The following is a 57,671-nucleotide window of genomic DNA, read 5'->3' as shown; positions in this document are numbered from 1 at the left end:
AGGCGTCGGCCCCCGATCTCTACCGCATGGTCCGTGACCTGGCCGACCGTCTCGACGTCCCGGCCCCCTCGGCGATAGCGCTCACCCCTGACTGCGACAGTTGGCTGGAGGACCGCACCCACCGGGCACACGGCCGGTCCTCGACGGGCGGACGGGACGAGCCGGACGGCCGGCGCGGGGGCCCGGCCGGAAGCGGCCCGGTGGTGACCGCGCTGACGGACCGCGCCGCCCGGCTGACCACCGCCCCCGTCCTCGTCATCGGCTCCCCCTTCCTGTGGTGGATGCGGGTCGGTGAACTGCGGGCGGTCCTCGCACCCGTCGTCGCCGGTACGGGCCCCTCGGCGCACCCGGACATAGCCGCGGCCCGCCGCTTCGTCCGGGGCCTGGACGCGGCCGTGGCCGTGGCCTCGGCGCCCGGCCGGGGCCCGCTGCCCCGCACGGTCCTGGCCGGCGTCGGCTGGGTCACCCGGCTCCTGCTGCGCGGCTGCCGGGGGCACGCGGCCGAGATGGAGCGGGCCGTGGCGTCCGCGGCGGCCGAGCGCGCGCAGGCCGTGGACTACGGCGTGCGGATCGTCGCCCAGGAACAGGTGGGCCTGGCCTACGCGGGCTGGGACCGACTGCTGACCCGCGTCGCGCTGCCCGCCTGGCGGATGGGCCGTTGGCCCTCCCGCCTGGACGTGGGTGTCGTCGCCGCCCTGACCGAGCTGTCCCGCCGCGACCGCCTCGCCGAGGGTTTCGCCTCCCGGCTCGGCGAGCGCCCCGCCTGCGACCTGCTCGAAGAGCCGGGCACCGTGGACGAGGCCGCCTCGCTGCTCGCCGCCCGCCTCTTCCACGGCGGTCCCGCCGAGGCCGGCCCCGGCTGGGCGCCGGTCGACTGGCAGGACTATCCGGACGAGGTCGTCGACCGCAAATGGCGCACCGACGCCGCCCGGCTCCACCGCGTCCTGGACGCTCTCGGCGTCCGCCACCCGGCCGACCCCGCGCTGCCCGAGGCGGACGGGCCGACCCTGGCCCGCGTCCTCGACCACCTGTCCGCGCCTTCGGAGGCCGCGCCCGCCGAGAATCCGGCCCGCGCGGCCGTCCTCGCCGAGCACCGGACCGAGGCGTACGGAGAGATGGGGATCGCCGAGAGCGACGACCCCGACCTCGCCGTGGGGAACGAGCGGTCCGCGGCCCTCGCCGCCCGGCTCACCGCGGAACTGGCCCGCGAGGAGGCGTCCGCACCGGCGAAGCCCCGGCCCGCCGGGAGCGCCGGGCAGCGGGACACCGACCACGACCTGTGGGACGACCGGATGCTGCCGCTGTTCCCCCTCCAGCCGCCCAGGACCGGCCGCGAGCTGCTGGCCGACCACGTCACGGCGATGGTCTGCTGTTCCGCGATGGACACCGCGGGGGCGGTTCCCGGACTCGACTGGCTGGACGGTCCATCCCTCCTCGTCGGCGGTGAACGGGCGGGGGACATCGGCCCCCGTGTCCTCACCCTCATAGAGACGGGGGACCCCGTGCCCCTGCGGGACTGGCTCCGCCATCTCGGCGTTCGTCCGGAGAAGCCGGTCCGACTGGTCTGAGGGCGGCCCGTCCGGCGGTCGTCCCGCCCCATCGGTCCCCGGTCCCGCCCCACCGTTCGCAGGCGCCCCGGCCCAGGCGGAGCGACCCGTTCCACTCACGCCAATTCGCGACGAACGGTGACGGACTGCGTGCGTAATGTGATGTGCTGGGACCGATCGAGCACGGCGCAAGGGCTTGCCAGTACGACGGGGGCACGAGAAGGGGGTGCGGGCATGGGATCGGAGCAGATCCGCCGCTGGGAGTCGGGGGCACTCGCGCACGCCGTCACGGATCCCTTCGGCCTGGGACCCGTTCCCTGGCTCCGCGGCAGCGAGACGTATTTCGACGACACCGGCCACGTCGTCCCCTGGTACCTGGACACCGACGCGCCCCAGCCGCCCCAGCCCGCGGCCGGCGCCTCCCGGATCCCGGCCCCGCGTTCCACCTCCCGCACCCGCCCGCGCTCGGGACCCGGAGGCCCCCGCTCCGCCGACGACGTCCACCGGCAGATCAAGGGCTTCACCAGCACGGGTGCCGCCGCGCCCGGCGAGTCCATCGACTTCCATGTGACGGTCGACCCGCCGCAGGAGTTCAGCGTCGACATCTACCGCATCGGCCACTACGGCGGCGACGGCGCCAGCAAGATCACCACGAGCCCCCGGCTCTCCGGGATCGTCCAGCCGCCGCCGCTGACGGCCGACCGTACGGTCTCCTGCCACCACTGGTGGCTGTCCTGGCGCCTGCAGATCCCGTCCTACTGGAGCGTCGGCGCCTATGTCGCCGTCCTCACCACCCTCGACGGCTACCGCTCGCACGTCCCCTTCACCGTCCGCAACCACCAGACGGCCGATCTGCTTCTGCTGCTCCCGGACATCACCTGGCAGGCGTACAACCTGTATCCGGAGGACGGTCACACCGGTGCCAGCCTCTACCACGCGTGGGACGAGCACGGCCGGCTCCTCGGCGAGGCCGACGCCGCGACGACCGTCTCCTTCGACCGTCCGTACGCGGGCGCGGGCCTGCCCCTCCACGTCGGTCACGCCTACGACTTCATCCGCTGGGCTGAGCGCTACGGCTACGACCTCGCCTACGCCGACGCCCGCGATCTGCACGCGGGCCGCGTCGACCCCACCCGCTACCGGGGCCTGGTCTTCCCGGGCCACGACGAGTACTGGTCGCCGCAGATGCGCCGCACCACGGAACTCGCCCGCGAGCACGGCACCTCGCTCGTCTTCCTCTCCGCCAACACCATGTACTGGCAGGTGGAGCTGGGTCCGTCCCCGTCCGGCGTCACGGACCGGCTGCTGACCTGCCGGAAACGCCGGGGCCCCGGCAAGCCCGTCCTGTGGCGCGAGGTCGACCGCCCCGAGCAGCAGCTCATCGGCATCCAGTACGCCGGGCGTGTGCCCGAGCCGCACCCGCTGATCGTCCGCAACGCCGACCACTGGCTGTGGGAGGCGACCGGGGCGCACGACGGCGACGAGGTGGAGGGCATGGTCGCGGGTGAGGCGGACCGTTACTTCCCGCGCACCCCACTGCCGGAGCACCAGGACCGGATCCTGCTGGCGCACTCCCCGTACCCCGACAGCGAGGGCGTCCTGCGTCATCAGGAGACCTCGCTCTACCGCGCCCCGTCCGGCGCCCTGGTCTTCGCGTCCGGAACGTTCGCGTGGTCCCCGGCCCTCGACCGCCCCGGCCACGTGGACCCCCGTATTCAGCGGGCGACCGCCAATCTCCTCGACCGCATCTGCAAACACGACTGAGCGACTCCGACGGGCACCCGCCACGCACCCGTGTCACGGGCGCCCGTGACGGCCCGCTCCGCGGGCCCTCGCGCCCGCTCGGCACGCCCCGTGTCCACACGCGCTCGCCCCATACGGGAGAATCGAGCGCATTGGACAGAACCACGGGGAGGAACCGTGTCCGGATTCGTCGAAAAGCCCGAACCCCTTCAGGTGCCGGGTCTGGTACATCTGCACACCGGCAAGGTGCGCGATCTGTACCAGAACGAGGCGGGCGACCTCGTGATGGTCGCCAGCGACCGCATCTCCGCCTACGACTGGGTTCTCCCCACCGAGATCCCCGACAAGGGCCGCACGCTCACCCAGCTCTCCCTGTGGTGGTTCGACCAGCTCTCCGAACTGGCGCCCAACCACGTGCTGAGCACCGAACTCCCGCCGGGCGCCCCGGCCGACTGGGCCGGCCGCACCCTGATCTGCAAGTCCCTGCGGATGGCTCCGGTTGAATGCGTCGCCCGCGGCTATCTGACCGGCTCGGGCCTCGTCGAGTACAACGACACCCGCACGGTCTGCGGTCTCGCGCTCCCCGAGGGGCTCGTCGACGGCTCGGAACTCCCCGCGCCGATCTTCACCCCGGCCACCAAGGCCGCGGTCGGCGAGCACGACGAGAACGTCTCGTACGAGGAGGTCGCCCGTCAGGTGGGCGCCGACACGGCCGCCGAGCTGCGCCAGGCGACCCTCGCCGTCTACGGCCGTGCCCGTGACATCGCCCGCGACCGGGGCATCATCCTCGCGGACACCAAGTTCGAGTTCGGCTACGACGGCGAGACGCTCGTCCTGGCCGACGAGGTGCTGACCCCGGACTCCTCGCGGTTCTGGCCTGCAGACGTCTGGGAGCCGGGCCACGCGCAGCCGTCGTTCGACAAGCAGTACGTCCGCGACTGGCTGACCTCCGCCGAGTCGGGCTGGGACCGCAAGAGCGAGCGGCCGCCGCCCGCCCTGCCCGAGCGGGTCGTGGAGGCCACCCGCGCCAAGTACATCGAGGCGTACGAGCGTCTGACGGGCGTGAGCTGGTCCTGACCCCCGTCCACGGGCCGGGCCGCCGGCCGGGCCCGTGCCTTCCGGGCTCCGTACCTTCTCCACCCGGGCGATGAACACGAAGAAGCCCCCGACCGAAGTCGGGGGCTTCTTTTCCGGAGCGGACGACCAGGTTCGAACTGGCGACCTCAACCTTGGCAAGGTTGCGCTCTACCAACTGAGCTACGTCCGCTTGCGCCGTGGTGCGAGAGCAACTATACCCAACCTCGCTCCCGTGCGAGACGCACTGCGGTGTGCCGGTTTTCCGCGCCGAGTTTGGACGCGGCCGAGGACAGATAGTTCCGTACCGTCCCCTGGGACAGCGCGACCCGCTCCGCGATCTCCGCCACGGGTGCCCCGTCGGCGGCGAATTCGAGCACCTCGGCCTCGCGCGCGGTCAGCGGCGAGTCCCCCGCGGAGATCGCGTCGGCCGCCAACTCCGGGTCCACGTAACGGTTTCCCGCGTGCACGGTACGGATGATCTCCGCGAGCCGACGCGCACTGACCGTCTTCGGCACGAACCCCCGCACGCCCGCCGCGAGCGCCCGCTTCAGGTGTCCCGGCCGCCCGTGGCTCGTCACGATCAGCACCTGGCAGCCCGGCAGTTCGGCCCGCAGCGATGTGGCTACGCTCACACCGTCCGCCCCCGGCATCTGAAGATCCAGGACGGCGACATCGGGTGCGTGTGCCCGCGCCATCGCCAGCGCCTCCGGTCCGGTCGCGGCCTCCGCGACCACGACCAGGTCGTCCTCCAGCCCGAGCAGCGCGGCCAGCGCTCCCCGGATCAGATGCTCGTCGTCGGCGAGCAGCAGCCGTACGGGAGCGTCGGGCGCCGGCGTGCCGGGCGACGGGGATGTCATGGGGTGGCCTCTCTCGCCTGCTGCGAAACCTGCGGAACCGCCGACTCCCCGGACGTCTCGCCACTCGCGGGGGCGGGGATGCCGGGGGCGGCCGTGTGCGCGTCCGGGGCTGGGTCGCCGGGAGTGGCCGTGTGCGCTTCCGGGGCCGGGGTCGGGTCGCCAGGAGCGACTGTGCCGGTGATCTGAGTCCTGCTGCCGGGAGCCGAGGTGCGCGCGTCCGGGGCAGGGCCGTCGGGGGCGGTTGCGTGTACGTCCGGGGCCGTGTTGCCGGTGGCGGCTGTGCGGGCGGCCGGGGCCGGGTCGCCGTGGGCGGCTGGGCCGGTGGTCTGAGTCCTGCTGCCGGGAGCCGAGGTGCGCGCGTCCGGGGCGGCTGTGCGGCCGGCCGGGGCCGGGTCGCTGGGGGCGGCTGGGCCGGCGGTCTGGGGTCCGTTGCCGGGAGCCGGCGTGTGTGCGGCCGGGGTCGGGTTGCCGGGGGCCGTTGTGCGGGTCTCCGGGGAGGGGTGCAATGGCACGTCCGCCGTCAGGCGGAAGACTCCGCCGCTCGCGCCGGCCCGCAGGATCCCGTCCACCTTCTCCAGTCGCTCCCGCAGCCCCACGAGCCCGCTGCCTCGTGCCGGTCCCGCGTCCGGACCGGGGGCCGGTCCCGCCTCCTGCGGCACCCCGTCGTTCTCGACGGTGAGGGTCACCCGCTCCCGCGTCACCCGCAGGGACAGCGTGCACGTCCCGGCGTTCCCGTGCCGCAGCACGTTGGTCGTCGCCTCCCGTACGACCCAGCCGAGCGCCGACTGGACCTGCGCCGGCAGCCCCGCGGTCGTGCCGGTGACGGAGCAGTCGATGCCCGCTGCCGTCAACACGCCCTGAGCTCCCGCCAGTTCGGTGGCCAGGTCGGCGTCGCGATAGCCCCGTACGACCTCGCGCACCTCCCGCTGGGACTCCCGCGCGATCCGCTGCACCTCGGTCATCTGGTCCACGGCCTCGGACCGCCCGCGCCGGGCGAGCTGTACGGCGAGTTCGCTCTTGAGGGCGATCACCGCGAGGTTGCGGCCCATCACGTCGTGCAGATCGCGGCCGAAGCGCAGCCGTTCCTCGGCGACGGCCAGCCGGGCGCGGGTCTCGCGGGCCGCGTCGAGTTCGTACACGGCGTTGAGGAGCCAGACGGAGAAGGCCGCGGTGAACGTCAGGAAGCCGGCGGTCAGCAGCACCAGAACGGCGGTGATCAGCGCGGCGGGTGCCGCGAAGCCGAGGGGCGGCGAGAGCACCCCCGTACCCGCGGCCGCGCCGAGCACGACGTACGTCATCCGGCGCCGGTCACGGATCCCGAGCGCGACCGTGCCGGTGCCGAACGCCGTGACGCCGACGAGCAGCGAGGAGGCGACCAGGAACGCGTCGTCGCTCGCCGGGCGCCAGGGGGTGCCCGAGAGGACGGTCCCCGCGACGGCCATCACACAGGTGCAGGCGGCCAGGGCCAGCAGTGTCCGCCGGGGCTGTTCCCGGGTTCCGCGTGTCCAGTCCAGCGCCCGGGAGGCGGTCACCGCACAGAACACCGAGTGCCCGCACACCATGAGGAACACCGCCCAGGAGCGGGCAGGGGGCATGGTCCCGAAGACGGGCAGCCCGATCGAGGCGGCTTCGAGCAGCGAGAAGAAGTGGAACGACCACCGGGTGTACGTCTCGACCTTCGCCGGTGTGCTCTTGCCCCGCCACCAGCCGGACGGCCTGCCCATGCCCACCCCCGTGTCCGTGGTCACCGCCGCGGTTCCCAGCGGAACCACCGGCGTACAGCAAACACCGCGATCACGGTCCAGGCCAACGCCGTGACGAGGGCTCCGACGGTGTCGTGGGCGGAGAGGTGTCCGGTCCAGCCGCCGCGGATCAGGGTGATCACCGGGGTGAGCGGCAGCAGTTCGCAGAACGGGGCCATGTCGTCCGGCAGCAGTTCGAGCGGGATGAAGGTCCCGGAGCCGAGCAGCGACACCACGGTCAGCGGGCTGGCGGCGATCTGGGCGCCCTCGACGCTCCTGCTGAGGCTCGCGGTGACGGCCGCGAGCGCAGGCCAGGTGACGAACGCCGACAGCAGCCCCAGCAGGACGATTTCTGGTTTCTCGGGCATCCCGATCCCGAGGGTCGCCCGGTAGGCGGCGGTCAGGATCAGGCACTGGGTGAGACCGATCGCCACCGAGGGCAGCGCGGCGCCCGCGAGGATCTCCAGGTCCCGCAGTTCCCCGGTGCGCAGCCGCTTGAGGACGAGTTCCTCCCGGCGCGCCGCGTACACGCTCACGAGGGAGCCGTAGACGGCGAAGAGGAGCACGAAGCCGATGGAGGAGGGGAGCAGGACCGAGCCGACGGTGAGTCCGGTGCCCTTCAGGTGCATCGACCCGAGGTTCGAGCGGAGCATGAGCGGCATGACCATCGGGACGAGTACCGCGGTGGCGAGGGTCGCCCTCGTGCGGCTCAGCAGGGTGAGTTCGGCACGTGCCAGCGCTCTGATCCGGCCCACTGCCGTGGTCCTGGCCGGGCCGGCGCCGGTGGTGACCGCTGTTCCGCTCATGCCGTGGCTCCCCTCGTGCTCGTCTTCCGCGTGTCCGTGGTCCTCCCCGGCCCGTCCGGGCCGGGTGCCGCCGCCTCCCGCGAGATCCGCAGGAACGCCTCCTCCAGTGAGGCCGAGCGCACGTCGAGCCCCCGCAGTTCGACGCGCGCCCGCTCGGCCCACACCAGGACGGCGGTGGCCGTCCGCTGGAGGTCGCCGGTGCGCAGCCGGATCGTCCGGCCCGCTGTCTCGTGGCCGCTCACCCCGAGTTCCGGCAGCGGTGGCAGGTCGCCGGGTAGGTAGCCGTCGGGCAGCTCGAAGGAGACGTGCGAGGGCTGCGAGGCGGTCACCTCGGCCGGGGTGCCGAGGGCCGCGACCCGTCCTTCGTGCAGGATCGCCAGCCGGTCGGCGAGCGTTTCCGCCTCTTCCAGGTAGTGGGTGGTCAGCAGGACGGTGGTCCCGCCGTCGCGCAGTTCGCGGACCAACTCCCAGGTGCCGCGGCGGCCTTCCACGTCGAGGCCGGTGGTGGGTTCGTCGAGGAAGAGGACCTCGGGGTCGCCGATGAGGGCCAGCGCCAGGTCCAGGCGCCGCTTCTCGCCGCCGGACAACTGCTTCACGCGCACCTCCGAGCGGTGTCCGAGGCCGACCCGGTCCAGGACCTGTCCGGCGGGCCGCGCCCCGCTGGTGCACGCCGCCCACATCCGGGTGGTCTCGGCGACCGTCAGCTCGGACGGGAAGCCGCCTTCCTGGAGCATCACGCCGATACGGGGCCGCAGGGCGGCCCGTTCGGCGTGGGGATCATGCCCGAGGACCCGCACGGTCCCGCCGGCCGGGGGAGCCAGGCCCTCGATCAGTTCGACGGTGGAGGTCTTGCCCGCGCCGTTGGTGCCGAGGAGCGCGAAGATCTCACCGCGGCGCACGGAGAAGGTGACTCCGCGCACCGCCTCGAAATCCGTTCCGCCGCCCCCGTACACGCGCCGCAGATCAGTGACCACGATCACGTCGTCGTGCTCGTTCGTGTTCATGAGATCAGCGTCGGCGCGGAAGGGCCCCGGCAGCAGTGCGCGTTGTCATCACTCGGCATGACAAATGTCAGACGGTCGGACGGCATCCCGTCGCGAGGGCGCCGGTACGCACGGGGATACGAGAAAGGCCCCGGTCGATGACCGGGGCCTTTACTTCGCTGAGCGGACGACCAGGTTCGAACTGGCGACCTCAACCTTGGCAAGGTTGCGCTCTACCAACTGAGCTACGTCCGCATTGCATCCGACAGGCTTCCACCAATCGGCGCGAGCACCACCCTACCTGATCGACAAGCGATCGGTGAGCGATGCAGAGCGGGTGACAGGAATTGCACACTGCGCCTTCCCCCTGGAAGGAGGATGTTCTACTACTGAACTACACCCGCACGACCTTCGGGTTCCGGCTTTTCGGCCTTGCCCCTCGGCGTGTTCCAGACTCTAGCCGATCGGGCGGGGGTCAGCGCAAGTCGGTTGTTCCGGGGGCCGGCGGAGGGCTCCGGCGGGCACCCCGGGCGGGGTGCCCGGGCGGGGTGCCCGGCCCGGTCGGGGCCGGATGCCGGGTCAGTGCGACTCGGCGAACGCCTCGTAGACCTTCTTGGGAATCCGGCCGCGCGGCGGGACGTCCATCTTGTTGGAACGGGCCCAGGCGCGGACCGCCGCGGGGTCGGGCGTCAACGCGGTGTGCGTGTACGCCTTCCCGGACTTCGACCGCTTGCGGCCGGCCTCGACGTACGGCTCGAGGGCCTTGCGCAGTTCCTCGGCGTTGGTGGGATTGAGGTCGATCTCGTACGACTTGCCGTCGAGTCCGAAGGCGATCGTTTCCGCCGCTTCCGAGCCGTCGATGTCGTCAAAGAGAGTGACCACGACACGCTGCGCCACGAATATCGGTCCCTTCGTGCGACACCCTCGCGATCAACGGTCATGACGTGCGCGGACGTCACGGAGTTGTCGGGGAGATGTCGACTGTCCGGCTGTTATCGAGCAAAGTATCGGCTATTGCCAATTCATTTGTACAGTGCCCGGCATTGCATTGTGAAGCCCGACTAAATCCTTCCGCGTGTCCGGTGGCAATGGCCCCCTGCCGTTCTTCTGCGGTTTTTCCCAGGATTTTCCGTGCATGCCCCCGGGCCGATGCGTGATCGTGATCGGGGTCACGTAGGATTCTACGAATCTACGCGAGTAGAAATTTTGTACGGGTAGTCTGAAGGGACCTGCTCAGCACCACACACCGGGAGTGCCAGTGGCACGCGTCGTAGTCGACGTCATGCTCAAGCCGGAGATCCTCGACCCCCAGGGCCAGGCGGTGCAGCGTGCACTGCCGCGCCTCGGTTTCGAAGGTGTCTCCGACGTCCGTCAGGGAAAGCGATTCGAACTGGAAGTGGACGGGCCGGTGGACGACGCCGCGCTCGCCCGCATCCACGAACTGGCGGAATCCTTCCTCGCCAACACCGTGATCGAGGACTTCACCGTCAAGGTCGAGGAAGTCGCGGAGGCCGGAAAGTGACCGCTCGTATTGGAGTCGTCACCTTTCCGGGCAGCCTGGACGACCGCGACACGCAGCGCGCGATCAGGCTCGCGGGTGCCGAACCCGTAGCCCTCTGGCACAAGGACAAGGACCTCAAGCAGGTCGACGCCGTCGTGCTGCCCGGCGGTTTCTCGTACGGCGACTATCTGCGGGCGGGTGCCATCTCGCGCTTCTCGCCGGTGATGGAGACCGTCATCGAGCAGGCGAAGTCCGGAATGCCGGTTCTCGGCATCTGCAACGGCTTCCAGGTCCTCACCGAGGCGCACCTCCTTCCCGGCGCGATGCTCGGCAACAACCACCTGCACTTCATCTGCCGCGACCAGAAACTGCGGGTGGAGAACACGGAGACCGCCTGGACCGCCGACTACACGGCCGGCCAGGAGATCCACATCCCGCTGAAGAACATGGACGGGCGGTACGTCGCCGACGAGCACACGCTCGACATGCTGGAGGCCGAAGGCCGGGTCGTCTTCCGTTACCGGGACGTCAACCCGAACGGCTCGCTGCGCGACATCGCCGGCATCACGAACGAGGCGGGCAACGTCGTCGGTCTGATGCCGCACCCGGAGCACGCCGTCGAGCCCCTCGTGGGCTCCGGTCGCACCGACGGCCTCCCCTTCTTCACCTCGATCCTCAAGAAGCTGGTCAACGCATGAGCCGCACGCCTCTGGACACGGTCGAGCACGCGGCCGCGACCCCCGACGTCGAGCTGCCCTGGGCCGAACTGGGTCTGAAGAAGGACGAGTACGAGCGGGTCGTCGAGATCCTCGGCCGCCGGCCCACCGGCGCCGAGCTCGCCATGTACTCCGTCATGTGGTCCGAGCACTGCTCCTACAAGTCCTCGAAGGTCCACCTCCGCCAGTTCGGCGAGAAGGCCCCGCAGTCCGACGCGCTGCTCGTCGGCATCGGCGAGAACGCCGGTGTCGTCGACGTCGGCCAGGGCTACGCGGTCACCTTCAAGGTCGAGTCGCACAACCACCCGTCGTATGTCGAGCCCTACCAGGGCGCGGCCACCGGCGTCGGCGGCATCGTCCGCGACATCATCGCCATGGGCGCCCGCCCGGTCGCGGTCGTCGACCCGCTGCGCTTCGGCGCGGCCGACCACCCCGACACCAAGCGCGTCCTGCCGGGCGTCGTCGCGGGCATCGGCGGCTACGGCAACTGCCTGGGCCTGCCGAACATCGGCGGCGAGGTCGTCTTCGACGCCTGCTACCAGGGCAACCCGCTGGTCAACGCCGGTGCCATCGGCGTCATGCGGCACGAGGACATCCACCTCGCGAAGGCGTCGGGCACGGGCAACAAGGTCATCCTGTACGGGGCCCGCACGGGCGGCGACGGCATCGGCGGCGCGTCGATCCTCGCCTCGGAGACCTTCGACGACGCCAAGCCGTCGAAGCGTCCCGCCGTCCAGGTCGGCGACCCCTTCCAGGAGAAGCTCCTCATCGAGTGCACCCTGGAGGCCTTCGCCGAGAAGCTGGTCGTCGGCATCCAGGACCTCGGCGCGGCCGGTCTGTCCTGCGCCACCAGCGAGCTCGCGTCCAACGGCTCCGGCGGCATGCGGGTCACCCTGGACGACGTACCGCTGCGCGACTCGACTCTGTCTCCCGAGGAAATCCTCATGAGCGAGTCGCAGGAACGCATGTGCGCGGTCGTCGAGCCGGAGAAGGTCGACCGCTTCCTGGAGATCTGCGACAAGTGGGACGTCATCGCCACCGTCATCGGTGAGGTCACCGACGGCGACCGGCTGGAGATCTTCTGGCACGGCGGCAAGATCGTCGACGTCGACCCGCGCACGGTCGCGCACGACGGCCCGGTCTACGAGCGCCCCTACGCCCGCCCGTCGTGGCAGGACGCGCTCCAGGCCGACGACGCGAACAAGCTGCCCCGCCCGGCGACCGGCGAGGAGCTGAAGGACCAGGTCCTGAAGCTGGTCTCCTCCCCGAACCAGGCGTCCAAGTCCTGGATCACCTCCCAGTACGACCACTTCGTGCAGGGCAACACGGTGCTGGCGCAGCCCGAGGACTCGGGCATGATCCGCATCGACGAGGAGACCGGGCTCGGCGTCGCCATCGCCACCGACGGCAACGGCCGTTACGCCAAGCTCGACCCGTACACGGGCGCGCAGCTCGCCCTCGCCGAGGCCTACCGCAACGTCGCGACGACCGGTGCCAAGCCGCTCGCCGTGTCCGACTGCCTGAACTTCGGCTCGCCCGAGGACCCTGCCGTCATGTGGCAGTTCGCCGAGGCGATCCGCGGTCTGGCCGACGCCTGCCAGCAGCTCGGCACCCCGGTGACCGGCGGCAACGTCTCGCTCTACAACCAGACCGGCGACGTCGCCATCCACCCGACCCCGGTCGTGGCCGTGCTGGGCGTCATCGACGACGTCGCCCGCCGCACCCCGGTCGCCTTCCAGGAAGAGGGCCAGCTCCTCTACCTGCTCGGTGACACCCACGAGGAGTTCGGCGGTTCGGCCTGGTCTCAGGTCGTCCACGACCACCTGGGCGGTCTGCCGCCGAAGGTGGACCTGGAGCGCGAGCGGCTGCTCGGCGAGATCCTCATCTCGGCCTCCCGCGACGGCATGATCGACTCCGCGCACGACCTGTCCGACGGCGGTCTGGTCCAGGCCGTGGTCGAGTCGGCGCTGCACGGCCGCAAGGGCGCGCGGCTGATCGTGCCCGACGGTCTCGACGCGTTCACCTTCCTGTTCTCGGAGTCGGCGGGCCGCGCGGTCGTCGCCGTCCCGCGTTCGGAGGAGCTGCGCTTCAACGACATGTGCGGTGCCCGGGGTCTGCCCGTCACCCGCATCGGTGTCGTCGACGGTGACGCGGTGGACGTCCAGGGCGAGTTCGCGCTCTCGCTGGACGAGCTGCGCACGGCCCACGAGGGGACCATCCCGGCGCTGCTGGCGTAACCCGCCCGCTTCCGCGGGGGTCCGCCCGCGCGCGTGAAGGCCCCGCCCGTTCCGACGGGCGGGGCCTTCGTCGTCTTCGTCCGCCCGTCACGCCGACGGGCTCGGTCTCCCGGGGCGGGGCCGCGGAGTCCTCCGCAGCGAGGTGCGCGGTGCGGTCGTCTTCCGGCCCGCACCTCCGGGCCGGAAGACTAGGCTCCCCGTATGACCTCGGCCCGAAAGCGCGCGCGCACCTATGACCCCGCCAGGATCCGTGCGGCGGTGCTCGCCCAGTTCGGGAACGTACGGGACGGTGTACGCGCCCTGGACGAGGAGCGGTTGGCGATGCCCGCGCTGCTCGGGGACTGGAGCGTACGGGAGTTGGCCGCGCACATCACGATGTCCCTCGACGTCGTGAGCCGGCAGCTCGGCCTGCCCGCGCCCCCCGTGAAGGAACTCGCGCTGCTGGACTGGCCGTTCGGGACGGCCTCCCGCGCCGGGGTCATCGCCGACGGCACACGCGCACTCGCCGCCGCGCACCCCGACCTCGACGCGCTCTACGCCGCCGTCGGCGCCCGCATCACCGAGCATCTGGCCACGGCCCCCGGCGGCCGGCTGCTCGACGTGCCGGCCGGCGCGATGACCCTCGCCGACTTCCTCGTCACCCGTACCGTCGAACTCGTCGTCCACACCGACGACCTGAACCGCGCCGCCGGTACGGACATCCCCTTCGACCGCCAGGCCCTCGCCGCCTGCACCCGGCTGCTCGCCGACACCCTCGCCGTGAAGGCGCCCGGCGCGTCGACCGAGGTCAGGATTCCGCCGTACGCCGTCGTGCAGTGCGTGGAAGGGCCCCGGCACACCCGTGGCACCCCGCCGAACGTCGTCGAGACCGACCCGCTGACCTGGATCCGGCTCGCCACGGGGCGCGCGGAGTGGAAGGCGGCGCTGGACGAGGCGAAGGTCAGCGCGAGCGGCGAGCGCGCCGACCTCGGCGGCCTGCTCCCCCTGATGGGATAGCCGTCCGGGTCAGCCGTCCCGCACCTGCTCCGCGTCCCGGCTCCGCACCCGCTCCGACCCTCGGCACTCGTCCCGCACCCCGGCACCTGCCCCGCACCTGGCGCCCGCGTGGCTCCGAGGGGAGGCCCAGGGCCCCGGAGGACGCCCGCCCGGTCTCCGCGATCCGGCTCCGCGATCCGGCTCCGGGAACCGGCTCCGTGAACCGGCTCCGTGAACCGGCTTCGCGGCACCCCGGACGGGAACCGGTCGCCCGACCCTCCCGTCACATCGGCATGGACAAGCAGCGAACGACCCTCGCAGTCCTGACCCTGCTGCCCCTCGCCGCCGCGTGCGGGGGCACCCAGGCGGGAAACGGTTCCGCCAGGACGGAGACCGCGCCGCTGACCGGCGTCCACTGGACGGTCGACAGCCTCACCGCCGAGGGGAAGACCACGCGGGCGCCCTCGGGGGCGTACCTGCGGATCGGCGGCGACGGGCGCGCAGGCGGCAACCTCGGCTGCAACGGATTCGGCTCGAAGGTCACCTTCACGGGTGACCGGGTCGACTTCGGCGAACTCCGGACGACGGACATGGCCTGCGCGAAGGGCCCGATGGACTTCGAACGGAGTCTGAGCCGCGCCTTCGCGGACCGGGGCCCGCTCACGGCGAAGGCCGACGGCGGCAGGCTGACGCTCACCGCCGACAACGGCGACCGGATCGGCCTCACCCGGGAGAAGGACGCCCCGCTGCGGGGGACGAAGTGGACGGTCACCGCACTGGGTGACGGCAACGTCTCCCGGCCGCTCCCGAAGGGGGCGGACGCGTACTTCGTCCTGCGCGAGGACGGCACCTTCGAGGGCCGTCTCGGCTGCAACCACGCGTCCGGCCGGGCCACCGTCCGCGACGGACATATCACCCTCGGCCGGGCCCGTACGACCCGCATGATGTGCCAAGACTCACTCATGAGGACCGAGAAGACGCTCCTGGGAGTCTTCGACGGCAAGGTCGGCTACGCGTTGGATCATCGAAGCATCACGCTGACCAGCACAAACGGCACAGTCGTCAGCGCGGTGGCCGACGAGTGATCCACTCGGGGCCCCTGTCCCCAATTCGGACCAGTGGTCGATCTCGCCTACACTCGGTGCCGTGCCACGTGGTGACGGTCGACTCAATCATGATCTGCTCCCCGGTGAGAAAGGCCCCCAGGACGCTTGCGGCGTCTTCGGTGTCTGGGCTCCGGGCGAAGAGGTCGCCAAGCTCACTTACTTCGGGCTCTACGCCCTCCAGCATCGGGGTCAGGAATCCGCGGGAATCGCGGTCAGCAACGGCTCCCAGATCCTCGTCTTCAAGGACATGGGCCTCGTGTCCCAGGTCTTCGACGAAACCTCTCTCGGTTCGCTCCAGGGTCATATCGCGGTCGGTCACGCCCGCTACTCGACCACCGGTGCCTCCGTGTGGGAGAACGCCCAGCCGACGTTCCGTGCCACCGCGCACGGCTCCATCGCGCTCGGCCACAACGGCAACCTCGTCAACACGGTGCAGCTCGCCGAGATGGTCGCCGACCTGCCCAAGCAGGAAGGCCGTACCACCCGTGTGGCGGCCACCAACGACACCGACCTGCTCACCGCGCTCCTCGCGGCCCAGGTCGACGACGACGGCAAGCCGCTGACCATAGAAGAGGCTTCCGCCAAGATCCTCCCGCAGGTCCGCGGAGCCTTCTCGCTCGTCTTCATGAACGAGAGCACCCTCTACGCCGCCCGTGACCCGCAGGGCATCCGCCCGCTGGTCCTCGGCCGCCTGGAGCGCGGCTGGGTGGTCGCCTCCGAGTCCGCGGCCCTCGACATCTGCGGCGCCAGCTATGTGCGCGAGATCGAGCCGGGCGAGTTCGTCGCCATCGACGAGAACGGTCTGCGGACCTCGCGATTCGCGGAAGCGAAGCCCAAGGGCTGCATTTTCGAGTACGTCTACCTGGCCCGTCCCGACACGGACATCGCCGGCCGGAACGTGTACCTCTCGCGCGTCGAGATGGGCCGCAAACTCGCCAAGGAAGCGCCTGTCGAGGCCGATCTGGTGATAGCGACCCCGGAGTCCGGGACGCCCGCCGCGATCGGTTACGCGGAGGCCTCCGGCATCCCCTTCGGAGCCGGCCTGGTCAAGAACGCCTATGTCGGCCGGACCTTCATCCAGCCCTCGCAGACGATCCGCCAGCTCGGAATCCGCCTGAAGCTGAATCCGCTCAAGGAAGTCATCAAGGGCAAGCGTCTGGTCGTCGTCGACGACTCGATCGTGCGCGGCAACACCCAGCGCGCCCTGGTCCGGATGCTCCGCGAGGCGGGCGCGGCCGAGGTCCACATCCGGATCTCCTCGCCGCCCGTGAAGTGGCCCTGCTTCTTCGGCATCGACTTCGCGACCCGCGCCGAGCTGATCGCGAACGGCATGACCATCGAGGAGATCGGCACCTCGCTCGGCGCCGACTCGCTGTCGTACATCTCCCTCGACGGGATGATCGAGGCCACGACGATCGACAAGCCGAATCTGTGCCGCGCCTGCTTCGACGGCGTGTACCCGATGGAGCTTCCCGACCCCGAACTGCTCGGCAAGCAGCTCCTGGAGACCGAGCTGGCCGCGGGTCCCGCAGCCACGGCCGCGGCTGACGCCATCCGTCGCCCGTAGCGCCGCAGAGCCCCGTTTCACCAACCGAAAGATCCCAGGCAATGTCTGCTGTATCCGATCAGTCGACTTCGTCGACGGGCACCGCTTCCGGCGCGTCCTACGCGGCCGCCGGAGTCGACATCGAGGCGGGCGACCGCGCCGTCGAGCTGATGAAGGAGTGGGTGAAGAAGACGCAGCGCCCCGAGGTCCTCGGCGGCCTCGGCGGCTTCGCCGGTCTCTTCGACGCCTCCGCCCTCAAGAGGTTCGAGCGTCCGCTGCTCGCCTCCGCCACCGACGGTGTGGGCACCAAGGTCGACATCGCCCGGCAGCTCGGCGTGTACGACACCATCGGCCACGACCTCGTGGCGATGGTCATGGACGACATCGTGGTGTGCGGCGCGGAGCCGCTCTTCATGACCGACTACATCTGCGTGGGCAAGGTCCACCCGGAGCGGGTCGCGGCCATCGTGAAGGGCATCGCCGAGGGCTGTGTCCTCGCGGGCTGCGCCCTGGTGGGCGGCGAGACGGCCGAGCACCCCGGTCTGCTGGGCCCGGACGACTTCGACGTGGCGGGCGCCGGCACCGGCGTTGTCGAGGCCGCCGAGCTGCTCGGCCCGGATCGCATCCGTACGGGTGACGCGGTGATCGCCATGGCGGCCTCCGGTCTTCACTCGAACGGGTACTCGCTCGTCCGGCACGTGCTCTTCGACCGGGCGAACCTGCGCCTGGACCAGCACATCGGGGACTTCGGCCGCACGCTCGGCGAGGAGCTCCTGGAGCCCACCAAGATCTACTCGCTGGACTGCCTGACGCTGACGAAGAGCACCGAGGTGCACGCGTTCAGCCACATCACCGGCGGCGGTCTGGCGGCCAACCTGGCGCGGGTCATCCCGGACGGCCTGCACGCGATCGTCGACCGTGGCACGTGGACCCCGGCGCCGGTCTTCGACCTGGTCGGCAGGACCGGCGGTGTCGAGCGCCTGGAGCTGGAGAAGACGCTGAACATGGGCGTCGGCATGATGGCGATCGTGCCCGAGGAGTCCGCCGAGGTCGCCCTCGCCGTCCTCGCGGACCGCGGCGTGGAAGCCTGGGTCGCCGGTGAGATCACCGAGCGCGGGGACCACACGACGGGCGCGGCGCTCATCGGCGACTACGCGAGCTGAAACGGGTGACGGGAGCTTCGGCGCGCGGTCACGCGGGCCGAAGCCCCCGGAGCAGCACGAAACCCGGTCCGGCGTTGAAACCCCGGACCGGGTGAAGTGCAGTCGCTACGAGAAAACCGCCAGGCGGGATCTGCCAGAAACCCACGCCAGGAGATCCGCCACCAGAAGAGATCGCGGAAACTGCGAGGGACGCTGTTGCGTCAAGCGCCGCGACGTTGCGACTGCGGACCGGACTGGTCGTCCTCGTCCTCGTCGTCGTCGTTGTAGAGATCCGCGTACTGTGCGTACGGGTCGTCTTCCTCGTCGTCGTCCTCGAACGGCTCGCCATTCGGCGGCTGGCTCGAAGTCGAAGCGCCCAGCTCATTGGCCAGACGCGAGAGGTCAGTCCCGCCGCTGCTGTACTTCAGCTGGCGGGCGACCTTCGTCTGCTTGGCCTTTGCCCGGCCGCGCCCCATGGCTCGACCCCCTCGGATACGGGGCTCGACGGCCCCAGAGTCTTGACACGCGTTCATGATCTGGAACGGACTCTCCGTGGAGAGACCGGTCCGTAGGGCTTCCACGGTACCTGAGCCCGCGCCCATACGGTACGTCGCCCGCAGCACGCGCCTTCGCCCAGCACCAGCGAGGTGCCCTGTCCTCGCTGGTCAACCGCGATTTTAACCTCTTCTTGGCGCCCGACCCGCCGACAGACGTGAGAGTTCTCTCCCAACCGCCCATCGGCGGGTCCCTGACAAGCACCGATGGCCCCGGAAGGGGTCAGCGGCGGCGCGCCTCCGCCATCCGCTGCTCGGCGATCCTGTCGGCCGCCGCGGCCGGCGGGATCCCGTCCTGCTTCGCACGTGCGAATATGGCCAGCGTGGTGTCGAAGATCTTCGTGGCCTTCGCCTTGCACCGGTCGAAGTCGAAGCCCTGGAGCTCGTCGGCGACCTGGATGACACCGCCCGCGTTCACGACGTAGTCGGGCGCGTACAGGATCCCGCGGTCCGCGAGGTCCTTCTCCACGCCCGGGTGCGCGAGCTGGTTGTTGGCCGCGCCGCACACGATCCGGGCCGTGATCACCGGCACGGTGTCGTCGTTGAGCGCGCCGCCCAGCGCGCAGGGCGCGTAGATGTCGAGACCCTCGGTGCGGATGAGCGTCTCGGTGTCCGCGACGGCCGTGACGCCGGAGGGGTGCCGGTCGAGGATCCGCCGCACGGAGTCGGCCCGCACGTCCGTGATCACGACCTCGGCGCCGTCCTCGCGCAGGTGGTCGACCAGGTGGTGGCCCACCTTGCCGACTCCGGAGACGCCGACCTTGCGGCCGCGCAGCGTCGGGTCGCCCCACATGTGCTGCGCGGAGGCCCGCATGCCCTGGAAGACACCGAAGGCGGTCAGGACCGACGAGTCGCCCGCGCCGCCGTTCTCCGGGGAGCGTCCGGTCGTCCACCGGCACTCGCGCGCCACCACGTCCATGTCGGCGACATAGGTGCCGACGTCGCACGCGGTGACGTACCGGCCGCCGAGCGAGGCGACGAACCGGCCGTAGGCGAGGAGCAGCTCCTCGGACTTGATCTGCTCCGGGTCGCCGATGATGACGGCCTTGCCGCCGCCGTGGTCGAGCCCGGCCAGGGCGTTCTTGTACGACATCCCGCGCGCGAGGTTGAGGGCGTCGGCGACGGCCTCCTGCTCGCTCGCGTACGGGTAGAAGCGCGTGCCGCCGAGGGCCGGGCCCAGGGCGGTGGAGTGGAGGGCGATGACGGCCTTGAGGCCGCTGGCGCGGTCCTGGCAGAGCACGACTTGCTCATGACCCCCCTGATCCGAGTGGAACAGGGTGTGCAGTACATCAGCAGGCGCGCCGGTTACGTCGGTCACTGTGGTGACTCCCAGGTAAAAAGCGGCGGTTGGGTGCGGGGCCCGTGCGGATGGCGGGCTCCGTGGGAATGAGACTAGAGCCTGTGCCGACCCGCCCTCGGCGCAGTGGTCAGGATCACCTACGGGCGGGGCACGGTCATGGTTCGATTTGCATAGATTTCTCTTCAGGTTCCGATCGGTTCTCGCTGGTTTTCCCGGTGCTCGACGGGGGAGGGAGCAGGCGTGCCCAAGGTGTCCGCGGTGATCGTCCCGTACACGTCGTACTTGCGGGTGTACGAGCCACTGGCCGCGTTCCCCGAGTCCGAGCGCGCCCACTGGACGCGCTACGCCCAGCGCGCCGAGCGCCCCTCGTACCAGGACGAACTGCGCCGCTCGCTGGCCGATCTGCTGCCCACCCCGCCGGTCCCCGTCCCGGTGCACGAGAGCGGTGACGCGTTCGTCGCCGAGGTCGACGGGGTGGTGTGCGTCTGCCCCTGGCGCACCCGGCTGCGCGGCTGGCAGGCACTGGACGAACTGGGCGAGGAGCTTCCCGCGTCGGTCATGGACGCGGTGCTGCCGCCGCTGGTGCGCCGTCAGGCCGCCCTCGACTACGAGCGCTGGCTGGCGCGCAATCCCGACGCCCGCCCGTGGATCCGCACCTCGACCTGGCAGGTGCCGCTGAACTGGTTCGTGCTCGTCACGGACGAGGAGCGGGAGTACGAGAAGGGGACGGGCCCGGCCGGAACCGCGTCTCTGCTGCGCTACCGGACGCCGATGGTGCAGGCGCGGCGGCGAACGGCCCGGGCCCTGCGGACACTCCGGGACGCGCTCGACGAAGGGCCGCTCATCGAGGGCCTGGTGGACGTCGGCCGCTGGCTGGAGGAGTTCCATCCGCGCTCGCTGGTCGAGCTGGACTACGGCGGGCTCGTGCACACGCTGCCGGCCGGCCAACTGGAGGGCGACCACTCCGCGGCGGACGTGGCCGAGGGCATCGAGGCGCTGCGCACCGGGGACGGGGCGACGGCGGGCGAGGCGTACGGCCGGCTGGTGGAGCGCTGGCGGTCGGTCAGGGACCGGCGTTCGGCGAACTGAAGTCATCCCGTCCGGTTGTGATCTGGCTCTCACAGGTTTGGGGTCGAACTCGCGTATGGTCCTCACACACTGAAGAACCCTCACGTCCAGGACGTAGGCCCCGATCCGGGCGTATACGTCAATGGGTGTCAAGCGTGACGGACGGCACTTACCCGGCTCTTGCATCGCTTCCCCCTCCTCGTGTCAAAATAGGACAAGGAGCCCGGGGGAGGGCTCCCTCCGCCCGCTTTTGGGGGGGAATCTCGGCATTGCACGCTTTTGGGACGTCTGGTGACTCCTGATCGCCCTGTGACTGATCGTCACAGTGGCGTGACTGTCCGCTATGGCATGGTCCATCGGCTTCCGTCGCTGATGAACACCTGGGAGGGCAATTCCATCGGTTTGGCCGACGCGGCTGGACGGATGGTGTAGTTGTAGTGCCGAGGACAAGCCGTTCGTCCTATAACCGACTCGACCCGCGTCCGCCATTTCGGGCAACGCGGGTCAAGGTGCAGAATTTAGAGGAAAGAACCGAGAAGGTTCGGTTCTCCCGAGGAGGCCGCTCATGACCGCTCGCACCCCTGATGCCGAGCCGCTGCTGACCCCCGCTGAGGTCGCCACGATGTTCCGCGTCGACCCCAAGACGGTCACGCGGTGGGCGAAGGCCGGCAAGCTCACGTCCATCCGCACGCTCGGAGGGCACCGTCGTTACCGCGAGGCTGAGGTCCGCGCACTGCTTGCGGGTATCCCGCAGCAGCGCAGCGAAGCCTGAGTCACCGCATAACCGGACAAGTCGACGGATCCCCCAACCCGTCGAGGCGTCCACACCACAGCTCCAAGCGACGCGGGTTCTGCCCCAACGGAGCCCACGCCCAAGCGTTTTTGCCACATGAACAGGGTGCGTCGTAGATCGCGCTGGACTCCGCCGGGTCCAGCGCGATTTTTTTTGTGCGTTCCACCGGCCCCGGCGGGCGGCCTGTGAGCGGCCTTGTCGGAGTCTGGGGGCGAGTGTCGGATCGGCTGTGGAAGCCCTCGGTCAGTGGTGCAATTGCACATATTAAATTGACTGGTTGTAGGAGGGGGGTAAGTTCCACACTTCTGAAAACATATGCGGTGACTCCCGTCACATGCCACAGTCCTTGTCCCCCGAGAGCCTTCTGCGCTAGGGGAGTTGGGCTCGCGAGGGGGCGTGTCACGCCTGGTCGCGCAGGGGGCCGAGGGCCTCGGGGGCGGCCCCGGGTCACGCCGTCGAGGAGCCTTCGTCCTCGGGGGAGCTCTCGGGGTCCTGCTCGTCGTTCGGGACGGCTTCCATGGCCAGCCGGGCGAGCTGATGGCAGATCGGACAGTGCCGCGTCAGATGGCGGTAGCCGGAGGCCGCCGCCAGGTGGGCTCGGAGCAGAGCCCGGGTCTCGTGCCGAGCGGACACCGCCATACGCACCTCCAGAGGGCCGGCAGGGCGAGTGGCCCTGGATTCCGGGGTACCGGCGGAATGTGACGCCGTCAAGGGACGGGAACGCGTCGTGGGGGAGCCCTCCGAGGCCCTGGAGCCGGACGCGGACCGGTGCGCGCACGCGAACAGGCGGCGCGGACACCGGCGTACGGGCGGCGCGGGACGGCGTAGGGGCCGATCGGGGCGCCGTGCGGGCCGACCGGGCGCCGGGGCGCGGGCGGATCGGGGTGCGGACACGCGAAAAGGCCCGGAGCCGAAGCTCCGGGCCTTTCCTCATGCGGTCCTGACGGGATTTGAACCCGCGGCCTCCACCTTGACAGGGTGGCGAGCACTCCAAACTGCTCCACAGGACCTTGATTCGCAGCGACTTGTTCTTGCGCCGTGCTGCGAAACAGACTGTACATGAGGTCAGACCCCGGGGTCGAACTCACCGCCCTTGCGAATGCCGTTACGGCGCGGCGGCGTCGATCGCCTTCACGATCCGCTTGTCGGAGACCGGGTACGCCGTGCCGAGCGCGTGGGCGAAATAGCTGACCCGGAGCTCCTCGATCATCCAGCGGATGTCCAGGACCGACGAGGGCACCGGACGGCCCTGCGGGAGCTGCTCCAGGAGCCAGGCGTACTCGTCCTGCATCTCGTGGACCTTCTCCATACGGCTGGTGTCCCGCTGGGCACCGGTCGGCATCTGCTGGAGACGGCGGTCCGCGGCGACCAGATAGCGCATCAGGTCCGGCAGCCGCCGCAGTCCCGTCGCCGTGACGAAACCGGGCTTCACAAGGGCGTCGAGCTGCTTCCGTACGTCCGCCAGGTTCGCGAGCAGGGTCGGGCTCCTGACGCCCTTCAGACGGCGCTCACAGGCCTGCCAGGCGGCGAGCACCTGCTGCACCTGCCCGACCGTGCGCACGGTCGTGTCGACGATCTCGGCGCGCACCTTGTCGTACAGCTTCCGGTAGGACTCCTCGTCCCACACCGGGCCGCCGAAGTCCGCGATCAGCTTGTCCGCCGCCGCCATCGCGCAGTCGTCGAAGAGCGCCTGGACCGAGCCGTGCGGGTTCGCGGACAGGGCGAGCTTCTGGGCGTTGGTGAGCTTGTCCGAGGCGAACTTGCCCGGATTCACCGGGATGTTCCGCAGGATCAGCCGGCGGGTGCCCTTCCACATGGCCTCGGCCTGCTCGGCCTCCGTGTCGAAGAGCCGCACGGAGACGGTGTTCGCCGCGGGACCGTCGTCGACGAGTGCCGGGTACGCCTTCACCGGCTGGCCGGCCCGGCGCGTCTCGAAGACCCGCCGGAGCGAGCCGATCGTCCAGTCCGTCAGCCCCGAGCGTTCCAGGGACTCGCCGCCCTCGCGTTCCGCCGTCGCCGCGGCGGCCTGCGAGATCGCCTGGCGCGCCTTCGGCCTCAGCCGGAGCTTGAGGGCTTCGAGGTCCTTGTCCTCGGCGAGCTTGCGGCGCCGCTCGTCGACGATCCGGAACGTGATCTTCAGATGGTCGGGGAGCCGTGACCAGTCGAAGTCGTCGGCCGTCAGCGGCACGCCGACCATGCGCTTGAGCTCGCGCGCCATGGTCAGCGGCAGCGGCTCCTGGAGCGGTACGGCCCGCTCCAGGAACTTCTGGGCGAAGTTCGGGGCGGGAACGTAGTTCCGCCGGATCGGCTTCGGGAGCGAACGGATCAGCTCCGTGACCACTTCCTCCCGCAGTCCCGGGATCTGCCAGTCGAAGCCTTCGTCCGTGACCTGGTTCAGCACCTGGAGCGGGATGTGGACGGTCACGCCGTCCGCGTCCGCGCCCGGCTCGAACTGGTAGGTCACCCGGAACTTCAGCCGCCCCTGGAGCCAGGAGTCGGGATAGTCGTCCTTCGAGACCGCGCCGGCCCGGTCGTTGATGAGCATCGAGCGCTCGAAGTCGAGGAGTTCGGGTTCCTCGTGCCGCTTGTGCTTCCACCAGGAGTCGAAGTGCGCCCCGGACACGACGTGTTCGGGCACCCGCTGGTCGTAGAAGTCGTACAGGGTCTCGTCGTCGACCAGGATGTCGCGGCGACGGGCCCGGTGTTCCAGCTCCTCGACCTCGGTGAGCAGCTTGCGGTTGTCGGCGAAGAACTTGTGGTGCGTACGCCAGTCGCCCTCGACGAGGGCGTTGCGGATGAACAGTTCGCGGCTCGCCTCGGGGTCGATCCGGCCGTAGTTCACCTTCCGCTGCGCGACGAGCGGTACGCCGTACAGCGTGACCTTCTCGTACGCCATCACCGCGGCCTGGTCCTTCTCCCAGTGCGGTTCGCTGTACGTCCGCTTGAGGAGATGGCCGGCCAGCGGTTCCACCCACTCCGGCTCGATACGGGCGTTGACGCGTGCCCAGAGCCGCGAGGTCTCGACGAGTTCGGCGGACATCACGAAACGCGGGGGCTTCTTGAACAGCGCCGAGCCCGGGAAGATCGCGAACTTGGCGCTGCGCGCGCCCAGGTACTCGTTCTTCCCCGTGCTCCTGCCGCTCTCGGCGCCGGTCTCCTTCACGTCCTTCATGCCGATGTGCGAGAGCAGACCGGCGAGCAGGGACACATGGACGCTCTGCTCGGGCGCGTCCTCCTCGTTCAGATGGATGCCCATCTGCTTGGCGACGGTGCGGAGCTGGCTGTAGATGTCCTGCCACTCGCGGATGCGCAGGAAGTTCAGGTACTCCTGCTTGCACATCCGGCGGAACGCGGACGAGCCCCGCTCCTTCTGCTGCTCACGGATGTAGCGCCACAGGTTGAGGAAGGCCAGGAAGTCGGAGGTCTCGTCCTTGAAGCGGGCGTGCTGCTGGTCCGCCTGCGCCTGCTTCTCGGAGGGCCGCTCGCGCGGGTCCTGGATGGAGAGCGCGGCCGCGATCACCATGACCTCGCGCGCACAGCCGTTCTTGTCGGCCTCCAGGACCATCCGGGCGAGCCGCGGGTCGACGGGGAGCTGGGCGAGCTTGCGGCCGGTCTCCGTGAGCCGCTTGCGTACGTCCTTCTCCGTCGGGTCCAGCGCGTTCAGCTCCTGGAGGAGCTGGACGCCGTCGCGGATGTTGCGGTGGTCCGGCGGGTCGATGAAGGGGAACTTCTCGATGTCGCCGAGGCCGGCAGCGGTCATCTGGAGGATGACGGAGGCGAGGTTCGTACGGAGGATCTCGGCGTCGGTGAACTCCGGCCGGGAGACGAAGTCGTCCTCCGAGTACAGCCGGACGCAGATGCCGTCGGACGTACGGCCGCAGCGGCCCTTGCGCTGGTTGGCGCTGGCCTGCGAGACCGGCTCGATGGGCAGCCGCTGCACCTTCGTGCGGTGGCTGTACCGCGAGATGCGCGCGGTGCCCGGGTCGATCACGTACTTGATGCCCGGGACGGTCAGGGAGGTCTCGGCGACGTTGGTCGCCAGAACGATCCTGCGCCCGGTGTGGGGCTGGAAGACGCGGTGCTGCTCGGCGTGCGAGAGCCGTGCGTACAGCGGCAGCACTTCGGTGAAGCGGTAGTTCCTCTTGGTGATGGCGTCGGCCGTGTCGCGGATCTCCCGCTCGCCGGAGAGGAAGACGAGGATGTCGCCCTTGCCCTCGGCCTGGAGCTCCTCGACGGCGTCGCAGATCGCGGTGATCTGGTCGCGGTCCGCGTCCTCGGAGTCCTCCTCCAGGAGCGGGCGGTAGCGCACCTCGACCGGATACGTCCGGCCGCTGACCTCGACGATCGGGGCGTCGCCGAAGTGCCGGGAGAAACGCTCCGGGTCGATGGTCGCCGAGGTGATGACGACCTTGAGGTCGGGCCGCTTGGGCAGGAGCTGGGCGAGATAGCCGAGCAGGAAGTCGATGTTGAGGGACCGCTCGTGGGCCTCGTCGATGATGATCGTGTCGTACGCGCGCAGCTCGCGGTCTGTCTGGATCTCGGCGAGCAGGATGCCGTCCGTCATGAGCTTGACGAAGGTGGCGTCCGGGTTCACCTGGTCGGTGAATCGGACCTTCCAGCCGACGGCCTCGCCGAGCGGTGTGTCCAGCTCGTCCGCGACCCGCTCCGCCACCGTACGGGCGGCGATACGACGGGGCTGGGTGTGCCCGATCATGCCGCGCACGCCACGGCCCAGCTCCATGCAGATCTTCGGGATCTGGGTGGTCTTGCCGGAGCCGGTCTCACCGGCGACGATCACGACCTGATGATCGCGGATCGCCTCCGCGATCACGTCCTTCTTCTGGCTGACCGGAAGCTGTTCGGGATAGGTGATCGCGGGCACGCGGGCGCGGCGCTCGGCCATCCGGGCCTCGCCCCTGGCCACCTCCGCCTCGATCTCGGCGTACACGGCGGAGCGGGCCTCGGGCTTGCGGATCTTGCGCGCGCCTTCGAGCCTGCGCCCGAGCCGGTGCGCGTCGCGCAGGGACAGCTCGGACAGGCGGGCGGCGAGATCGCCGAGGGCGGGGGCAGGGTGCGTAGACATACGCGGTCCAGGATCTCATCCCGGGGAAATCCCTGGCGAACGCTTTTGCCGCCCGCAGCGGCGGGCGTGGTCAGGGGGCGCGCTGCGGGGGCGGCGCGGGTGCCCCGGCGACGGGCGCGGGGGTCCCGGTGTCGGGCGCGGAGGTCCTGGGGGCGGCGTGCCCGGGCTCGCGCCGCGCTGCCGATCCCAGGGCGATGGACCGGGCGGTGTTGGAGATGGCCTTGATGCCCAGGTAGGCGGTGGTCATGCTGCTCACCGCGGTGAACGCGGCGGTGAGCACGCCGACGATCACGGCCTTGTCGCCGTCGAGGCGCCAGACCCCGATGACCGCGACGCCGGCGATGGCGAGATTGCTCATGACGACCGCGATCAGCCCGTACCGCGCCCGGTCCTTCTCCAGTTCGGTGTCCCGCGCCGCCGCGGTCTCGTCCCGGCTCATGTCATCCCCCCGAAGGAACCCGATCGATCAGCCAGAAGCTAGCGCCGGGCCGGGCGTGGTGCCAAGCGGCTCGCGTTCCTGACGACCCCGAGGTTCACCGCGAGGTTCCGCGAACGACGAAACCCCCTCCGGGTGACCCGGAGGGGGTTTCGTTCTGGTGGCTGGGGCCGGGGTCGAACCGGCGACCTATCGCTTTTCAGGCGATCGCTCGTACCAACTGAGCTACCCAGCCACGAGGCTTCCGGGGAAACCTCAGCGGTCCTGACGGGATTTGAACCCGCGGCCTCCACCTTGACAGGGTGGCGAGCACTCCAAACTGCTCCACAGGACCAAGCTGTTGCGTGCGACGTGTAACCAGTGTCTCACACGGTGTTGCGTACCCCCAACGGGATTCGAACCCGTGCTACCGCCTTGAAAGGGCGGCGTCCTAGGCCGCTAGACGATGAGGGCGAGCCGGTGACGCTCTGCTTCGTCTTCGCGTTCCCGAAGGGACGTGAGAAGCATGTGACGCCGCTTTCCCCCGAAGGGTTCCACTTCTCCTTCGCTTCGACGGAAGCTCCGGACGGTCAGGCCCTGACCGGTGCCCTTGGGCACGAACAGACTGTACTACGTGGCCTGGACGCGGACCAAACCAGATACGGCGGGCCGGGCTCAGGGCCGATTCTCCTCGGGGAGATGGCGGCTGACCTCGGCCGTCGTGAGGCCGAGACCGCCCAGCCTGATCTCGTCCCAGGCCTGGAGCCGGCGGGTGTCCCGGTCCAGGTAGAGGACCGAGGCCTCGATCGGGGCCGGGTAATCGCGCTCGACGGCCCGCAGCCCGCTTCCGCCCGTCGAGCCCTCGACGCGCAGCCGGGTCCCGTACTTCATGACCTCCATCTCCTCGTGGTGCAGATGCCCGGCGAGCACCAGCGGCACCTGTCCGTCCGTCCCGCGGGCCGCGAGCGGTTCGTGGGCGACGGCGATGTCGACCGGGGTGCCCGCGGCGCGCTGGTCGCGCAGGGCCGAGGCCAGGCGGGCGCCCGCGAGGTCCTCCGCCGCGTCACCGCCCGGCGCGACCGCGCGGTCCGGGGTGAACTGGGGGTCGCCGATGCCGGCGAAACGCAGGCCCGCGACCGTGACCGCGCGGCCGTCGTCGAGGACGCGCACGTTCTTCAGGTGTTCGAGGTAGCGCTGTGTCTCGCGCGAGTCGTGGTTGCCGCGGACCCAGACGTACGGGGCGCCCAGGTCGGGGATCGGGTCGAGGAAGCTGTTCTCGGCCGCCGAGCCGTGGTCCATCGTGTCGCCGGAATCGACGATGACGTCGACCGCGTACTGCTTCACGAGCGAGGCGATGATCTTCCAGCTCGCCGGGTTCAGATGGATGTCGGAGACGTGCAGCACCCGGATCGTGGTCGGGTCGGGTTCGTAGACGGGAAGGGTGGACGTGACGTCGTACAGCTTCGTCACGTTCGTCACCAGGCGCGCCAACTCCTTCTGGTAGACGTCGAATTCGCTGACGATGCTGCGGGCGTCGCCGACCAGGGACGGTGCGGAGGCGAGCAGGCCGGAGTACTTCGGCTCCAGGACCGATTCGGGCTTCCAGGTGGCGAAGGCGGTCGCTCCGGAGGCGGCCAGGAGGCAGAGGGCGAGACTTCCGGCGACGAGGGCGCGGCGCGGGCGGCGGTAGACCGCGAGACCGAGGGCGCCGGCGCCGACGACGACGGCTATGCAGGAGCGGACGGCCAGGTCGAGGGTGCCGTGCTCGACGTCCCGTACGACCTCGTCCTGGAGTCCGGCGAGGCGTTCCGGGTGTTCGACGAGGGCCTGGGAGCGTTCGGGGTCGAGCCGGTCGACGTCCACGTCCAGGCGCAGCGGGGCCTCGTGGCTGCGCAGCTCCAGCGCGCCGAGGGGGGAGATGTTGATCTTTGTGCCGCCGGTGAGGGAGGGGCGCAGGGTCATGGTGGTGTTCATGGGGCCGACCGGGACGCGGACGTCGCCCACGACCAGCAGTCCCAGCCAGGCGCCGAGCAGCACCACGCACAGAAGCCCGAGGGCGCGGGTGTACGGGTTTTCCCGGGGGGCGAGTTCGGGCACCGGGCCCTTGCGGCGGCCGGGGCGGCGGCGGGCGAGCGCGTGGAGCGCCCGTCCGGCGCGGTCGGCCGTGCGGCGGACGGCGGCGGTTGCGGCAACGGGGACGCGGGCCATTTGTCCCGTCTGCCCAAGGGATGGAGCGGGTATGCGGGGTTCCGGCACCTCGCGGGAGGGGCGTGCGGGCCGCAGGGCCGGCCCCGGCCGGGTTCGTGCGGGCCGCCGGGCCGGCCCCGGCCGAGTTCGTGCGGGCCGCCGGGTCAGCCCCAGCCGAGTTCGTGCAGGCGGTCGTCGTCGATGCCGAAGTGGTGGGCGATCTCGTGGATCACGGTCACGGCGACCTCGTGCACGACCTCGTCCGTGGTCTCGCACCGGCGCAGTGTGGGGCCCATGTAGATCGAGATGCGGTCGGGGAGCACTCCGGCGTACCACTCGCCGCGGTCGGTGAGCGGGGTGCCCTCGTAGAGGCCCAGCAGTTCGGGATCGTCCGCGGGAGGCTCGTCCTCGACGAACACGGCGACGTTGTCCATGACCCGGGTCAGCTCGGGCGGGATCCGGTCCAGCGCCTGGCTCACGAGCTCTTCGAAGGTTTCGCGCGTCATCTCCAGCACGTGGCCATTGTCGGGGATGGCGCCCCGGTGGCGGTGTACGACGGAGACCCGGAGGGGGCCGGATCCGCGGAGGGGGCGTGGCGTCTGCCCCACATGGGGTGTCTTGTATCATTTTCGGAGTGTTCTGACCAATCGGTCCGGATCGCCCGGTGATAGTGCGGGCATGACACACACCCCTTCCCCGGCGCGTCGGGGCGCCCGTGCCCGGGCCCGTGCGGCCCTCCTCTGCGCCGCGCTGCTCGCCGTCACGGTCCAGACGACCGCCGCCGCGCCGGCGTTCGCGCAGGCGCCCGCCCGCTACGGCGAGAGCGACTGTGTGAGGACCGGGAGACCACTGGGCGGGGAGGCCCGCGAGGTCCTCGCCATCGCCCGGAAGGCCAAGGCGGACCTTCATCTGAAGTCGGTGGAGCTGAAGGTCACCAGCCACGGGCGCGAGGTCCTGACCGAGGCGCTCGGTGAGTCGATGACCGGTGTCCCGGCCGAGCCGGACATGCACTTCCGTGCCGGTTCCGTGGCCTTCTCGTACGTCGGCACGGCCCTGCTGCAGCTCGTCCAGGAGGGCAGGGTCAGCCTGGACGACACCGTGGAGCGCTGGCTGCCCGGCGTGCCCAAGGCGAACCGGATCACCCTGCGGATGCTGGCCAGCAACACCACCGGGCTGCACGACTACGTCACCGACCCGGCCTTCCTGGCCGAGCTGGAGGCGCACCCCTTCCGTCACTGGACCCCGCAGCAGTTGCTCGCGTACCCCTACAGCCACCCGTTCTGGTACGAGCCGGGTACCAACTGGAGCTATTCGCACGCCAATTACCTGCTGCTGATCCAGGCGCTGGAGAAGATCACCGGCACCCGGATCGACACGTTGCTGCGGGAGCGGGTCACGGGTCCGCTGGGTCTCGACAACACCCGGAACAACTTCACCCCCGACATCCCGCGTCCGGTCGTGCACGCCTTCACGTCCGAACGCGGCCTGTACGAGGAGTCCACCTTCTGGAACCCGTCGTGGACCACCGCGCCCGGCGCCGTGATCACCACGCACGTCTGTGACCTGGCCCGTTCGGCGGCCGCCATCGGCAGTGGCGCGCTCATCTCGCGCAGCTCCTACCACACGCTGCTCGACCCGGGGACGGTCGGCCTCGGTCACCCGACCGCCACGTGCCCCGCCACCATCTGTTTGGAGCAGACCCCGGCCAAGCACTTCGGGCTCGGTGTGATCGTGATCAACGGCTGGGTCCTGCAGAACCCGTCGTTCTCGGGTTACGCGGCGATCCAGGCGTATCTCCCGTCCGACGGTCTCGCCATCGCGGTCAACGCGACCAAGACCAAGGACACCCCCGACGGCAACCAGGCCGAGGTGGTCGCCCAGCGCATCGCGGCCGCGCTGGCCCCGCAGGCCCCGCTGGCGATCGACTGACCCGCGGCATCTCCCCGGCCGCGCTCGCCGCGCGGGGAGCGCGGGCTTCACGGGGGCGCCCTCCGGGCCCGGTTGGGCCCGGAGGGCGCGTGTCCTCCCGCGGGCGGCGGGAGTTGGACAGGGAGAACTCCCGTTTCTCCCCACGCTCCCGGCTCCTTCCGAGCGGGGGACACCCCGTTCGGAGGTGGCCGCCCGTGCGCGCCTTGTACGTACCCGTCCGTCTGGTCGCCGCGGTCCTGGCCGTGGCCGCCACCGCCGGCTGCATGAGTGTCGGCGACGACGCGGGGCGGCCGGGGCCCTCCCACTCGGCGGACAGACGGGCCGACGGGGTGCCCGGCGACGGGTCCGCGGCGGTCGGCGGCGGGGTCGGGTCGTACAGCGGGAACAGCGGGAAGGGCGGAAAGGGCGGCAGGCACGGAAAGGCCTCCGCGAAGCCGGGGGAGTCCGCGTCCGGCGACGCGTCGGCGTCCCCGGGCGCGAAGCCGTCCGCGAAGGCGACGGAGAAGGACGGGGCCCCCTCAAAGGCCTCCACGCCGCCCGGGGGCGAGCCGACTCCCACGCGTACGTCGGCGGAGCCGTCGCCCGAGCCACCGCCGGTCTCCCCATCGTCGCCGCCCGACCCCGGAACCCCGGAGCCGTCGTCGTCGGCGCACGAACAGCCGGTGACCCAGCTGATCCAACGGGAACCGGCCCCCGAGGCGGGCTCACCGGTGTAGCCGGCACGGGAGCGGGGCGTCCGCGGATTCCGCCCCGCGGATCCGGCGGCTACCTCCGCGAGGCCGATGTGGCGGGGTTCACGGGCGTTGGAGGCGTGGATGTGGCCTGTTCAACAGCGCCGTCGGCGTGGGGGGGGTAGCGTGGGTGACGCAAGCAGGTGGCTTGAATGCACCCTCACCTGCTCGTATGGGGCTCAGTTTGCCTTCATGGGGGAAGGGTGCGTATGGTAGTAGATCGTTTGATCCCATTTGCCCGGCGCCGCCGCAGAGAGCGCCGCGTGGCGCGTACTCTCCCTTGCCGTGGCCGGACCGCATAGAGGCGGTCGTTTGCGACTTCACGGAGTTTGGGCGCGTGCCGAAGAAACTCCGGAAGGTTCGCATTTCGCATGTCTGTTTCCAGTACTGATCACGTCGTCGTGCCCGAGAACAACGAGAACAACGACGCGGTCGAGGCCACGATCGAGGCGATCGAGGCTGTCGAGACCACCGAGTCCGCCGCCCCCGAGCTCACCTTCTCCGACCTCGGTCTCCCCGAGGGCGTCGTCCGCAAGCTCGCGCAGAACGGCGTGACCTCCCCCTTCCCGATCCAGGCCGCGACCATCCCGGACGCCCTGGCCGGCAAGGACATCCTCGGCCGTGGCCGCACCGGCTCCGGCAAGACCCTCTCCTTCGGTCTGCCGACCCTGGCGCAGCTCGCCGGCGGCCACACCGAGAAGAAGAAGCCGCGCGCCGTCATCCTGACGCCGACCCGTGAGCTGGCCATGCAGGTCGCCGACGCGCTGCAGCCCTACGGCGACGTCCTCGGCCTGAAGATGAAGGTCGTCTGCGGCGGTACGTCGATGGGCAACCAGATCTACGCCCTGGAGCGCGGCGTCGACGTCCTCGTCGCCACCCCGGGCCGTCTGCGCGACATCATCAACCGCGGCGCCTGCTCGCTGGAGAACACCCAGATCGCCGTCCTCGACGAGGCCGACCAGATGTCGGACCTGGGCTTCCTGCCCGAGGTCACCGAGCTGCTCGACCAGATCCCGGCCGGCGGCCAGCGCATGCTGTTCTCCGCCACGATGGAGAACGAGATCTCCACGCTGGTCAAGCGCTACCTGACCAACCCGGTCACGCACGAGGTCGACAGCGCCCAGGGCAACGTCACGACCATGTCGCACCACATCCTCATCGTGAAGCCCAAGGACAAGGCGCCGGTCACCGCCGCGATCGCCTCCCGCAAGGGCCGCACGATCATCTTCGTCCGCACCCAGCTCGGCGCCGACCGCATCGCGGAGCAGCTCCGCGACGCCGGTGTGAAGGCCGACGCCCTGCACGGCGGCATGACCCAGGGCGCCCGGACCCGGACGCTGGCCGACTTCAAGGACGGCTACGTCAACGCGCTCGTCGCCACCGACGTCGCCGCCCGCGGTATCCACGTCGACGGCATCGACCTGGTCCTGAACGTGGACCCGGCCGGCGACCACAAGGACTACCTGCACCGCTCCGGCCGTACCGCTCGCGCGGGCCGCTCCGGCACCGTCGTGTCGCTGTCGCTTCCGCACCAGCGCCGCCAGATCTTCCGCCTGATGGAGGACGCGGGCGTCGACGCCGCGCGTCACATCATCAACTCGGGTACGGCCTTCGAGCCCGAGGTCGCCGACATCACCGGCGCCCGGTCGATGACCGAGGTCCAGGCCCAGTCCGCGGGCGACGCCGCCCAGCAGGCCGAGCGTGAGGTCACGCAGCTCACCAAGGAGCTGGAGCGCGCGCAGCGCCGTGCCGCCGAGCTGCGCGGCGAGGCCGACCGTCTGGTCGCCCGCGCCGCCCGTGAGCGCGGCGAGGACCCGGAGGTGGCGGTCGCCGCCGCCGCCGAGGCCGCCGAGCAGGCCGTCGTCGAGGCCCCGGCCGCCGAGGCCGTCGTCGTCGAGGCGGACGAGCGTCCCGCCTACGAGCCGCGTCAGCGTCGTGACGAGCGTGGCAACTACGAGCGTCGTGACGACAACCGTGGTGGCGGTTTCCGCCGGGACGACAACCGTGGTGGCGGCTTCAACCGCGATGACCGTGGCGGCCGTTCTTCCGAGCGTCGTGACGACAACCGTGGTGGCGGTTTCCGCCGCGATGACAACCGTGGTGGCGGCTTCAACCGCGATGACCGTGGCGGCCGTTCCTTCGAGCGTCGTGACGACAACCGTGGTGGCGGCTTCAACCGTGACGACCGTGGCGGCCGTTCTTTCGAGCGTCGTGACGAGCGTGGCGGCCACCGGGGCAGCGACCGTCCCTTCAACCGTGACCGTCAGGGCGGCGACCGTCCCGCGAGCGGTGGCTTCCGCTCCGGCCACGACCGTCCGGCCGCCCGCCGCGACGACCACCGCACGACGGGTACCGGCACCGGCACCGGTTCGTTCCGCCGCGACGAGAAGCCGCGCTGGAAGCGCAACGGCTGACGCCGAGTAGATCAGTGAAGTGATGTGGCCCCCACCCGATTCGGGTGGGGGCCACATCGTCGTTTCCGGGGGTGCGGGCCGCGGGAAAATGTTGTCCTCCTCCCTCCCGACTCCCAGTAGGATCAGCCGACTTCATGTGGGGGATGCGACGGCCGAGGGCTGGTTCGACGCCGGGGACGGTAGACGCCTCTCCTCACTGTTCCGGGAGGGGATCCCTTGCTTCACCATGCCTTCGTCCGTTCCGCGCGAGCGAGACGGGCCGGTTTCGTCGCGGCCACCGCGACGCTCCTCGCGGGTGGGGTCGTCCCGCTGCTCCCGACATCGGCGTCGGCGGTGGGCGCCGCTCAGGAGACGGTGGTCCCCGCCGCGCTGCGGAGTTCCTACACGACGGCCGCGATCCGCACCACCTCGACGGGCTCCGGCCACGACGGCGCCGGGGCGCAGGGCGTCTTCCACACCCAGGAGGGCCGGGCGGGCCTGCTGTGGACGCGGTACTCCGACGGTGAGTCCTTCCCCGTTCCGCAGCGGACCGGGTTGTCCCCCACGGGCACCGGCAGCGATGTCCTGGCGTACAAGGACACCGACGGCCGGGTGGAGTTCTGGGACGCGACGGACGGCACGTCCCGCGGCATCCAGGTCCCGGCGGGCCTCGGCTATCTCACGGCCTTCGACAACCTGGCCATCGGGTTCCGCAACGAGCCCGCCGCGGACGGGACGAGCACCCGGACCATTCACCTGCTCACGCCCGGGCCCGACGGAAGCACCCGTGACGTGACCGTCGGCGGTGGACCGGCGGGGCTCCAGCTCGCCCAGCCCGCGGGTGCCGACGCCAGGAGCGTCTTCCTGCGGGCGTCGCTGGACGGCGAGATGCGTCTGGTCGCGGTGGACCGGGAGAGCGGCCAGGTGCAGAGCTGGAGCGGTCCGCTTCCCGTCGCGTACAGCAGGGTGCTGATCGCGCCGGACCATGTCGTCGTCTTCGCCTACGACAAGGCCAAGGTCCTGGTGCTGCCCCGGGCGGACCTGTCGGCGGTACCGGCCGAGGTCGTGCTGGCGGGGACCGCCGACGGCGCGAACGCCACCCACGACCTGGCGGTCGTCGGCGACTGGCTGGTCAACGGCGTGAACCAGGTGACCGCGCAGCCGATCTCGGGAGGGCAGGCGGTGACGCTGATGCCGTCCTCGAACTACGGGATCGCGGCCGGCCCCGGCGGCTCCGCCGTGAAGATCGGCCGCACCGGCGCCGACGACTGGGGGATCCGGCGCATCATCTCCGGCCCGGACGGCGCCCCCGTCGTCACGCAGGTCAGGCCGCTGCCCGAGCCGCCCGCCCCCGTCCAGGGGATCTCCCTCGACCAGGGCCGTCTCGTCATCACGGACGACAGCCGGCGCGGACAACGGGACGACTACGTACGGACCGTCGCCGCGACCGGCACCCCCGCCTACGGTGCGCGGTCCGAGTTCACGCCCTACGCGGAGACCGTGTCCATGGCCTCCTGCCCGACGACGGACGTGGCGTGTTCCGAGATCCACGGGACGGCCGACGGCCGGATCGCCTGGCTCGAGCACTCCACGGCGACGAACGACCTGATCCGGGTCAACGGGCCGGGGAGCAACGACCTCTGGGAGAGGAGCGTGCCCGCGGGCGGGCGTATCACCGACGTCTCGGGCCGGTACCTCGTCCACACCGCCGCCGACAAGCAGTACGTGTACGCGCTCGACAACGCCGGAGCCCCGGTGCTCACCCGCGCCCCCGGCGCCGCCGCGCTCTCCGGTGACGTGCTCTGGACGGCGGGTTCCACGCCCGGCTCCCTCACGGCGTACGACCTGACCGCGAAGCGGACGACCGAGACCCTCACCACCGACGCGGGCTGCGTGCCCACCGAACTCCAGGCCCTGGGCCGCTGGATCTACTGGACCTGTGACGGCAGGGCCGGGGTCTGGGACCGTACGGCGAAGAAGTCCGTCGCCGTGCCCGCCGGCGAGGCGAAGCTCGGCGACGGATACGTCGTCACGCACGACAGGGCGGCCGGGAAGCTGACGCTCACGACGGTCGCGGGCGGCAGCGCCGAGAGCCGGGTCATCGGTGATCTGCCCGATACCGGGATCTCGCAGCGGGACGTGCGCTGGACGGTCGACGAGTCCGGCGCCAACGCCGCCTACGTGGACGGCCAGGAGCGCGTGCACCTCGTACCGTCCGGAGTGGCCCAGCAGCCGCTGCGGCTGCTGGCGCCCGCCGAGAACGTGCCGTCCGTCCGGGCCCACACGATCGACACCACTCCGGACACCCTGGCCACCCTGCTGCTGTCGAAGCCGGCCGCGAACTGGACGGTGAGCGCGCGCAACCGCGCCACCGGCAAGACCTACGACGACGGCCGCGACAACGGTCCCGCGCGCGGTGAGGTGAACGTCGGCTGGTTCGGCGACGACCCGGCGCTCCCCGGCGACGCCTTCGCTCCGGACGGCTCCTACGACTGGACCGTGTCCGTCACGCCCGCGGACGGTGTCGGCGCCCCGCTCCAGGTGCGCGGCACGGTCCGGCTGAAGGGCGGCAGCCCGGTGCGCCACGACCACGTCGGGTCCGAGGGGGCCCCGGACGGCACCGGCGATCTGCTGACCCTCAACTCCTCGGGAGGACTGACCTTCCAGCAGGGCGACGGGAAGGGCGGCTTCGCCGGAAAGGTCACGGGCAACGGCTGGGCGGCCAAGACGGTGGCGGTGCCGTTCGGAGATCTGAACGGCGACCGCTGCAACGACGTCCTGGTGCGCATGAGCGACGGGTCCCTGCGCGGCTACAGGCCCGCGTGCGGCACGGCGCCGACCCCCTCGACCTCGTACAAGGCGCTCGGCACCGGCTGGAACGCGTACGACGTCCTGACCTCGCCCGGCGACCTGACCGGTGACGGGCGGCCGGATCTGCTCGCGCGGAAGGCCTCGACCGGCGACATCCACCTGTTCGCGGCGAAGAGCGACGGAACACTGGCCGCGGGCAAGAAGATCCGTACGGCGTGGACGGGATACACGAAGATCGTCGGCGCCGGGGACCTGAACGGTGACGGGATCGGGGACGTGCTCGCGCGGGACAAGGCGGGAACGCTGTACCGCTACAACGGCACCGGGACCGGCCTGTTGAAGGACCGGGTCAAGGTGTTCTCCGCCTGGGGCGCGTCGTACGACGCGATCGTCGGGGCCGGCGACATCACCGGCGACGGGAAGAACGACCTGGTCGAGCGCGACACCTCCGGGAACGTCTACCGCAACGCCGGTACGGGGACGGGTTCGTTCGGCCCGCGCGTGAAGATCGTCGGCGGCTGGCAGGGCTACAAGGGCCTTTTCTAGCCACATTTCCCATCGGCACGGCGCATGTCACGCACTCGGCGAGGGAATCGCTGGGTGCATGACAGATGACGCCAGAGCGACTGGGCTGTCGGACGAAGAGCGGCTCGCCCAGCTCGGCTACACGCAGGTTCTCGCTCGCCGCATGTCGGCTTTCTCCAACTACGCGGTCTCCTTCACGATCATCTCGGTCCTGTCGGGCTGCCTGACGCTGTATCAGTTCGGGATGAACACCGGCGGTCCCGCCGTCATCATCTGGGGCTGGGTCGCGGTCGGACTGATGACGCTGTTCGTCGGGCTCGCGATGGCCGAGATCTGTTCGGCCTATCCGACGTCCGCCGGGCTGTACTTCTGGGCCCACCGGCTCGCCCCGGAACGCAGCAGGGCCGCCTGGGCGTGGTTCACGGGCTGGTTCAACGTCCTCGGCCAGGTCGCGGTGACCGCCGGCATCGACTTCGGCGCGGCGCTGTTCCTCGGCGCCTACCTGAACCTCCAGTTCGACTTCGGGGTGACGCCGGGCCGCACGATCCTCCTGTTCACCGCGATCCTGATCCTGCACGGTCTCCTCAACACCTTCGGCGTGGGGATCGTCGCCCTGCTCAACAGCATCAGCGTGTGGTGGCACGTCGTCGGCGTCGCCGTCATCGTCGGCGCGCTGACCTTCGCGCCGGACCACCACCAGTCGGCGGACTTCGTGTTCACGAAGTTCGTCAACAACACGGGCTGGGGCAGCGGGGTCTACGTCGTCCTCGTCGGACTCCTCATGGCCCAGTACACGTTCACCGGGTACGACGCCTCCGCCCACATGACGGAGGAGACCCACGACGCCTCCACGGCCGGGCCGAAGGGCATCGTGCGCTCCATCTGGACCTCGTGGATCGCCGGATTCGTCCTGCTCCTCGGCTTCACCTTCGCCATCCAGTCCTACGACAAGGAACTGGGCTCGGCGACGGGCGCGCCCCCGGCGCAGATCCTGCTGGACGCGCTCGGCGCGACGGCCGGCAAGCTCCTGCTGCTCGTCGTGATCGGCGCGCAGCTCTTCTGCGGCATGGCGTCCGTGACCGCCAACAGCCGTATGATCTACGCCTTTTCGCGGGACGGTGCGCTGCCGTTCTCCTCGGTGTGGCACACGGTGCATCCGCGCACGCGGACCCCCGTGGCGGCGGTCTGGCTGGCCGCGGGCGGCGCCCTGCTGCTCGGCCTGCCGTACCTGATCAACTACGCGGCCTACGCGGCCGTGACGTCGATCGCGGTGATCGGCCTCTACGTCGCGTACGTCATCCCGACGCTGCTGCGGGTGCGCAAGGGTGACGCCTTCGAGCGCGGGCCCTGGCATCTGGGCCGCTGGTCCCGTCCCGTCGGGATCGTCGCGGTTGTTTGGGTGGCCGTCATCACGGTCCTGTTCATGCTGCCCCAGGTCTCCCCGGTCACCTGGGAGACGTTCAACTACGCCCCGGTCGCCGTGCTCGTCGTCCTGGGCTTCGCCGCGGCCTGGTGGCTGGCCTCGGCCCGTCACTGGTTCCTCAACCCCGGGCATCAGCGCACGATCGCCCGTGAGGCCGCCCGCAAGGGTGCACCCGAACCGGTCGATCCCTGACCTTGTGGGCTTTCGGCGTGGCCGGGTCACCGATACCCGATCGGAGTCCCGGCCGCGTCCCGCTATGCTCGGGGATGCATCGGCGCGGGCCGGTGCGCCGTGTCGGTGTTTTCCGGTGCGGGGACCCTTAGCTCAATTGGCAGAGCAGTGGACTTTTAATCCATTGGTTGTGGGTTCGAGTCCCACAGGGTCTACGGAAAGGCCCCCGGCTCAGAGGTGTCCGAGCCGGGGGCCTGTTTCGTTGTCGGGGTGTCAGCCCGCCGAGAGGCCGGAGAGCCCCGCGTGCTCCGTGAGTTCCGGCAGCGGCAGCGTGTGCTGGGTCTGGAGGACCTTGGCGCGCAGGTAGCGGACGTTGTGGGCGGTGGTGAAGACGCCCGTCGGGACGCGGTGGGAGACCGTGATGCCGAGTTCGCGGAGCTGTTCGGCCTTGTCCGGGTTGTTGGACAGCAGGTCCAGGGAGTCGATGCCGAGGGCCCGGAGCATCTGGGCGGCCGCCGTGTAGTCGCGGTCGTCCTCGGGCAGGCCGAGGGCCGCGTTGGCGGCGTAGGTGTCGAGTCCCTGGTCCTGGAGGGCGTACGCGTCGAGCTTGTTGTAGAGGCCGATGCCGCGGCCTTCCTGACGCAGGTACAGCAGGACGCCGCCGCGGTCCGCGATCTGCTCCACCGCCTCGCGCAACTGGGGTCCGCAGTCGCAGCGGGCCGAGCCGAACACGTCGCCGGTCAGGCATTCGGAGTGCAGCCGTACCAGCGGGTTCGCGCCGGGCTCGCCGAGGACGACGGCCAGGTGTTCCTTGCCGTCGTCGAGGCCGTGGAAGGTCACGAGTTCGGCGTCGACGGAGTAGCCGTCGCCGAAGCGCAGGGGTACGCGGACGCGGGTGCGCACGGTGGCGGTGGGGTGGTCGCGCATGGTGTCTCTCCGTCCGGCGGGTTCGTACGGGCTGTGCTTCAGATTTGAAGCACAGCCCCGGAACGAGACCCTACATCTGCTTAAAACTTCAAGCAACGGGGTTCACGCACCCCTCGGGTCTTCTACGCGCACCCCTCGGGCGTTCTACGAGGAGCAGGAACGCCGCCGCCACGGCAGATCCTCCCCGGGAGCCCCGGGATCTCCGCTCTGGATGGCCCGGGTGATGGTTCCGCAGATCTCCTCGAGCTGCCCCACCTGCTCCGGGGTCAGATGGTCGAAGACCGCCGTCCGGACCGTCTCGACGTGCGCGGGCGCCACCCGCTCCAGAAGGGTCATGCCCTCGTCGGTGAGGACGGCCATGTGCCCGCGCTTGTCGGTGGGGCAGCCCTCACGGCGTACCGTGCCGTCCTTCTCCAGCCGCGCCACCGCGTACGTCAGCCGGCTGCGGGTGATCTTCAGGGCCTCGGCGAGGTCGGTCATCCGCAGCCGCCGGTCCGGAGCCTCGGACAGCCGGGACAGGATGGAGTAGTAAAGGTGGGGCATCCCCGCCTCCGCCTGCAGCCGGCGGTCGATGGCGTCCGCCAGGAGGGAGGTCGCGGAGATGTACGAGCGCCAGGCGCGCTGTTCGGCGGCGGAGAGCCAGCGGGTCGTCATGAGACCAGTCTAGGTATTGTTTAAAACTTGAACCACTGCGCTCGGATTCCTGTGCGCGTGCGACCGGAGGATGCGTCCCGATGCCCCGTCCCTACGTCCTGCTGTCCGCCGCCGTCTCCCTCGACGGCTTCCTGGACGACACCGGCCCCGAGCGGCTGCTGCTCTCGGGCCCGGCCGACTTCGACCGGGTCGACGAGGTGCGGGCGTCCAGCGACGCGATCCTGGTGGGTGCGGGCACGCTGCGCACGGACAACCCGCGGCTCCTGGTCAATTCCGCCGAACGGCGTGCGGCCCGGGTCGCCGGCGGCCGTCCCGAGTATCCGCTGAAGGTCACCGTCAGCGGTTCCGGCGAGCTCGACCCGCGCGCGCGGTTCTGGCACACGGGCGGCGAGAAGGTCGTCTACACGACGGACGAGGGCGCGCCGCGCGCGGCCGCCGCGCTCGACGGCCTCGTCGGCGTCGACGTCGTCCCGACCGGCCCCCGACTCGACTGGCGGGTGCTGCTGGAACACCTTCACGACGTACGGGGGGTGCGCCGCCTCATGGTCGAAGGAGGCGGCAAGGTCCACACCCAGCTCGTGCGCGAGCAGCTCGCCGACGAACTGCAGCTCGCCGTCGCCCCCCTCTTCGTCGGGCAGCCGGACGCGCCGCGGCTGTTCGGGACCGGGGCGTACCCCCCGGGCCGGATGCGGCTGGTGGAGACCCGGCCCGTCGGCGACGTCGTACTCATCCGGTACGTCCCCACCGCGCCCGGCACCGGCTCGCTCGCCTCCGCCGCCGACCGGCGGTGGCTGGAGCTCGCCTGCGAGCTGGCGGAGCTGTGCCCGCCCTCGAAGACCGCGTTCAGCGTGGGCGCCGTGGTGGTCGCCGCCGACGGGACCGAGCTGGCCCGGGGCCACTCCCGTGAGGGCGGCGACCCCGTCGTGCACGCCGAGGAGGCCGCCCTCGCCAAGATCGACCCGGCCGATCCCCGGCTGGCCGCCGCCACCGTCTACAGCAGCCTGGAACCGTGCGCCCACCGTGCCTCCCGGCCCGCGCCGTGCGCCCGGCTCATCCTCGACGCCGGTGTACGGCGGGTCGTCACCGCCTGGCGCGAGCCCGACACCTTCGTCACGGACGCCGACGGGAACGGGCTCCTCGCCGCCGCGGGCGCCGAGGTCGTCGTCCTCCCCGAGTACGCGGACCGCGCCGAGGCCCCCAACCGGCATCTGGCGGCCCGGTAGGGAGCGGGTGCCCGCGCCGCTGGAGGGGCGGGTTTGAACGGGTGTGCTTCGGGTCCCGCGGATGGCGTACACTGATTTCAACGACGCGGGGTGGAGCAGCTCGGTAGCTCGCTGGGCTCATAACCCAGAGGTCGCAGGTTCAAATCCTGTCCCCGCTACTGAAGGCCAAGGGCCGGAACTCGGATTCATGAGTTCCGGCCCTTGGTGTTTGTCCCGCCGTCTTTCTCCGGCCGGTTCCGTTCCGGCGGGCGGCGCCTTTCTCCCCCGGTCGGGCCACAGGGGTTGCCCGCCGCCTCCGCGCCGGTTCTTCTGGACGGGTGGGGCAGCCAGGAGGTGAGCGGCGGACCGGACAGTTTCACGACCGGGCCGGCCGGCCGTCCCGCGGTGTCCGAGGGTCCGGGAGTGTCCCGTCGCCCGGTCCGGCGGCAGCGGACCCGCGCCGGATCGTGAGGGCACGCGCCTTCGTCCGGGCCCTGCCCGTGCTGCTCGTCGCCGCCGGGATCGTCTACGACTACCTCACCCCGTCGGAATTCACCGCGGCCCCCCTGTTCGCGGCCGCGCCCCTGGTCGCCGCGCCCCTCTACTCGCTGCGCGGAACCGTTCTCGCCGGTGTCCTCGCCGTGGGCGCGGTCCTCGTGACGCACTGTGTGCTCGACATCGTCCTTCAGGTCGACGCGGTCACCGAGGTGGTCACCGTGGCGACGGCCGCCGTCCTCGCCGTCCTCATCAACACCGTGGTCCGGCGCGGCGACGAACGGCTCGCCTCCGTCCGGGAGATCGCCGAGTTCGCGCAGCGCGCCGTGCTGCCCGAGCCCGAGGCGCGGATCGCCGGGCTCGAGGTCGCGGCCCGGTACGAGGCGGCCCAGGAGGACGCGTTCATCGGCGGGGACCTGTACGCGGTGCAGGACTCCCCGTACGGCGTGCGGCTGGTCGTCGGGGACGTACGGGGGAAGGGGATGACCGCGGTGGCCGCCGTCGCGACGGTGGTCGGGGCGTTCGGGGAGGCGGCAGAGCGGGAGGCGACCCTGGGGGGTGTCGCGGAGCGCCTGGACCGGGCGCTGACGCGCGCCGGCACCCGGCGCGACAGCATCGACGCGGTCGAGGGGTTCACGACCGCCGTCCTCGCCGAGGTCCCGCGGGGCGAGGAGGTCGTACGCGTCGTCAACCGCGGCCATCCGCCGCCCCTGCTGCTGCATCCCGACGGCACGCTCGTCACCCTCACCGCCGAGTCATTCGCGCTGCCGCTCGGGATGAGTGAACTGGGAAGCCTGCCCGCCCCGACGCTGCGGGAGGGATTTCCGCGCGGGGCGACGCTGCTCCTGCACACCGACGGACTGTCCGAGGCCCGCGACGCGCGGGGGGAGTTCTTCGATCCGGCCGCCTGGCTGGCCGGGCGGGTCTTTCCCGGCCCCGAGGCGTTGCTGACCGCTCTCTTCGAGGCGGTCCGCGAGCACACGGGCGGCCCGCTGACGGACGACATGGCGCTGCTCGCCGTCCGGCGTCACGAGCAGTGATCGGACCGTGCCCCTCCGCATAACGACTGACTTACCGTCAGGGAAATCCGTGCAAGCGCCACGTGGTCAACTCGCCCGTTTTTCATCGTCCGTGACCCCAAAGTCCTGGCCAAGAGGCGTTAATGATCAGTCAGAACAGCTTGGAATTCGGTGCCTGGGTCTATTAACGTTCGATAACGCAGCGCGGTCGTCACAACCGTCACAAGAGACGGCTCCGTGCGCACGCGCCGAATCCCGTAAGGGAACCGGGGAACCAACTCGTGGGGTGAATCGAGCGTATTCCGCCGTGGAAGCACGGTGGCCGTACGCGCGTAGGAGACCTTCCTGCTCCGAACCCGTCAGCTAACCCGGTAGGCGGCAAGGAAGGAAAGGAGTGCGCCCAGGTGGCGTCCAACCGGCCCGCTCAGCCAACCTCGTTCACGCCGAACGAAGCCCACACCTTCGGCTATGGCAAGGACGAGGGCCCCTGGGAGGAGTGGAACCCCACCGCGGATTCCCTCGCTCCCGTCCGCGGCCGGCACCGCACGGGCAAGCAGCGCGGCGGAGGACTCGCCCGCAGCTCCACGGTTCTCGGCGTCGGTGTCATAGCCGCCGTCGGTGGTGGTGGCATCGCCAGCGCCGCTCCGGGCAAGGCGCCCGTCTCGATCTCACTGCCCGACCTGTCGTCGGTCACCGAGTCGGCCAAGGCCCTGATATCGGACGGCGGATCCAGCACCCCCAAGGGCTCCACGACCCCGCTCACCACCGCCGGTCTGACCAGCGCCGACACGGCCCAGGGCAGCAGCGACGCCGGTGAGGCGCTGCGCGACCGCATCATGGCGCAGGCCCAGTCGCAGCAGAACCAGGCCGACACCGCCACGCAGAAGGCCGTCCAGACCGCCGCCGCGCAGAAGGCCGTCCAGGCCGCCGCCAAGCAGCAGGACGAGGCCCAGGCCAAGGAAACCGCCGCGAAGAAGAAGGCGGAGGAGGCGGCCAAGCAGAAGGCCGAGGCCGAGCGTCTCGCCGAGCTCGCCAAGAGCTACTCGCTGCCGACCTCGTCGTACACGCTGACCTCGCGCTTCGGTGAGGCCGGCTCCATGTGGTCCTCCGGCTACCACACCGGACTCGACTTCGCGGCGCCCACCGGCACGCTGATCAAGGCGATCCACAGCGGCACCATCACCGAGGCCGGCTGGGCCGGCGCGTACGGCTACCGCACGATCCTCACCCTCGACGACGGTACGGAGCTCTGGTTCTGCCACCAGTCGTCGATCAGCGTCACCGTCGGCCAGAAGGTCGCCACGGGCGATGTCATCGGACGCGTGGGCGCCACGGGCAACGTCACCGGGCCGCACCTGCACCTCGAAGTGCACCCCGGCGGCGCCGCCACCGGCATCGACCCGATGGCATGGCTCCAGAGCAAGGGCATCAACCCCTGATCTCCGATCTCCGGCAGCCCTGACGTCAACCCCCCCGACGTCAGGGCTGTCGGTCGTCCGGGCGCGGACGGCGGCGCGCACCGCGCCCACCGCGCCCGATGATTGTGGAATACATCCATCCGGTAGGGGCGTTGAGGCCGTACATGACTTCTCTTCGCAAACTCGGTTCGTCCGACCTCGAGGTCTTCCCGCTCTCCCTCGGGGGCAACGTCTTCGGCTGGACGGCCGACGAGACCCGGTCCTTCGCCGTGCTCGACGCCTACGCCGCCGCCGGCGGCAACTTCCTCGACACGGCCGACTCCTACTCGGCCTGGGTCGAGGGCAACGAGGGCGGCGAGTCCGAGACCGTCATCGGCAAGTGGCTGAAGAGCCGCGGCAACCGCGCGGACATCGTGGTCGCCACCAAGGTCAGCCAGCACCCCGCGTACCCCGGCCTGTCCGGTGCCAACATCAAGGCCGCGGCCGACGCGTCACTGCGCCGCCTGGGCACCGACCACATCGACCTCTACTACACGCACTTCGACAAGCCGGAGGTGCCGGTCGAGGAGATCATCGGCGCCCTCGACGAGCTGGTGCGGGCCGGCAAGGTGCGGCACATCGCCGCCTCCAACATCTCCCCGGAGCGGCTGCGGGAGTCCCTGGAGTTCTCCGACCGCGAGGGCCTCGCCCGGTACGTCGCGCTCCAGCCCCACTACAACCTCGTCTCGCGCGACACCTACGAGGGCGCCCTGCTGGAGGTCGCGTCCCGGGCCGGTCTGGCGGCCGTCCCGTACTTCGCGCTCGCCGCCGGATTCCTCACCGGCAAGTACCGCCCCGGCGCCACGGTCGACTCTCCGAGGGCGGCCGGCGCGGCCAAGCACCTCACCACGGAACGCGGGCCACGGGTCCTCGCCGCCCTCGACGAGATCGCGGCAGCCCACGACGTCGCCGTCCCGACGGTCGCCCTCGCCTGGCTGGCCGCACAGCCGACGGTCGCCGCGCCGATCGCCTCCGCCCGCACGGTGGAGCAGCTCCCGGCCCTGCTCGGCGTCGCGGACCTGGTGCTGACGGACGACGAACTGACGCGCCTTTCGCAGGCGTCGGCGTAACAGCCGGACCGTCGGCGCGGTGCACGGTGATGCCCGCCGGCGCACCGCGCCGTGACCGTCCCGCGCTACGAGCTGTACGGGTTGTACGCGGGATACGGGGCCGGCGCGGACGCCTGGACCGGCCACCCGTACGGCCGCGCGGGCGGGGTCACGTACCCGTACCCCTGGGGCGGCCAGGGCGACGGCACGGGCAGCGGGGCCGTGGCGCGGGCCGCGTAGGCGAGAGCCGGACGGGCGATCTCCCGGCGGCGCCACAGCTCCTCCAGCAACTCACGCTCCCGTACGACGAAGTCGGCGCCCGCACGGCCCCGGCGCCCCCGGTGGCGCAGGAACGCCAGCGAGGTCGCGTACGCCTCGTACTCCGCCACCGAGCGGGCCGCGCCCTTCCCGAAGTGGTGCCCGGCGTACTCGCGCGCGAGCTGCCGCGCCCGCATCGAGCCGAGCGCCCACGGCTCGGCCGCGCCCAGCCAGCCCGCGGCGGTGTACACGGGCAGTTCGGCGCGGACGGTCCGCAGCTCGCGTTGCCGCGTCCAGACGACGAGCCAGGTCAGCAGCCCGAACGCGGGCACCATGAACGCCGCGTACACCCCGAAGAACCCGAACCGGCCGAAGCCCGAGGAGCCGTTCCAGATCGCGTGCATGCCCATCGCGAGCAGCAGACCGGTCAGGGGGAGCAGCACCCGGCGCGCGTGCTGGCGTTCGGCGGACAGTGCCGCGACGCCGAAGCCGATGCCCGTCAGCACGGTGAACAGGGGATGCGCGAAGGGCGACATCACCACCCGGACGAAGAACGTCGCCGCGGTGACGGAGGCGATCCCGCTCTCCCCGCTGAGCTGGTCGGTGCCGAACGCGGTGCCGAGATAGAGGATGTTCTCGGTGAACGCGAAGCCGGTTGCGGTGACCCCGGCGATGACGACACCGTCGACGATCCCGGTGAAGTCCCGTCTGCGGAAGAGGAACACGAGCAGGACGGCCGCCGCCTTCGCCGACTCCTCGACGACCGGCGCTATGACGGTCGCGCCGAGTGTGTCGGCGCCCGAGGGATCCGCGGTCGTCATGGCGATCCAGCGGGTGGCGAAGCTGTTGGCGACGATCGCTATGAGCGCGGCCGCGCAGGCGCCCCAGGCGAAGGAGAAGAACAGGTTGCGCCAGGGGCCCGGTTCGACCCGGTCCAGCCACCGGAAGGCGGCTATGAGCAGCGGCACGGGGAACACGGCCAGTCCGAGACCGACCAGGAAGCCCTCGGTCCCGGTCTGTTCGCGGACGAGGGCGAGGATCACCAGACCCGACATCGCGAGCAGGGTGATCAGGGCTCCGTACCGCACCCAACCGCGCTGCCACCAGTGCGGATGTCTTGGCGCACGCCCGGTGGGGGCACCGGGCCGGTTCGGGTACGGCGGATGGATGGCCACGGCATTGACCCTAACGAGGGAGGGCGTGGCCCGCGACGGCAGCCGGGGTCCCCGGGATGTCCCGGTGGACGCCGGCAGGTGTGTGCGGGTCAGACGCCCGGGGTGTGCTGGTCTCGATGCTGTACGCGCCGGAAGAGGAGGTCGTTCACCACATGACCCTTGTCCAGTCCCTGGCCCTCGAAACGGGTCAGCGGCCGGAACTCCGGACGGGGCGCGAAACCGCCGTCGGGCACGGTGTTCTCGAAGGCGGGGTGCGCGCTCAGCACGTCGAGCATCTGTTCGGCGTACGGTTCCCAGTCCGTCGCGCAGTGCACGAGCGCGCCCGGTGCGAGACGGGTCGCGGCGAGGTCCAGGAACTCCGGCTGGATCAGCCGCCGCTTGTGGTGCCGCTTCTTGGGCCAGGGGTCGGGGAAGTAGACGCGCAGGCCGTTCAGCGAGGCGGGCGGCAGCATCTCGCGGAGCAGGATGATCGCGTCGCCGTTGGCCACGCGGACGTTGGCCAGGCTGTTCCGCTCGGCGAGGCTGAGCAGGTTGCCCTGCCCCGGGGTGTGCACGTCCACGGCGAGGATCCCGGTCCCCTGGTCGTCGGCCGCCATCTGCGCGGTGGCCTCGCCCATGCCGAAGCCGATCTCCAGCACGACGGGGATGTCCGCCCCGAACAGCTCGGCCAGGTCGAGCGTGCGCCGTCCGTCGATGTCCAGACCCCACTTCGGCCACAGCCGCTGCAGCGCGTCGGCCTGTCCCGTCGTCACCCGGCTCCGGCGCGGCTGGAAACTCCGGATCCGCCGCTCGAAGTGCGAGCCGGCGGGATCCGGCTGCGGACCGCCGGGGAAGCGGGGCTCGCCCTGGGCACGGTGGTGACGCGGCGAGCCGTCCTCGGCGGAGGCGGGCCGGGTCTCTTCGGTGGAGTCGAGGAAATCAGACACAGTGAGGTCGATTTTACGGGCGCGACGGCAGGGGCCGGTCCGTCCCGGCGCCGGGGCGTCCGCGGGCCGACGGCGGGCGGCCCGGCCGGTGGGTGGGCCGTGGCCGGGGTGGTTCGCCGCGGCCGGGGTGGTTCGCCGTGGTCGGCGGGCCGAGTGTTCAGACCGCCGCCAGCGACGCCAGTGCCCGGCGGGCGACCTCCCTGCCGATCGGGAGGGACGCGGTGGCCGCGGGGGACGGCGCGTTCAGCACGTGCACGGTCCTCGGGCCCTCCTTGATCAGGAAGTCGTCGACCAGGGTGCCGTCCCGCAGGACCGCCTGGGCGCGGACACCGGCGGCGGCGGGAACCAGGTCCTCCGGGTTCACCGCGGGCAGCAGCCGCCGCACGGCCTCCGTGAACGCCGCCTTCGACACCGACCGGCGCAGCTCCCCGGCTCCGTAGCGCCAGTGCCGCCGGGCTATCCGCCAGGAGCCCGGCCAGGACAGGGTCCCGCCCAGTTCACGGGGCCGGACGACTCCCCAGCCATATCCCTCACGGGCGAGCGCGGGCACCGCGTTGGGGCCGATGTGGACCCCGCCGTCGATACCCCGGGTGAGATGGACGCCGAGGAACGGGAACGCGGGGTCCGGAACCGGATACACCAGGCCCCGCACCAGCTCCGGCCGCGCCAGCGTGTAGTACTCGCCACGGAAGGGGACGATCCGCATCCCGGGGTCGTCGCCCGTGAGCCGGGCCGTCTCGTCGCAGTGCAGCCCCGCGCAGTTGACGAGCACCCGCCCGCGGACGATCGTCCCGTCGGCCGTGCGCACGGCGACACCGAGGTGGGGGCGGCGGTCGGCGCGCACGACCCGCGCCCCGTACCGGATCTCCGCCCCGGAGGCCTCCGCGAGCCGGCGGGCCACCGCCACGTAGTCGCAGATGCCCGTCGTGCCGACGTGGATGGCGGCGAGGCCACGGACCTCCGGCTCGTACTCGGTGAGCTGGGCCGGGCCCAGTTCCTTGACCGGGATGCCGTTCTCCCGGCCGCGCTGCACCAAGCCGTGCAGACGGGGGAGCTCCGACTTGTCCGTCGCGACGATCAGCTTGCCGGTGACGGCGTGCGCGATGTCGTACTCCGCGCAGAACTTGACCATCTCGGCGGCACCCTTGACCGCGTACCGCGCCTTCAGGGATCCGGGGCGGTAGTAGATCCCGCTGTGGATCACCCCGCTGTTGCGCCCGGTCTGGTGCCGAGCGGGTCCCGACTCCTTCTCCAGCACCGTCACACGGGTGCCCGGTGCCGCCCGTGTGATGGCATACGCCGTCGACAGACCGACGATCCCCCCGCCGATCACCAGCACATCGCAGTCGTACGCGCTCCGCATCCGCACCACCTCCCGGCCTCGATAGTGCACTGCGCCACTGACAATGCCCTCAAACCCGGGGACAGTGCCCCGTGTTTCCTTCGCGCCGCGGAACCGCGGCGCCCTGTCCGCGCCCGGGCTGCCGGGCGCTCCCCTCCGGACCGGAGCCGTCCCCGGCCTAGGCCGGGGCCATCAGCAGCGGACGGGCCCGTTCCCGCAGCTCCACCACGCGCGGTTCGTCGCCGTAGGGCTCCAGCCGGTGCAGCAGGTCCTTCACGTACTCGGTGGTGCGCGCCGAGGAGATGCGCCCCGCGACCTCCACCGCCCGCACGCCCTGCTCGCACGCCGCGTCCAGATTGCCGGACTCCAGCTCGGCGACCGCCGACACCACCAGGCGCAGCCCGTGCGAGCGCACGAACTCCTCCGTCGGCTTCGACAGCGCCTGCTCGGTGAATCGGCGCACCTGACGCGGGGCCTTCAGGTCCCGGTAGCACTCGGCGGCGTCGGCCGCGAAGCGGTCGTACCCGTAGAAGCCGAGCCAGGACGGGTCGTTGTCGCCGTCGCGGGCACGCTCCAGCCAGCCCTCCGCCGCCTTCAGCGCCGCGCCGGCCGCCTGGGCGTCGCTCGCACGCGCGTGGGCACGTGCCTCCACGAGCCGGAAGAAGCTCATGGTGCGGGCCGTGGCGAGACCGCGGTTCCGCTCCAGCGCGGCCTGGGCGAGGTCGACGCCCTCGTCGCCGAAGCCCCGGTAGGTCGCCTGGAGGGACATGGAGGCCAGGACATAGCCCCCGAGGGGCACGTCGGCGGCCGCGCGTGCCAGCCGCAGCGCCTGGATGTAGTACCGCTGGGCGGCCTCCTGCTGGCCCGTGTCGAAGGCCATCCAGCCCGCGAGACGGGTGAGCTCCGCCGACGCGCCGAACAGCGCTCTGCCGACCTCGTCCGAGTAGGAACCGAGCAGCAGCGGCGCCGCCTCGACCCGCAGACATTCGGGCACCATCGACGAACGCCAGTCACCGCCCCCGTACTTGGAGTCCCAGCGCCGGGCGTCCTCGGCCGCCTCGCGGAGCTTCAGCACATCGCTGTGGCCGACTTTCAGCGGCGCCCCGGAGCCCTCGCCCGGACTCACCTCGCGCGCCACCGAACTGTCGGCCGGGGTTATCAGCCAACGTGAGGCGGGAGTCGCGTAGGCGCTCACGGCGAAGGAGCCGGCCAGTGACTGCCAGATACCGCCGCCGGCCCGGCGCCCGGCGAGGTCGAGGCGGTACAGCTCCGTCGCCGACCGCACCGCCTGCCCGACGTCACGGGGGAAGGCGAGGCCCACCTCCGGCGCGGGATCCGCGTCCGCCAGGCCGATCTCGTGGAGCGGCACGGGACGGCCGAGCTTCTGGCCGATGGCGGCCGCGATGAGGTGCGGCGCGGCGCCCTGCGGCACCATGCCCTTCGACACCCAGCGCGCCACCGACGTCTTGTCGTAGCGAAGAGTCAACCCGCGTTGAGCGCCAAGATCGTTGACGCGACGCGCGAGTCCTGCGTTGCTGATTCCCGCGAGGGCGAGAACGGCGCCGAGTTTTTCGTTCGGCCCGCGTTGCTCCCTGGACATGCGCCACCCCTCGACACAGACGGCTGCCGCGGTGGCATAACCACGCGGCATTCGTAAACTCAGCGTAGTTCGCCCGATCCCCAGCGTTAAGGGGTGTACGTCCGGTTGGCGGGATTGTGGTCCGTACGACTGTACGGACTGTCGCGACGTGCTCCTGTTGTGTGGCTGTGCGCCCGTCCGTGCGCTCTTCTCCGGCCACGGTGGGGAGCGCTTCCATGGAACGTGCGTGGGTCGGCCCGCTGTACTGGATCCAGTGGGCTGGGGGACACCGCCGCCTACATCCCCGCGGGCGGCGGACCGGTCCGGGGGGCGAACTCCGCCTCCCGGACTGTGCGTTGCCGAAGTGGTGCGCAAGGCCTGTACGGAGCGTGTCCGTGCCCGTCCACCGCTCGCCGATTTGGCCGAAAACCGATGGCCCCTCCTGAGGGCAATCAGGGCTCCCACCATGTGAGTTGAGGGCGCTAAGGGCGTCCTGAGGGAGCGTATCGGGGGCGCATTCGCGTCGAACCGTCGGGGGGCGGTGGTGCGCGAGGTGCGCCTCGCACGGGCTCCGGGTTCGCCGGGCGCCTGCGCGGCTCGGCCGACGCGAGTGCGGAGGGTGCGGAGGCGCGGCGGCGTGGGGCGCGGGCGCGGGGGCGGACCGGGCCAACTGCCGGGCGGGAGGCGCCCCGTGGGTCGGGAGTCCGCCGGGCGGAGGGTCCTGATGGTCGGGAGTCCGCCGGGCGGAAGTGTTTTTGGGTCGGGGGCCCGTTCGGTGGCGGTCCGGAGTGGATTTTCCTCCGGCGCGGTGCGGGGTCCTCCGTTTTCCTCAACAGGCCCTGTATGAAGGGGATTTGCCCGGTCACCGCCCCCAGTGCGGTGGCGCGCGCGGTCACGTGGGGGCGCACTCCGGGGAGCGCAAGCCGCCGCAGGGGCCCTCCCGTACGCCTCCTTCGTGGCAGCATGGTGCCGAGTTCGTACGGTGCACTGGTTGTCCACAGCCTGTGGAGGCGGCGATGCGATGGTTGGTGGGGTGGAGCAGCACCTTCGCCAGAGCGCCCGCGATCGGCTCGGCGGGCGCCACGGGCAACGACGGCGAGACCGTTCACCCCGTCGGCTCCCAACTCCTGTGGGGCGACCCGGATCCGCTCTGGGCCGTCGGCGACTGGCGGCCCGACGAGGTGCGCGTGGTGAAGGCCGACGCGGAGAACCGCATCGCCGTCCTCGGCACCTGCGGAGCCTCCGACGACGAACTGCGCGTCGGACTGTTCGCCGCGCGCGGCGGAGCACTGCGCCACCTCACCAACTGGTCCGGCAGCTACACCGCGGTCGTCCGGGTCGGCCGCCGCGTCACCGTCTGCGGCGACCTCGCCGGCGCCCGGCCCGTGTTCTACACCCCCTGGGCCGGCGGTACGGCCTACGCCACCGCCGCCCTCCCGCTCGCCGACCTCATCGAGGCCAACCTCGACTTCGGGCACCTCGCCGCGATGCTCGCCGCCCCCGACGTACCGGCCGCGGTGCACGACTCCACGCCGTACGAGGGCGTGCGCCGCATTCCGCCGGGGCACACGCTCATCCTGCGGACCGGAGCACGCGAGATCGCCGGGTACGAACCCGTCGCCTCCCTCGCCGTCGCCGCGCCCGTCGCCGATCCCGCGATCGCCGTGGACGCCGTGCGGGACGCCCTGGTGGAGGCCGTCCGAGCCCGCCTCTCCGCTCCCCGCCATGTGCCCGGCACCGACGTGGACCCCGGGCCCGTGCCCGGCATGGGACCCGCCGAGCGGCGCGCCGCCCGCGGGACGCCGGTGCCCGGCATCGGGGCCGACCTCTCCGGGGGGCTCGCCTCGGGAACCCTCGCACTGCTCGCCGCCGGCCTCCCCGGGGCGCCCGGCACGGTCCTCGGACACGGCACAGGCGCCGGGGAACGGCTCCTGGCGGTCACCTTCAACGACCTCGCCGTGCGCGGGCGCGAGGCCGAACTGGAGAGGGCCGGGACGCTGGCCGCGAATCCCCGGCTGCACCACGTGGTCGTCACCGGGGGCGAGGAGACGCTCCCCTACGCGGACCTGGAGGGGCCGCTGACCGACGAGCCGGGCCCCTCCCTGGTGACCGCGGCACGCCACCGCGCGCGGCTCGCCTCCGGAAGCGCGGACCACTTCACGGGCTACGGCGCGCGGCAGGTGCTGGACGCCCACCCGGCCCGGCTCGCCGACCTGCTCATGGACCGCAAACGGCGCCACCTGGTGCGTCCCGTCGCCGCGCTGACGAAGGCCGACGGCTCGGTCATGGTCCCCGCGCGCGTGTACGGCGCCGCGCGCAAGCTCGCCCGTACGCCGTACCGCACCGGAGTCGACGTCCTCGCCGAGCAGTTGCTGCACCGGCGGTTCGAGGATCCCGGAGGCGCGGTCGGCGCCTCGCTCGCCGCGCTGAGCTGGGCGAGACCCGGGCCGGCGGCGCGCTGGCTGACCGGGGAGGCACTGGCTGAGGTATCGGTTCGCCTCCAAGGGGGCGGAGGGCGGCCGAACGTCTCCCCCGGACAGCGGCCAGGGGATTTCCGCGCCCGTGCCGCGCTCGCCCGCCACGCCGCCGACATCCGTGTCCTGGAGCAGGCCGCCGAGATCCGCTTCCAGCGGCTGCACACGCCGTTCCTGGACAACCAGGTCGTCCGGGCCTGCCGCGAACTGCCGGAGGCGCTGCGGGTGCAGCCCGGGGCGCGGGCGGCGATTCTCCGTACGGTGCTGGAGGGGGCCGGGGTGGCCGAGCTGCCCCCCGGGTGGGGGACTCCCTCCCACGCGTCCTCCGACGCGGCGGCCCGGACGGGCGTGCGGGTGGCCGCGGATTCCCTCGTCTCCCTGTTCGACACGCCGTTGCTCGCGCAGGCGGGGCTCGTCGAGGCGCGCGTCGTCCGCAAGGCGCTGCGCTCGGCCGCGGAGGGGGCGCCGCTGCCGCTCGACGGGCTGGCGGATCTGGTCTCGCTCGAACTGTGGCTGCGGCGGTTGCTGGCGCGTCGCGGCACCTGCTGGACAGGCACCCCGGCCCGCCAACGCGCGGTCCCCGCGGGGATAGTGCCGCAGGGGCGGGCGCTGGGGGCGGGGGCACGGCCGGCCTGAACGTCCCGGTTCCGGCCGGTGGGTGGGTCGGGGCCGCGCCGGTACATCCGCCCGCATCCGAACGGATCCCAGCGGGGTTCCGAGGCGGACGCGGCTGCTGATCCGTCCGGCCTGCGGGCATTTGATGTAACGCCACGTCCCCTCCCGCGCGTCGCCGACTGCGGCTGCGTCGTGGTGGCCGGTCCACATTTCATCCCCGGCCGGCGAAAGTTCAGCCCCGGCGCCGGGAAAATCCAGCCCCGGCCGGGCGACAGTTTCAGCCCCTCCGGCGTTTGAGGAGCGGGGTCTGGGGCGGAGCCCCAGGTATGGGTCGGGTAGGGGCGGAGGGGGCGAGACAACCTGGGGTGACGGTGAGCCGACCCGCAGGGCCGGTCTGGACGGTAAATGCGTATGCATATATTGTTCACGCAAGTGTTAGAGGCCGACGCATCTCAGGGGGAAACCATGACCCGCCGATTCCTGTTCGTGCTCGGCAGCAGCCGCCCCGACGGCAACACCGAGACCCTGGCCCGCAGGGCAGCCGAACAACTCCCCGCCGACGCCGAGCAACGCTGGCTGTCCCTGGCGGAGCACCCGCTCCCCGACTTCACGGACCTGCGCCGGGACGGCGACCACATACGTCCGCCCGCCTCGGGCACGGAGGGCACCCTGCTCAACGCCACCCTCGCCGCCACGGACATCGTGATCGCCTCCCCGCTGTACTGGTACTCGGTGTCCGGCCTGACCAAGCGCTACCTGGACTACTGGTCGGGCTGGCTCCGTACGCCCGGCGTCGACTTCAAGGCCACCCTGGCCGGCCGCACCCTGTGGGGCGTCACCGCGCTCGCGCACGAGGAGCCGGAGGTCGCCGACCCGCTGATCGGCACGCTGAACCACACGGCGGCGTACATGCGGATGCGCTTCGGCGGAGTCCTGCTCGGCAACGGCAGCCGACGCGGCGACGTGCTGAACGACACCGCGGCGCTGACCCGCGCGAAGAGCTTCTTCGCCCAGGAGGCACCGCTCGCGCGTTTCCCCTACGAGGGGTGACGCGCCCGCTCAGGCGGTGACGTCCTTCGTCGTGAACCGCGCCCACGCGGCCGACCCGAACACGGCGACGTACAGACTCTGGAGGCCGAGGTCCCGGACGAGGTCGTCCCAGTAGACGGGGTCGCGCATGAGGTCGGCGAAGGACAGCCAGTAGTGGGAGAAGAAGTACGGCTGGAGCGCGTGGAGCTGGGGGATCTGGTCGAGGATCTGGACGGTGATCAGGAGGCCGACCGTCGTCGCCATGGCCGCGATGCCGCTGTTGGTGAGGGTGGAGACGAACAGGCCGAGCGCGGCGACACCGGTCAGTGACGCGGCCACGACCAGGGCGATGAGCAGCGCCCTGCCGAGCCCCTCGGCGAATCCGATACGGGTCCCGGAGATCGTGGTCAGGTCGCCCAGCGGGAACAGCAGGGCACCCACCGCGAACGCCGAGACCGCCACCACCAGGGTCGCCACCAGGCAGAACGTCATCGTCGTCGCGTACTTCGTGAGCAGCAGCCGTGCACGGCCCGCGGGCGCGACGAGGAGATAGCGCAGGGTCCCGGCGTTGGCCTCGCCCGCGATCGCGTCGCCCGCGATGACGCCGATCGCCATCGGCAGGAAGAACGGCAGGGTCGCGGCGAGACCGGTGAACACCAGGAACAGACCGTTGTTGGTGATCTGCGCGATGAACGCGGGACCCTCGCCGCCACCACCCGCGGTCGAGCCGTCGCCGGTCTCGACCCTGACGGCCACGCCGATGAGGATCGGCACGGCCGCGAGCACCCCGAGCAGCGCGATCGTGCGCCAGCGGCGGAAAGTGGTGACGAGTTCGTCGCGGAAGAGTCCGAGTGTCCACAGGGGGCGGGGTCGGCGGGTGGTTCCGGGTCTCGTCGTCGCTCCTGCGGGCGGCGGCGTACCGGTCGCCGCCGCTCCGTCGTCTCCTGGCTTCGTCGCCGGGGGCGTGCCTCCTCCCGTGCGCGCCTCCGGTGCCCTTTCCGCGTCCCGCTTCGGCAGACTCTCAGCCCGCGACATCGAAACCCTCCCCGGTCAGCGCCACGAACGCGTCCTCCAGCGAGGCCCGTTCCACTCCGAAGCCGCGGACCCGGACGCCCGCCATCACCAACGCGGCGTTCAGCTCGGCCGGTTCACGATCGGGCGGCTCCGCCGTCACTCCCGTCTCGGTCACGACGAGATCCGTGACGCCCTGCTCCTTGAGGATCCGTGCCGCGTCCCCGGTGTCCGGGGTGGTCACCACCAGCCGGCCCCGGGCACCGGCCGCGAGGTCGGCCACCGGGCCCTGGACGATCAGCCGTCCCTGGGTCATCACCGCCGCGTGGGTGCAGACCTGCTCGATCTCGTCGAGGAGGTGCGAGGAGAGGAAGACGGTCGTGCCGTCGGAGGCCAGCTCCCGGACCAGCGCACGGATTTCGCGCATGCCCTGGGGGTCGAGACCGTTGGTCGGCTCGTCCAGGACGAGCAGCCGGCGGGGCTGGAGCAGCGCGGCCGCGAGTCCGAGCCGCTGTTTCATCCCCAGGGAGTAGGCCTTCGCCTTCTTTCCCGCCGCCGCGGTCAGTCCGACCCGGTCCAGCGCGGTCCCGACGCGTGTCCGCCGGGTGCGGGGATCGGCGGTCGGGTCCGCGGCGTCGTACCGGAGGAGGTTGTCCCGCCCGGAGAGGAAGCCGTACAGGGCGGGGCCCTCGATCAGCGCACCGACGTGCGGGAGCACGGCGCGCGCGGACCGGGGCATGGGCCGCCCCAGCACGCTCGCCGTGCCCGAGGTCGGCTCGATCAGGCCCATCAGCATGCGGATGGTGGTGGTCTTGCCCGAGCCGTTCGGGCCGAGGAAGCCGAAGACGCTGCCCGCCGGGACGGTGAGGTCCAGGCCGTCGACGGCGAGCTGTCCGCCGCGGTACCGCTTGCTCAGCGCACGGGTGGCGATCACCGCGCCCTCGGCGGACGCGGCACCGGCCTCTCCCGCCCGCCGTGCGGTCACGTCGGGAGACGCGGCAACCGCGTCTCCCGCAGCCCTCGCGGGCGCGGCGCCCGGACCCCCCCCGGGCCCGGCCCGCGCCGGGGGGGGGGGGCGCGCCCCCCCCCCCCCCCCGG

42 protein-coding genes, 9 tRNA genes, 1 pseudogene and 1 riboswitch (1 of these 53 only partly in view) are annotated in these 57,671 nt (G+C 71.3%); of the genes and pseudogenes, 25 read left to right on the top strand and 27 right to left on the bottom strand.

Annotation, left to right across the window (positions count from 1 at the left end; translation table 11 throughout):
* The 3 genes from ACFXGX_RS04810 to ACFXGX_RS04800 all read left to right on the top strand — a co-directional run.
* Positions 1–1,568 carry the 3' portion of a hypothetical protein gene (locus ACFXGX_RS04810; RefSeq protein ID WP_384784879.1) on the top strand. Its footprint begins 274 nt before the window's first position, so the window shows 1,568 of its 1,842 coding nt (coding positions 275–1,842); its start codon lies off the left edge, out of view; the stop codon is at positions 1,566–1,568.
* 213 nt (positions 1,569–1,781) lie between these two features.
* Positions 1,782–3,311, top strand: a complete 1,530-nt coding sequence (locus tag ACFXGX_RS04805) for a N,N-dimethylformamidase beta subunit family domain-containing protein (protein ID WP_384784678.1) — start codon at positions 1,782–1,784, stop codon at positions 3,309–3,311.
* Positions 3,312–3,467: 156 nt separating this feature from the next.
* Complete coding sequence (locus ACFXGX_RS04800) at positions 3,468–4,367, top strand: phosphoribosylaminoimidazolesuccinocarboxamide synthase (RefSeq protein WP_384784676.1); 900 nt, start codon at positions 3,468–3,470, stop codon at positions 4,365–4,367.
* Between the two features lie 117 nt (positions 4,368–4,484).
* On the opposite strand, the gene ACFXGX_RS04795 is transcribed toward ACFXGX_RS04800, so the two are convergent.
* The 8 genes and pseudogenes from ACFXGX_RS04795 to ACFXGX_RS04760 all read right to left on the bottom strand — a co-directional run bounded on the left by ACFXGX_RS04795 (position 4,485) and on the right by ACFXGX_RS04760 (position 9,652).
* Positions 4,485–4,557, bottom strand: a tRNA-Gly gene (locus ACFXGX_RS04795).
* A gap of 22 nt (positions 4,558–4,579) precedes the next feature.
* A complete protein-coding gene (locus ACFXGX_RS04790; protein ID WP_384784674.1) occupies positions 4,580–5,224 on the bottom strand; it encodes a response regulator in 645 nt (214 codons plus the stop codon).
* 503 nt (positions 5,225–5,727) lie between these two features.
* Positions 5,728–6,948, bottom strand: a pseudogene (locus ACFXGX_RS04785) (sensor histidine kinase); the annotation flags it as partial.
* A 20-nt stretch (positions 6,949–6,968) separates the two neighbouring features.
* Positions 6,969–7,772 carry an ABC transporter permease gene (locus tag ACFXGX_RS04780; RefSeq protein ID WP_384784672.1) on the bottom strand — a complete coding sequence of 268 codons (804 nt, stop codon included), beginning with the start codon at positions 7,770–7,772 and terminating at the stop codon, positions 6,969–6,971.
* Entirely contained in the window at positions 7,769–8,776 is a 1,008-nt protein-coding gene (locus tag ACFXGX_RS04775; protein WP_384784670.1) for an ABC transporter ATP-binding protein, read from the bottom strand. Before ACFXGX_RS04775 ends, ACFXGX_RS04780 begins: the two co-directional genes overlap by 4 nt.
* A 161-nt stretch (positions 8,777–8,937) precedes the next feature.
* Positions 8,938–9,010 (bottom strand) — tRNA-Gly (locus ACFXGX_RS04770).
* A 77-nt stretch (positions 9,011–9,087) separates the two neighbouring features.
* Positions 9,088–9,159 (bottom strand) — tRNA-Gly (locus tag ACFXGX_RS04765).
* 175 nt (positions 9,160–9,334) lie between these two features.
* On the bottom strand, positions 9,335–9,652 hold the full coding sequence (locus tag ACFXGX_RS04760) for an Lsr2 family protein (RefSeq protein ID WP_355764587.1): 318 nt from the start codon (positions 9,650–9,652) through the stop codon (positions 9,335–9,337).
* A gap of 361 nt (positions 9,653–10,013) precedes the next feature.
* On the opposite strand from ACFXGX_RS04760, the gene purS reads away from it, so the two are divergent.
* The 7 genes from purS (at position 10,014) to purM (ending at position 17,999) form a co-directional block, all read left to right on the top strand.
* Complete coding sequence (gene purS / locus ACFXGX_RS04755) at positions 10,014–10,277, top strand: phosphoribosylformylglycinamidine synthase subunit PurS (RefSeq protein WP_005482678.1); 264 nt, start codon at positions 10,014–10,016, stop codon at positions 10,275–10,277.
* Positions 10,274–10,954: a phosphoribosylformylglycinamidine synthase subunit PurQ gene (purQ, locus tag ACFXGX_RS04750; RefSeq protein ID WP_384784667.1), complete on the top strand. Its 681-nt coding sequence runs from the start codon at positions 10,274–10,276 to the stop codon at positions 10,952–10,954. The genes purS and purQ overlap by 4 nt, the downstream gene beginning before the upstream one ends.
* A complete protein-coding gene (gene purL / locus ACFXGX_RS04745; RefSeq protein ID WP_384784665.1) occupies positions 10,951–13,209 on the top strand; it encodes a phosphoribosylformylglycinamidine synthase subunit PurL in 2,259 nt (752 codons plus the stop codon). Before purQ ends, purL begins: the two co-directional genes overlap by 4 nt.
* Before the next feature lie 201 nt (positions 13,210–13,410).
* Positions 13,411–14,205, top strand: a complete 795-nt coding sequence (locus ACFXGX_RS04740; protein ID WP_384784663.1) for a sterol carrier family protein — start codon at positions 13,411–13,413, stop codon at positions 14,203–14,205.
* A gap of 272 nt (positions 14,206–14,477) precedes the next feature.
* The gene (locus tag ACFXGX_RS04735; RefSeq protein ID WP_384784661.1) at positions 14,478–15,269 is read left to right on the top strand and encodes an META domain-containing protein; all 792 of its coding nucleotides are present in this window, start codon (positions 14,478–14,480) and stop codon (positions 15,267–15,269) included.
* A 61-nt stretch (positions 15,270–15,330) separates the two neighbouring features.
* Positions 15,331–16,857, top strand: coding sequence for an amidophosphoribosyltransferase (gene purF / locus ACFXGX_RS04730; RefSeq protein WP_384784659.1), 1,527 nt, complete (start codon positions 15,331–15,333; stop codon positions 16,855–16,857).
* Between the two features lie 41 nt (positions 16,858–16,898).
* Complete coding sequence (gene purM / locus ACFXGX_RS04725; protein WP_384784657.1) at positions 16,899–17,999, top strand: phosphoribosylformylglycinamidine cyclo-ligase; 1,101 nt, start codon at positions 16,899–16,901, stop codon at positions 17,997–17,999.
* 200 nt (positions 18,000–18,199) lie between these two features.
* On the opposite strand, the gene ACFXGX_RS04720 is transcribed toward purM, so the two are convergent.
* Entirely contained in the window at positions 18,200–18,454 is a 255-nt protein-coding gene (locus tag ACFXGX_RS04720) for a DUF3073 domain-containing protein (RefSeq protein WP_037615441.1), read from the bottom strand.
* A 301-nt stretch (positions 18,455–18,755) separates the two neighbouring features.
* Positions 18,756–19,850 (bottom strand): Leu/Phe/Val dehydrogenase, encoded by a 1,095-nt coding sequence (locus ACFXGX_RS04715; protein WP_384784655.1) that lies wholly within the window; start codon positions 19,848–19,850, stop codon positions 18,756–18,758.
* A 222-nt stretch (positions 19,851–20,072) separates the two neighbouring features.
* Here ACFXGX_RS04715 and ACFXGX_RS04710 point away from each other — a divergent pair, with 222 nt between their 5' ends.
* Both ACFXGX_RS04710 and bldC read left to right on the top strand, forming a co-directional pair.
* A complete protein-coding gene (locus tag ACFXGX_RS04710; protein WP_384784653.1) occupies positions 20,073–20,921 on the top strand; it encodes a hypothetical protein in 849 nt (282 codons plus the stop codon).
* Between the two features lie 544 nt (positions 20,922–21,465).
* A complete protein-coding gene (gene bldC, locus ACFXGX_RS04705) occupies positions 21,466–21,672 on the top strand; it encodes a developmental transcriptional regulator BldC (RefSeq protein WP_003949541.1) in 207 nt (68 codons plus the stop codon).
* Between the two features lie 468 nt (positions 21,673–22,140).
* On the opposite strand, the gene ACFXGX_RS04700 is transcribed toward bldC, so the two are convergent.
* The 9 genes from ACFXGX_RS04700 to ACFXGX_RS04660 form a co-directional block, all read right to left on the bottom strand.
* Positions 22,141–22,332 carry a DUF6274 family protein gene (locus tag ACFXGX_RS04700; RefSeq protein ID WP_384784651.1) on the bottom strand — a complete coding sequence of 64 codons (192 nt, stop codon included), beginning with the start codon at positions 22,330–22,332 and terminating at the stop codon, positions 22,141–22,143.
* 296 nt (positions 22,333–22,628) lie between these two features.
* Positions 22,629–22,703, bottom strand: a tRNA-Asp gene (locus ACFXGX_RS04695).
* A 95-nt stretch (positions 22,704–22,798) separates the two neighbouring features.
* Positions 22,799–26,776, bottom strand: coding sequence for an ATP-dependent RNA helicase HrpA (gene hrpA / locus ACFXGX_RS04690; protein ID WP_384784649.1), 3,978 nt, complete (start codon positions 26,774–26,776; stop codon positions 22,799–22,801).
* Between the two features lie 70 nt (positions 26,777–26,846).
* On the bottom strand, positions 26,847–27,215 hold the full coding sequence (locus ACFXGX_RS04685; protein WP_384784647.1) for a hypothetical protein: 369 nt from the start codon (positions 27,213–27,215) through the stop codon (positions 26,847–26,849).
* Positions 27,216–27,370: 155 nt separating this feature from the next.
* Positions 27,371–27,447: transfer RNA gene (locus ACFXGX_RS04680), tRNA-Phe, on the bottom strand.
* Positions 27,448–27,471: 24 nt separating this feature from the next.
* Positions 27,472–27,546, bottom strand: a tRNA-Asp gene (locus ACFXGX_RS04675).
* 46 nt (positions 27,547–27,592) lie between these two features.
* Positions 27,593–27,665: transfer RNA gene (locus tag ACFXGX_RS04670), tRNA-Glu, on the bottom strand.
* A gap of 201 nt (positions 27,666–27,866) precedes the next feature.
* Positions 27,867–29,399, bottom strand: coding sequence for a metallophosphoesterase (locus ACFXGX_RS04665; protein ID WP_384784645.1), 1,533 nt, complete (start codon positions 29,397–29,399; stop codon positions 27,867–27,869).
* Positions 29,400–29,542: 143 nt separating this feature from the next.
* The gene (locus tag ACFXGX_RS04660; RefSeq protein ID WP_382782861.1) at positions 29,543–29,893 is read right to left on the bottom strand and encodes a metallopeptidase family protein; all 351 of its coding nucleotides are present in this window, start codon (positions 29,891–29,893) and stop codon (positions 29,543–29,545) included.
* A 163-nt stretch (positions 29,894–30,056) separates the two neighbouring features.
* Between ACFXGX_RS04660 and ACFXGX_RS04655 the strand changes: the two genes are divergently transcribed.
* From ACFXGX_RS04655 to ACFXGX_RS04630, 6 genes are all read left to right on the top strand, one after another.
* Positions 30,057–31,307: a serine hydrolase domain-containing protein gene (locus ACFXGX_RS04655; protein WP_384784643.1), complete on the top strand. Its 1,251-nt coding sequence runs from the start codon at positions 30,057–30,059 to the stop codon at positions 31,305–31,307.
* A gap of 194 nt (positions 31,308–31,501) precedes the next feature.
* Positions 31,502–32,023, top strand: a complete 522-nt coding sequence (locus ACFXGX_RS04650; RefSeq protein ID WP_384784641.1) for a hypothetical protein — start codon at positions 31,502–31,504, stop codon at positions 32,021–32,023.
* A gap of 386 nt (positions 32,024–32,409) precedes the next feature.
* Positions 32,410–34,452, top strand: coding sequence for a DEAD/DEAH box helicase (locus ACFXGX_RS04645; protein ID WP_384784639.1), 2,043 nt, complete (start codon positions 32,410–32,412; stop codon positions 34,450–34,452).
* 216 nt (positions 34,453–34,668) lie between these two features.
* On the top strand, positions 34,669–37,788 hold the full coding sequence (locus ACFXGX_RS04640) for an FG-GAP repeat domain-containing protein (protein WP_384784637.1): 3,120 nt from the start codon (positions 34,669–34,671) through the stop codon (positions 37,786–37,788).
* 58 nt (positions 37,789–37,846) lie between these two features.
* Entirely contained in the window at positions 37,847–39,382 is a 1,536-nt protein-coding gene (locus ACFXGX_RS04635; RefSeq protein ID WP_384784635.1) for an amino acid permease, read from the top strand.
* A gap of 121 nt (positions 39,383–39,503) precedes the next feature.
* Positions 39,504–39,576, top strand: a tRNA-Lys gene (locus tag ACFXGX_RS04630).
* 58 nt (positions 39,577–39,634) lie between these two features.
* Here ACFXGX_RS04630 and ribA read toward each other — a convergent pair.
* Together ribA and ACFXGX_RS04620 are read right to left on the bottom strand one after the other, a co-directional pair.
* Positions 39,635–40,288 carry a GTP cyclohydrolase II gene (gene ribA / locus ACFXGX_RS04625; RefSeq protein WP_384784633.1) on the bottom strand — a complete coding sequence of 218 codons (654 nt, stop codon included), beginning with the start codon at positions 40,286–40,288 and terminating at the stop codon, positions 39,635–39,637.
* Between the two features lie 144 nt (positions 40,289–40,432).
* Positions 40,433–40,942 (bottom strand): MarR family winged helix-turn-helix transcriptional regulator, encoded by a 510-nt coding sequence (locus ACFXGX_RS04620; protein WP_384784631.1) that lies wholly within the window; start codon positions 40,940–40,942, stop codon positions 40,433–40,435.
* Positions 40,943–41,022: 80 nt separating this feature from the next.
* On the opposite strand from ACFXGX_RS04620, the gene ACFXGX_RS04615 reads away from it, so the two are divergent.
* The 5 genes from ACFXGX_RS04615 to ACFXGX_RS04595 all read left to right on the top strand — a co-directional run bounded on the left by ACFXGX_RS04615 (position 41,023) and on the right by ACFXGX_RS04595 (position 46,185).
* Complete coding sequence (locus ACFXGX_RS04615; RefSeq protein ID WP_384784629.1) at positions 41,023–42,165, top strand: dihydrofolate reductase family protein; 1,143 nt, start codon at positions 41,023–41,025, stop codon at positions 42,163–42,165.
* An 84-nt stretch (positions 42,166–42,249) separates the two neighbouring features.
* Positions 42,250–42,323, top strand: a tRNA-Met gene (locus ACFXGX_RS04610).
* A gap of 285 nt (positions 42,324–42,608) precedes the next feature.
* Complete coding sequence (locus ACFXGX_RS04605) at positions 42,609–43,679, top strand: PP2C family protein-serine/threonine phosphatase (RefSeq protein ID WP_384784877.1); 1,071 nt, start codon at positions 42,609–42,611, stop codon at positions 43,677–43,679.
* 215 nt (positions 43,680–43,894) lie between these two features.
* Positions 43,895–44,051, top strand: a riboswitch (cyclic di-AMP (ydaO/yuaA leader).
* An 11-nt stretch (positions 44,052–44,062) separates the two neighbouring features.
* Positions 44,063–45,097: a M23 family metallopeptidase gene (locus ACFXGX_RS04600; protein WP_384784627.1), complete on the top strand. Its 1,035-nt coding sequence runs from the start codon at positions 44,063–44,065 to the stop codon at positions 45,095–45,097.
* Positions 45,098–45,240: 143 nt separating this feature from the next.
* On the top strand, positions 45,241–46,185 hold the full coding sequence (locus ACFXGX_RS04595; protein ID WP_384784625.1) for an aldo/keto reductase: 945 nt from the start codon (positions 45,241–45,243) through the stop codon (positions 46,183–46,185).
* 65 nt (positions 46,186–46,250) lie between these two features.
* On the opposite strand, the gene ACFXGX_RS04590 is transcribed toward ACFXGX_RS04595, so the two are convergent.
* From ACFXGX_RS04590 to ACFXGX_RS04575, 4 genes are all read right to left on the bottom strand, one after another.
* A complete protein-coding gene (locus ACFXGX_RS04590) occupies positions 46,251–47,597 on the bottom strand; it encodes a PrsW family intramembrane metalloprotease (RefSeq protein WP_384784623.1) in 1,347 nt (448 codons plus the stop codon).
* Positions 47,598–47,686: 89 nt separating this feature from the next.
* On the bottom strand, positions 47,687–48,523 hold the full coding sequence (gene trmB / locus ACFXGX_RS04585; protein WP_384784620.1) for a tRNA (guanosine(46)-N7)-methyltransferase TrmB: 837 nt from the start codon (positions 48,521–48,523) through the stop codon (positions 47,687–47,689).
* Between the two features lie 157 nt (positions 48,524–48,680).
* The gene (gene lhgO, locus ACFXGX_RS04580) at positions 48,681–49,886 is read right to left on the bottom strand and encodes an L-2-hydroxyglutarate oxidase (RefSeq protein WP_384784618.1); all 1,206 of its coding nucleotides are present in this window, start codon (positions 49,884–49,886) and stop codon (positions 48,681–48,683) included.
* 157 nt (positions 49,887–50,043) lie between these two features.
* Positions 50,044–51,465 (bottom strand): MFS transporter, encoded by a 1,422-nt coding sequence (locus tag ACFXGX_RS04575; protein WP_356784517.1) that lies wholly within the window; start codon positions 51,463–51,465, stop codon positions 50,044–50,046.
* A 995-nt stretch (positions 51,466–52,460) separates the two neighbouring features.
* Between ACFXGX_RS04575 and ACFXGX_RS04570 the strand changes: the two genes are divergently transcribed.
* Together ACFXGX_RS04570 and ACFXGX_RS04565 are read left to right on the top strand one after the other, a co-directional pair.
* Positions 52,461–54,554: an asparagine synthase-related protein gene (locus tag ACFXGX_RS04570; RefSeq protein WP_384784616.1), complete on the top strand. Its 2,094-nt coding sequence runs from the start codon at positions 52,461–52,463 to the stop codon at positions 54,552–54,554.
* A 444-nt stretch (positions 54,555–54,998) separates the two neighbouring features.
* Positions 54,999–55,583 (top strand): flavodoxin family protein, encoded by a 585-nt coding sequence (locus ACFXGX_RS04565; RefSeq protein ID WP_384784614.1) that lies wholly within the window; start codon positions 54,999–55,001, stop codon positions 55,581–55,583.
* Positions 55,584–55,592: 9 nt separating this feature from the next.
* On the opposite strand, the gene ACFXGX_RS04560 is transcribed toward ACFXGX_RS04565, so the two are convergent.
* Positions 55,593–56,597, bottom strand: coding sequence for an ABC transporter permease (locus ACFXGX_RS04560; protein WP_384784612.1), 1,005 nt, complete (start codon positions 56,595–56,597; stop codon positions 55,593–55,595).
* Positions 56,584–57,558 (bottom strand): ABC transporter ATP-binding protein, encoded by a 975-nt coding sequence (locus tag ACFXGX_RS04555; RefSeq protein WP_384784610.1) that lies wholly within the window; start codon positions 57,556–57,558, stop codon positions 56,584–56,586. The genes ACFXGX_RS04560 and ACFXGX_RS04555 overlap by 14 nt, the downstream gene beginning before the upstream one ends.
* Positions 57,559–57,671 lie beyond the last annotated feature (113 nt).

This window comes from Streptomyces sp. NPDC059371, assembly GCF_042751995.1.
GTDB lineage: Bacteria > Actinomycetota > Actinomycetes > Streptomycetales > Streptomycetaceae > Streptomyces.
Note: the sequence above shows the minus strand (reverse complement) of the source record. Positions and strands in the feature narration are given on the sequence as shown.

What these genes read in the sequence shown, in the direction of transcription:
- ACFXGX_RS04805 (WP_384784678.1), top strand. Translation starts at nt 1,782, where the DNA reads ATGGGATCGGAGCAGATCCGCCGCTGGGAGTCGGGGGCACTCGCGCAC.
- ACFXGX_RS04790 (WP_384784674.1), bottom strand. Translation starts at nt 5,224, where the DNA reads ATGACATCCCCGTCGCCCGGCACGCCGGCGCCCGACGCTCCCGTACGG.
- ACFXGX_RS04780 (WP_384784672.1), bottom strand. Translation starts at nt 7,772, where the DNA reads ATGAGCGGAACAGCGGTCACCACCGGCGCCGGCCCGGCCAGGACCACG.
- ACFXGX_RS04775 (WP_384784670.1), bottom strand. Translation starts at nt 8,776, where the DNA reads ATGAACACGAACGAGCACGACGACGTGATCGTGGTCACTGATCTGCGG.
- purL (WP_384784665.1), top strand. Translation starts at nt 10,951, where the DNA reads ATGAGCCGCACGCCTCTGGACACGGTCGAGCACGCGGCCGCGACCCCC.
- ACFXGX_RS04740 (WP_384784663.1), top strand. Translation starts at nt 13,411, where the DNA reads ATGACCTCGGCCCGAAAGCGCGCGCGCACCTATGACCCCGCCAGGATC.
- ACFXGX_RS04735 (WP_384784661.1), top strand. Translation starts at nt 14,478, where the DNA reads ATGGACAAGCAGCGAACGACCCTCGCAGTCCTGACCCTGCTGCCCCTC.
- purM (WP_384784657.1), top strand. Translation starts at nt 16,899, where the DNA reads ATGTCTGCTGTATCCGATCAGTCGACTTCGTCGACGGGCACCGCTTCC.
- ACFXGX_RS04720 (WP_037615441.1), bottom strand. Translation starts at nt 18,454, where the DNA reads ATGGGGCGCGGCCGGGCAAAGGCCAAGCAGACGAAGGTCGCCCGCCAG.
- bldC (WP_003949541.1), top strand. Translation starts at nt 21,466, where the DNA reads ATGACCGCTCGCACCCCTGATGCCGAGCCGCTGCTGACCCCCGCTGAG.
- ACFXGX_RS04700 (WP_384784651.1), bottom strand. Translation starts at nt 22,332, where the DNA reads ATGGCGGTGTCCGCTCGGCACGAGACCCGGGCTCTGCTCCGAGCCCAC.
- hrpA (WP_384784649.1), bottom strand. Translation starts at nt 26,776, where the DNA reads ATGTCTACGCACCCTGCCCCCGCCCTCGGCGATCTCGCCGCCCGCCTG.
- ACFXGX_RS04685 (WP_384784647.1), bottom strand. Translation starts at nt 27,215, where the DNA reads ATGAGCCGGGACGAGACCGCGGCGGCGCGGGACACCGAACTGGAGAAG.
- ACFXGX_RS04665 (WP_384784645.1), bottom strand. Translation starts at nt 29,399, where the DNA reads ATGGCCCGCGTCCCCGTTGCCGCAACCGCCGCCGTCCGCCGCACGGCC.
- ACFXGX_RS04655 (WP_384784643.1), top strand. Translation starts at nt 30,057, where the DNA reads ATGACACACACCCCTTCCCCGGCGCGTCGGGGCGCCCGTGCCCGGGCC.
- ACFXGX_RS04645 (WP_384784639.1), top strand. Translation starts at nt 32,410, where the DNA reads ATGTCTGTTTCCAGTACTGATCACGTCGTCGTGCCCGAGAACAACGAG.
- ACFXGX_RS04635 (WP_384784635.1), top strand. Translation starts at nt 37,847, where the DNA reads ATGACAGATGACGCCAGAGCGACTGGGCTGTCGGACGAAGAGCGGCTC.
- ribA (WP_384784633.1), bottom strand. Translation starts at nt 40,288, where the DNA reads ATGCGCGACCACCCCACCGCCACCGTGCGCACCCGCGTCCGCGTACCC.
- ACFXGX_RS04620 (WP_384784631.1), bottom strand. Translation starts at nt 40,942, where the DNA reads ATGACGACCCGCTGGCTCTCCGCCGCCGAACAGCGCGCCTGGCGCTCG.
- ACFXGX_RS04615 (WP_384784629.1), top strand. Translation starts at nt 41,023, where the DNA reads ATGCCCCGTCCCTACGTCCTGCTGTCCGCCGCCGTCTCCCTCGACGGC.
- ACFXGX_RS04595 (WP_384784625.1), top strand. Translation starts at nt 45,241, where the DNA reads ATGACTTCTCTTCGCAAACTCGGTTCGTCCGACCTCGAGGTCTTCCCG.
- lhgO (WP_384784618.1), bottom strand. Translation starts at nt 49,886, where the DNA reads ATGCGGAGCGCGTACGACTGCGATGTGCTGGTGATCGGCGGGGGGATC.
- ACFXGX_RS04575 (WP_356784517.1), bottom strand. Translation starts at nt 51,465, where the DNA reads ATGTCCAGGGAGCAACGCGGGCCGAACGAAAAACTCGGCGCCGTTCTC.
- ACFXGX_RS04570 (WP_384784616.1), top strand. Translation starts at nt 52,461, where the DNA reads ATGCGATGGTTGGTGGGGTGGAGCAGCACCTTCGCCAGAGCGCCCGCG.
- ACFXGX_RS04565 (WP_384784614.1), top strand. Translation starts at nt 54,999, where the DNA reads ATGACCCGCCGATTCCTGTTCGTGCTCGGCAGCAGCCGCCCCGACGGC.
- ACFXGX_RS04560 (WP_384784612.1), bottom strand. Translation starts at nt 56,597, where the DNA reads ATGTCGCGGGCTGAGAGTCTGCCGAAGCGGGACGCGGAAAGGGCACCG.